Here is a 57,671-nt window from a genome sequence, read left to right as displayed (position 1 = left end):
GGCGTGCCGCCCATGTCCGAAGTCGCCACCGAAGCTGCGCGCCGCCGCACCTTCGCCATCATTTCCCACCCCGACGCCGGCAAGACCACGCTGACCGAAAAGCTGCTGCTGTTCGGCGGGGCGATCCAGATGGCCGGCTCGGTGAAGGGCCGCAAGGCCGCGCGCCACGCCACCTCGGACTGGATGGCGCTGGAAAAGGAGCGCGGCATCTCGGTGACCTCGTCGGTGATGCAGTTCCCGTACGAAGGCAAGATCATCAACCTGCTCGACACCCCCGGCCACGCCGACTTCGGCGAGGACACCTACCGTGTGCTCACCGCGGTGGACTCGGCGCTGATGGTGATCGACGTGGCCAAGGGCGTGGAAGAGCGCACCATCAAGCTGATGGAGGTGTGCCGGCTGCGCGACACGCCGATCATGACCTTCATCAACAAGCTCGACCGCGAGGGCAAGGATCCGATCGACCTGCTCGACGAGGTGGAGACGGTGCTGGGCATCGAGTGCGCGCCGGTGACCTGGCCGATCGGCATGGGCCAGCGCCTGAAGGGCGTGGTGCACCTGGTGACCGGCGAAGTGCACCTGTACGAGCCCGGCCGCAACTTCACCCGCCAGGACTCGACCATCTTCCCGTCGCTGGACGCGCCCGGCCTGGCCGAGAAGATCGGCGAACAGATGCTGGCCGAACTGCGCGAGGAACTGGAACTGGTGCAGGGCGCCAGCCACGCCTTCGACCTGGACGCCTACCGCGCCGGCAAGCAGACCCCGGTGTTCTTCGGCTCCGGCGTCAACAACTTCGGCGTGCAGCCGCTGCTGGACTTCTTCGCCGAGCACGCGCCGCCGCCGCAGCCGCGCGCCACCACCGGCCGCCAGGTGCAGGCCGGCGAGGACAAGCTCACCGGCTTCGTGTTCAAGATCCAGGCCAACATGGATCCGCAGCACCGCGACCGCGTCGCCTTCATGCGCATCTGCTCCGGCCGCTTCGCCGCCGGCATGAAGACCCTGCACGTGCGCACCGGCAAGGAGGTCAAGCTGGCCAACGCGCTGACCTTCATGGCCAGCGATCGCGAGATCGCCGCCGAGGCCTACCCAGGCGACGTCATCGGCATCCACAACCACGGCACCATCTCCATCGGCGACACCTTCACCGAGGGCGAATCGCTGTCGTTCACCGGCATCCCCAACTTCGCCCCGGAACTGTTCCGCCGCGCGCGCCTGCGCGACCCGCTCAAGCTCAAGCAGTTGCAGAAGGGCCTGGCGCAGCTGTCCGAGGAAGGCGCCACCCAGTTCTTCCGCCCGCTGATGAGCAACGACCTGATCCTGGGCGCGGTCGGCACGCTGCAGTTCGACGTGGTCGCCTACCGGCTGAAGGACGAGTACGGGGTGGACGCCAGCTTCGAACCGGTGGGCGTGGTCACCGCGCGCTGGGTGCATTGCGACAACCCCAAGAAGCTGGAAGAGTTCCGCGAGAAGAACGCGATGAACCTGGGCATCGACGCCGCCGGCGAACTGGTCTACCTGGCGCCGACCCGGGTCAACCTGCAACTGGCGCAGGAACGCGCGCCGGACGTGCGCTTCGCCGCCACCCGCGAACACGCCCACAGCGTGGCGGTGGAATGACCGTCATGTGACCGCGGGCGTGCGCCGGCTGAGCGCACGCCCAACCGGCGTCGCAATGCTGCGCCGCAGCGGATGCGAACCGCTCGCAATTGCGCTACCGTGCGGACCCATGGATGCAGACCGGTCGCCCGCCTACTCGAACGCCGACGCGCCGCCTTCCACGGACTGGCGCGACGAACTGGCCAGCGCCCTGACCCACGGCCTCGGCGCCATCGCCGCGCTGGCCGGCGGTTCGGTGCTGATCACCCTCGCCGCGATCTACGGCGACGGCTGGCAGCTCGCCACCGCGATCGTGTTCAGCGTCACCTTGCTGCTGCTCTACGTGGCCTCGACGCTGTACCACGCCATCCCGCATCCCGGCGCCAAGGCGCGCCTGCAGATCTTCGACCACTGCGCGATCTACCTGCTGATCGCCGGCACCTACACCCCGTTCACCCTGATCGGCCTGCGCGGCCCGTGGGGCTGGGGCCTGTTCGCGGCGATCTGGACCATCGCCGTGGCCGGAGTGATCTTCAAGCTGTTCTTCACCGGCCGCTTCCGCCTGTTGTCGACCATCCTGTACATCGCCATGGGCTGGCTGATCGTGGTGGCGATCGAACCGCTGCTGCGCTCCATCGACGCCTGGACCCTGGGCTGGCTGCTGGCCGGCGGCCTGTTCTACACCCTGGGCACGTATTTCTACCAGCGCGACACCGTGCGCTACTTCCACGCCATCTGGCATCTGTTCGTCCTCGCCGGCAGTGTCTGCCACTTCGTGGCGGTGACCGGCCAGGTGCTGTAGGCGGACCATCGGCCGTTCGCCGGCGTCCCGAACACCCGCCCTCCCCGGGCGGCATGGCGGACCGCTCTGCGATCGCAACGCCTATTCATGCACTCGCTTGGAATGTCGAGCGCATGGCGTTCGCTCTGCAGCAACGCCGATCAGCTCTTGCGCTTCTGACACGCTCCAGCAGAGACGACCATGTGCGATGGATGCTGGTTGACATAGCGCTGCTTCGTCGCGAACGCCCCATCCTGTTCGGTTTCTAGGTTGTCGGAGACATAGATCGTGAAGGTTCCAATCTCCGAGAATGCGGCGACCACGTGCTCCTTGCCTTCCGAATCCCAGTACATCCCGGCCGCTGCGGCTGGCGTGACAACCACGCGCCCACCGGTTGCCGAAACGCCCTGGCACTGGGTCTCGCTGTTCATCAGAACAAGGAATCTTCCGCTCGGAGCCAGAATGCCAACTTCAATCCGATCGACGTTCCTGACGTCGATGCGCACAACCTGCGCCGGATCCACATCCCCTTGAAACGCACTACTCACCGACGACACGAGACAAAATGCAGCGACGGCGGGTGCAAACCTGCCGAAGCGCTTGGCCGACTCTCTCACACGCACCCCACTGTCAAATACACCGACGAACGCTGATTGACCGGGACCAAGGGTGATGCACTGCGATGCTGTAGGCGGCCAGAAAGCCACCTTCACCATCGAGCACCTTGGAATCGCCGTCAGCGATCGCCGGCTCTTCCCGTAAGCGGCAGGGTCTGATCCCGCAGGCAGCCCACAGGCATCATGCATCCCCGCTGTGGACGCGGACAACGCCCATCGGGCCCGCCATCCCTCCCGCTTTCGCACCCCGTGCACAGCAGCCGCCTAGGATGGCCGCATGGCTCGCGACCCCGTTTCCGCATCCGGCGCACGCCGCCGCTCCTGGCCCTGGCGGCGCAACGACGGCCGCCTGCGGCGTTGGCCGTTCGTGCTCGGCGCGCTGGTGCTGCTCCTGCTCGTCATCATCCTGATCTTCGACTGGAACTGGTTCAAGGCGCCGGTGGAACGCGCGGTGCAGGCACGCACCGGGCGCGCCTTCCATATCGACGGCAATCTCGACGTGGGCCTGGGCCGCATCATCACCGTGCGCGGCGATCGCCTGCGCTTCGCCAACGCCGACTGGTCGAAGCAGCCGCAGATGGCAAGCGCCGACCGCGCCGAACTGGATATCGCGCTGTGGCCGCTGCTGCGCGGCCGCGTGCGCATCCCCGAGATCCGCCTGACCAAGCCCGACCTGCTGCTGGAGACCGGCCCGGCCGGGCAACCCGGCAACTGGGCGTTCGGCCAGTCCGACGACGGCGGCAAGCCGGTGGTCCTGGGCGCCTTGCTGGTGCAGCAAGGACACCTGCGTTTCCAGGATCCGGTCGGGCGCACCGAGATCGACATCGCCGTCGACAGCCAGGTCGGGCAACGTCGCCACGGCGATGCCGCACCGCCGATCGCGGTCAGCGGCGATGGCCGCTGGCGCGGCAATCCCTTCACCCTCAAGGGCAATACCGCCTCGCCGCTGGAACTGAGCGAGAGCGACCACCCCTTCCGCGTCGACCTGCGCGGTAGCGCCGGCAGCACCCGCGCGCACATGCGCGGCACCTTGACCAACCCGTTCCAGTTACGTGTGTTCGACCTGCAACTGCAACTGGCCGGCACCGACATGGCGCACCTGTATCCGCTGCTGGGCATCGCCATTCCCTCCACCCCGCCCTACCAACTGGATGGGCGCCTGCAGCGCGACGGCGATCGCTGGCGCTACCAGGACTTCCGCGGCCGTGCCGGCGACAGCGACCTGGCCGGCACCGTGCAGATCGATACCGCCGGACAACGCCCGTTCCTGCGCGCCGACCTGCGTTCGCAGCGGCTGGATTTCGACGACCTGGCCGGCTTCGTCGGCGCGCCGCCGCGCACCGGCGCCGGCGAGACCGCCAACGCCGAGCAGAAGGCGCAGGCGGCCAAGCTGGCCGCCACCGACAAAGTGCTGCCGTCCACGCCCTACGACCTCGGCAAGCTGCGCGCGATGGATGCCGACGTGCGCTGGAAAGCGCAACGCATCAATGCGCCGTCGCTGCCGCTGGACGACATGGATGCGCACCTGAAGCTCAATGACGGCGTGCTGCTCCTGCAACCACTGAACTTCGGCGTGGCCGGTGGCGACCTGCGCTCGGACATCCGCATGGACGCGCGCAAGCCCACGCTGTTCACCCGCGCGCAGGTGTCGATCCGCGGTGTGCAGCTGGGCAAGCTGTTCCCCGACGGCAAACTGGCCAAGGAAGCGGCGGGCGCGATCGGCGGCGAGATCGCGCTGGCCGGCAGCGGCAACTCGATCGCGCAGATGCTCGGCAGCGCCGACGGCAGCGTCGCCGTCGGCATGGGCAAGGGCCGCATCAGCAACCTGGTGATGGAACTGGCCGGGCTGGATATCGCCGAATCGCTGAAGTACCTGGTGACCAAGGATCGCGAGATCCCGGTGCGCTGCGCGTTCGGCGATTTCGGCGTGCAGCACGGGGTGATGACCTCGCGCGGCCTGGCCTTCGACAGCACCGACACCCTGCTGGTCGGCAGCGGCACCATCGACCTGAGCCAGGAACGCCTGGACCTGCTGCTGAAGGCGCAACCCAAGGACCACAGCATCCTCGCCCTGCGCTCGCCGCTGCGCGTCGGCGGCACCTTCAAGGACCCCAGCTTCCGCCCCGACCTCAAAGCCCTGGGCCTGCGCGGCGCCATCGCCGTCGCCCTGGGCAGCATCGCCCCGCCGGCCGCCCTGCTGGCGACCATCGAGACCGGGCCGGGCAAGGATATTCAGTGCGGCCGTTGAAGCCGGGAGTGGGGAATCGGGACTCGGGAATCGTCAGATCAAGAGCGCATTGCGTGGTCTGACGTCGCCAAGCGAATCACGCCCGCACGCGTAACGCGGGATCCGCGCCCTTGCCTTTCCCATTCCCCATTCTCTTTTCCCGACTCCCAGCCCCTCAACTCCTGATGTACTCCTGCAACTGATCCAGCTCCTCGCGCTGTTCCTCGATCACCGCCTTGACCAGGTCGCCGATCGAGATCACGCCGATCACGCGGCCGGCGTCCACCACCGGCAGGTGGCGGATGCGTTGCCCGGTCATCAGTTCCATGCACTGCTGCACGCTCTGCGCCGGGTCCACGGTGTGCACCTTGCTGCTCATGATGTCGCGCACCGGCGTGGTCGCCGAGGAGCGGTCCTGCAGGACCACCTTGCGTGCGTAGTCGCGCTCGGACAGGATCCCGGACAGCTATCCGTCCTGCATCACCAGCACCGCGCCGATACCCTTTGCGGCCATCAGCCGCAGCGCCTCGATCACCGCCGTGTCCGGCGCGACCGCGTGGATCTCATTGCCCTTTTCGCTCAAGACCTGCCGTACCGTGCGCATCGCTGCCTCCCGGTTCGCTGGATCGCACGGCCGAGCATACTCCTTCGCCCGGTGCGCGCCAGGTCTCCACCAGGTACAGCGGTCGCTGTTTGGATTCCTCGTACAGCCGGCCCAGGTATTCGCCGATCAGGCCCAGCGCGATCAGTTGCACGCCGCCCAGGAACAGGATGACCGCCATCATCGTCGGCCAGCCCGCCACCGGGTCGCCCCACAGCGCCGCCTTGACCACCACCCAGATCGCGAACAGGAAGGCGCCGACCGCGGTCGCCAGTCCGAGATAAGTGGCCACCCGCAACGGCGCGGTGGAGAAGCCGGTGATCCCATCCAGGGCGAAGTTCCACAGCCGCCACAGGCTGAACTTGCTGCGCCCGGCCAGCCGCGGCGCACGTTTGTAGGGCACCGCCAGGCGCCGGAAACCGATCCAGCCGAACAATCCCTTCATGAAGCGGTGGCGTTCGCGCAATTGCCGCAGCGCGGCCAGCGCGCGCGGCGACAGCAGGCGGAAATCGCCGGTGTCGGCCGGGATCGGCGTCTTCGACAGGCGCCCGATCACCCGGTAGAACAGCGCCGCGGTGCCGCGCTTGAGCCAGCCCTCGCCTTCGCGCACCAGGCGCGTGCCGTAGATGTCGTCGTAGCCGGCGCGCCAGTGCGCGACGAACTGCCCGATCAGTTCCGGCGGATCCTGTCCATCGGCGTCCAGCAGCATCGCCGCGCCGCGATCGACGCAGTCCAGGCCCGCGGTCAGCGCCAGTTCCTTGCCGAAATTGCGCGACAGGCGCAGCGCACCAACCCGCGGATCGGACGCGGCCAGCGCCTGGATCGTTTCCCAGGTGGCATCGCGGCTGCCGTCGTCCACGTACAGCACCCGCCCCTCCAGCCCAGGCACGGCGCCGAGCGCGGCGAGGATGCGCGGGTGCAGCAGCGGCAGGGTCTGCGCCTCGTTGAACGCAGTGACGACGACGGTGAGGCGTTCGGATTCCATCGGCGGATGGTACGGAGCGGCCTGCACGTTCACCAGCGGCGCGCGCGTCGCCTGGCAAAAGCGGGAGCTCCTCCCTTCTCCCACTGGGAGAAGGTGCCCCATAGGGGCGGATGAGGGTACGTCTGCCGCCGAACCCCACCACGCTCACGTGCCGGCCGTACCCTCACCCCAACCCCTCTCCCGGCGGGAGAGGGGCTTTGAGTTCCTTCTCCCACTGGGAGAAGGTGCCCCGAAGGAGCGGATGAGGGTGCGCCTGCCGCCGAACCCCAATGGGCACGTGCGGCCCTACCCTCACCCCAACCCCTCTCCCGGGGGGAGAGGGGCTCAAGCTACGGCGCTTGCAGGTAGGCCGGGCCGCCCAGTTGCCGGGTCTGGCGCTGGATCCAGTTGGCGCGGCCCTGCACGTAAGGACCGGGACGCGTGGCGTTGTAGCGCTGCGGCGCCGGCAGCACCGCCGCCAGCAGCGCGCTCTGCGCCGGCGTCAGCTGCGCCGCGTCCTTGTTCCAGAAACTGCGCGCGGCCGCCTGGGCGCCGTACACGCCGTCGCCGAACTCGGCGACGTTGGCGTACACCTCGAGAATGCGCTGCTTCGACCACAGCGCCTCGATCAACACCGTGTACCAGGCCTCCAGTCCCTTGCGCAGCCAGCTGCGGCCTTGCCACAGGAACAGATTCTTGGCGACCTGCTGGCTGATCGTGCTGGCGCCGCGCAGGCGCCCGCCGCGGGCGTTGTGGTCGCGCGCCTTCTCGATCGCATCCAGGTCGAAGCCATGATGGCTGGGAAAGCGCTGGTCCTCCGCAGCGACCAGCGAGATCGGCAGGCTCGGCGCGATCTGCGCGGCATCGCGCCAGTCGTAGGCGATGCGGTAGGACCAGTCGCCGCCGGCCCAGGCGCCGAGCTGGCGCTCCAGCATCATCGCCGAGAACGGCGGATCGACGAAGCGCAGCAGCAGCACCTGCGACACGCTCGCCAGCACGAACAGCAACGGCGCCAGCAGCAGCCAGCGGCGCCAGCGCCTGGTCCGTGGACGCGGCGATGCGGCGCCACTTGCATCGCGGCGCCCCGCCCCCATTCCTATGCTTTCTTCGATCTGGTCCACCATGACGATCCACGTTCGTGCGGTCGCCATCTTCCCATGCGCAGCGAGGCCGCAATGCATTCTTCCGACGATCGTCTGACCCGCTTCCTGCTTCCCGGCGCCGGCGTGCGCGGCGTGCACGTGCGCCTGCACGACACCTGGCGCGAGATCCTCGCGCCGGCCAGCTACCCCGCCGCGGCCACCGAACTGCTGGGCGAGGCCTGCGTCGCCGCGGCCCTGTTCACCGGCCACACCAAGGTCGACGGGCGCCTGTCGGTGCAGTTGCGCAGCCAGGGCGCGCTGCGCACCCTGTTCGCCGAATGCACCGCCGCCGGCACGCTGCGCGGCATCGTCCAGTTGGGCGAGGGCCAGGACGCGCCGCGCGACCTGCGCGCGCTCGGCGACGACGCCCTGCTGGCGATCACCATCGAGAACCCCGGCCTGGATCCGCGCGAACCGCAGCGCTACCAGAGCCTGGTGGCGATGTCCTCGGCCGAACTGGACGAGGCCTTCGAGGACTACTTCCGCCAGTCCGAGCAGTTGCCGACGCGGCTGATCCTGGCCGCCGACGGCAGCCACGCCGCCGGCCTGCTGCTGCAGAAGCTGCCCGGCGACGCCGGCGACGAGGATGGCTGGAATCGCGCCGGAGCGCTGTTCGAGACCGTCAGCGAGGCCGAACTGCTGGCCACGCCGGCCGAAACCCTGCTGCACCGGCTGTTCCACGAGGAGACCCCGGAGCTGCTCGGCGACCGCCCGCTGCGCTTCGGCTGCTCGTGCTCGCGCGAGCGGGTGGCGGCGATGCTGCGCTCGCTCGGCGAGGAGGAAGCGCGGGCCGCTGCCGAGGCTACCGGCCAAGTTGAGATCCGTTGCGAGTTCTGCGGCCGGCACTATGACTTCCCCTTGACGGAATTCGGAGTATTGTTTGCCGTAACGCAGGCTGAACCGGCATCCTCGGAGCGCTTGCACTAGCTGAAATGCGCGTCGCGACCGGGGAGTCCGACTTGTTAAAGAAACATAAACCCACTAGCATCGACCACCCTGCCCGGCGGGAACTTTCGTGCCCGCCCCAAGTCTCAGATTGCTGATGCGACCCTTCCTGCGCCTACCGCTTGCCCTGCTGATCGCCCTTGCGGCGAGCACGGGCGTGCACGCGCAGAGCAAGCCAGCAAGCGGCCAGGACCGCACCGTGCTGCCGGTCTGGAACAAGGGCAGCGGCAAGGTCGAGGCGCTGCTGTACCTGGAGCCCACCGGCGAACAGGCGGTCGGCGCGCGCTGGCATTTCGGCCGCAACTCGCTGGACGCCGCGTTCGGCCTGTCCTCCGGCGATTCGCTGGGCCTGCTGTGCAACAGCGCCAGTGGCAGCAGCATCAGCGGGCTGGCCAGCCACTGCATGCTGGCCAGCCTGGGCGACGACGACGGCACCACCGGCCACCACGTCGCCGCCACCACCACCTTCAACCGCCCCGGCGGGCGCCTGTCGCTGTCGGCCGGCACCGGCCGCGAGAACCTTCCCGCCTGGCTGGCCGGCGCCAACAAGACGCCGTCGATGCGGATGGAGCAGAACGACCTGACCGTCTTCGCGCAGCAGAACATCGGCCGCGAGGGCTTCGTCTCGATCGGCGGCACCTACGCCAAGGCGCGCCTGGTGCCGATCGCCGACGCCACCCCGGCCATGCTCGATCGTTGGGACAGCAAGAGCCTGAGCATCGGCGGCGGCTACGGCTCGTTCAGCGCCAACGTCATCGGCCGCGTAGTCGACGCCCCCGGCCAGCCCGGCAAGTGGACCGGCCTGGGCGTGGGCCTGACCTGGCGCACGCCGTGGAGCGGCCAGCTCACCGTGGGTGCCGAGAACGTCATCACCCGCGGCAAGAACCCGTTCTCGCCGAACAACATCAGCACCGAAGAGGGGACCATCCCCTACGTGCGGTACGAGCAGGATCTCTAGCGACCTGCAGCAACGTGTTGTTCCGCAAAGAAAAAGCCTCCCCGCGGAGGCTTTTTTATTGCCCAGAAGATCGTGATCTACATCACTCAAATTGCAGTGTCATTAACGACTCTTTAATTTCTCTGAAGACAAAGTTAACATCGGCTCACCCCGCGGTTTTTGGCATCGCATTTCGGCGCCTCCGCAGGCGAACTTCAGCTGACATACACCTTTCGGAGAGAGAGCCAATGAATTGCAAGACCCACCGCTTGCGCGATGCGATCGCGTTCGCACTCGCTGCCGGCACCACCGCGCTGCTCAGCACCGGCGCGGCCGCGGCCCAGGACAGCTCCTCCAACGATGCGTCCAAGACCCTGGACACCATCCAGGTCACCGGCTCGCGCGTTGCCCGCGTTGAAACCGAAACCGCCAGCCCGGTGGTCGTGATCGATCGCGCCGCGATCGAGCAGACCGGCAAGCTGACCCTCGGCGACCTGGTGCAGGAACTGCCGGCGATGTCCGGCGCGCCGTCCACCCCGGCCGTCAACAACGGCGGCGGCGACGGCAAGTCCTCGGTCGACCTGCGCGGCCTCGGCGACGAGCGCACCCTGCTGCTGGTCAACGGCCGTCGCGTCGTCAACAACGACGTCAACTCGATCCCCGCCAGCGCCGTGGAGCGCATCGAAGTGCTGACCAGCGGCGCCTCGGCCGTGTACGGCTCCGATGCCGTGGCCGGCGTGGTCAACTTCATCCTGCGCAAGGACTTCGAAGGCCTGGCGGTCAGCGTCGACTATGGTCAGGCGACCCACCTGAGCGACGGCGCGCGCAGCGGCGGCTCGCTGACCTTCGGTCAGGTCGGCGATCGCGGCAACATCATGGTCGGCCTGAACTACAACAAGTTCGACGGCATCTCCTCCGCCGACCGCAAGTACTCCAAGGACGCGACCTACCTGTACAGCGGCGCGGTCACCGTGCTCGGCTCCAGCCGCAACCCGCGCGGCCGCATCACCGTGCCGACCGCGCTGCGTGCGCAGTACGGCGGCTGCTCCACCGTCACCCTGAAGCCCGGCGCGACCGGCGCCTCGCAGGGCGATTACCGCTGCTACTCCGGTGCGACCGACTCGTTCAACTACCAGGCCACCAACCTGATCATGACGCCGCAGGAGCGCACCAATGCGTTCTTCCTGGCCAACTATCAGATCACCGACAGCATCAACGCCTTCGCCCAGGTCTACCACAACAAGACCAGCTCCAACTTCGCGATCGCGCCGCTGCCGTTCGACGCCCGTGGCGACAAGGTGGTGATCTCCGCCAACAACTTCTACAACCCGTTCGGCACCAACTTCGGCGCAGACGAAGCCGGCAACCAGTACAACCAGTTGCTGACCCGCTTCACCTCGCTCGGCCAGCGCCGTTCCTACTACAGCACCGTGACCGACCAGGTCGTGGCGGGCCTGGAAGGCTTCGTCGGCGACAGCACCTGGAAGTGGGACGCGGCCATGAACTACGGCCACTACACCCGCGAGAACACCAGCTACGGCTACGTGTACTACGCCGGCCTGCGCGATGCGCTGGGCCCGTCGTTCCGCGACACCGACGGCGTGGTCAAGTGCGGCAGCGCCGGTGCGGTGATCGCCGGCTGCACCCCGTTGAACATCTTCAACATCAACGACCCGCAGACGATCGCGACCCTCGGCAAGTACGAGGCGCGTCCGACCTACTCCAACACCTACCAGATGCGCAGCTTCGAAGCCAATGCCAACGGCGAGCTGTTCACGCTGCCGGCCGGCGCCTCGCAGCTGGCGGTGGGCGTGTCCTGGCGCGAGGAGTACCAGAAGAACGCGGTCGACTACATCGCCATCGCCAACGCCAACGGCAACTGCTTCATCTCGCAGGAAGCCTGCGGCACCCCGCTGAGCGGCAAGTACAACGTGAAGGAGCTGTACGCCGAACTGTACGTGCCGCTGCTGTCCGAGGTCCCGTTCGCGCACCTGCTGGCGCTGACCCTGGGCTCGCGCTATTCGGACTACAACACCTTCGGCAACACCACCAACAGCAAGGTCCAGCTGGAATGGCGTCCGATCCAGAACCTGCTGCTGCGCGGCACGGTCGCCGAGGTGTTCCGCGCGCCGACGATCGAGAACCTGTACTCGGGCGCCAGCGGCGATGCGCCGAACTTCGCCGATCCCTGCATCGGCTACGGCCGCACCGGCACCGCGCGCAACCATGAAGCGGCGTGCGGCGCAGGCGCGGGCGCGACCGCCATCCCGGGCGCGACCGGCATCACCCCGAGCGGCATGTCGCAGACCACCGGCGTGTGGTCGGGCTCGGTCGCTGCGGGCTTCGACCTGAAGCCGGAACAGGGCAAGTCGTTCGACTGGGGCGTGGTCTATGACCCGGAATGGCTGCCGGGCTTCTCGGCCAGCCTGGACTACTGGCGCCTGTACCTGAACGACACGATCAACCGCGCCGATGCGCAGACCGTGGCCGACATCTGCTACAGCGACAACAACAGCCCGTTCTGCGGCTTCATCAACCGCTATACCGATGGCCAGGTGAACTTCATCCGCGAGCCGATCGTCAACCTGGGCCGCCTGGACACCAAGGGCTGGGATCTGGCGCTGCGCTACCGTCTGCCCGACACCGCCTGGGGTAGCTACACCTTCGGCCTGGACGGCACCTACATCGCGCGCTACGACAACAAGACCAACCCGGACGATCCGGCGGGCGTGGTCACCCACGTGGCTGGCACGTACAACAAGAGCTACGGCCTGTACTCGCGTGTCCGCGGCCGCCTGTTCGTGAACTGGCAGAAGGGCGACCTCGGCGCCAGCTGGCGCATCCGCTACGTTGGTCCGTTCGACGTCGGCAGCGCCGATCCGGCGCAGAACCGCAGCGCCGACGCCGGCTATCCGAACGTGGTGGTCCCCTACGGTTCCTACTTCCTGCACAGCGTCAGCGTGAACTACGCGCTGCCGTGGTTCAATTCGAAGGTGGAAGTGGGCCTGGACAACGTGTTCGACAAGCAGCCGCCCATGCTGTATCAGAACAACGTGCTGAACGCCAACACGGACGTGAACAGCTTCGACACCGTTGGCCGCTACCTGTGGGCTCGCTACAGCATGAGCTTCTGAGTTCGCTCAGTCCGCTCCTGACGTGACGACGAGGGCCGCGCGACGCATTCGCGCGGCCCTCTTTTTTGGCAGACCGGAATGAACGCACCACAGCTGCAACACGCGATCCATCTCATCGAACAAGGCCAAGCCGATGCGGCAGGAGACCTGTGCCGGCAAGCGCTGGCCACAATGCCGCACGACGCCGGCTGGCTCACGCTGCTGGCAATGGCGCTGCAACAGAGCGGCGACGTGGCCGGAGCCGCCACGCACTACGGCACCCTGACCCGTCTACAGCCGCACGAGTCGGCGCACTGGGCCAATCTCGGCATGGCGCTGCGCACCCTGGGTGAGCATGCCGACGCCGACCAGGCCTACCGCCAGGCCCTCGCCCTGGCGCCGCAGACCTATCACTATCTCGTCGACCATGGCCTGCTGTTGCTGGACATGGGCGACATCGCGCGCGCGCGACACCGCCTGCTCGACGCGGTCGACCTGGATCCGGCGCAACCGGAAGCGCGCATCCACGCCGCCATCGCCTGCTTCGAATGCGGCGACGCGCAACGCGCCGCCGCCCTGCTCCCACCACCCGCCGTGTGGCCGCACCTGCCCGACGACCTGCGCGAGGACCTGGCCGGTGCACTGATCCAGGTCGGCAGAACCGACGAAGCCGAGGCGTTGCTGTCGCAGACCCCGCACGGCCAGGCGCCGTCGCTCTCCAACCTGATTCGCCTGGCGCAACTGCACGAACGCACCAATCGCATCCCCGAAGCCGAAACGCTGTGGCAGCAGGCGAGCGCCATCGCCGTGCAGGACGACCGGCAGACCCGCATCGACCTGCTGCAACTGCAGTCGGCGCTGGCGCTGCGCCGCAAGGACTACACCGCTGCACGCGGCGCCAACACCGAACTATTGGCCCTGCGGCCGCAGGTGCAGATCGAGGCCAACGCCTATTTTGCGCTGGCCGGCATCGACGACAAGCAAGGCGAGCCTGCCGCGGCGATGGCCATGCTGGAGAAGGCGCACGCCCTGCAGTTCAAGCTCGCCGCAGAGACCATGCCGGACATCGCCCACTCCGGCGAAGAGCCGCTGCAGATCTCCAGCCTGTGGCTGGAGACCCCGTTCGCGGTGGACCCGCACGCCACGGCGCCGGACAGCGACGCCTCGCCGGTATTCATCGTCGGCTTCCCCCGCTCGGGCACCACCATGCTGGAACAGATGCTCGATGCGCATCCGCGCTACGCGTCGATGGACGAGCGCGCGATCCTGCAGCGCTGCATCGAATGGATGGAAGCGCAGGGCAAGCGCTATCCGTACGACCTGGACGCGCTGGACCACGCCCAGGTCGAGGCGATGCGCCAGGTGTACTGGGCGGAAGCCGCCAAGGTCGTGGCCCTGGCCCCGGGCCAGCAACTGGTCGACAAAAACCCGCTGAACATGCTGCGCCTGCCGGTGATCATGCGCATGTTCCCCGACGCCAAGATCATCCTCGCACTGCGCCATCCCTGCGACGTGCTGTTGAGCTGCTACATGCAGAACTTCCGCTCGCCGGCCTTCATGGTGCTGTGCTCCACGCTCGAGCGCCTGGCCAAGAGCTACGTGAACGCGATGCGCTTCTGGATCCACCATCAGGCGCTGCTGCAACCGCAGTTGCTGATCCTCAAGTACGAGGAAACGGTGGCCGATTTCCCCACGCAAGTGCAACGCATCGGCGACTTCCTGGGCATCGACCAGGCCGGATTCCTGGCTGATTTCGCGCAGCATGCCGCACGCAAGGGTTACATCAGCACCCCCAGCTATGCGCAAGTGGTGGAGCCGGTGAACCAGCGCGCCGTGGGTCGCTGGCATCCCTACGCGCCATGGCTGAGCGACGCCCTGCCGATCCTGCAGCCGGTGGCCGCGCACTGGGGCTACGACCTGGATGCCGCTACCCCATGAAAGCGCTGAGCGACTACATCCGCACCTACGACGACGCCCTGCCCATCGCGTTCTGCCAGCAGTTGATCGAAGGATTCGAAGCATCCCGCGCGCATCACCTGCGCAACGGCAGCACGCTGCACACCGCGCTGAGCGAGAGCAACTGGACCGAACTGGACATCGGCAAACTGGCCGATCCGGCCTTCCTGGGCTTCTTCCTGGACCGGATCGAACACTATCTGGCCCGCTACAACCAGGAGCTGGGCCTGACCCTGCCCATTCCGTACCGACCGACCATCGACCGACTGATCCTGAAGAAATACCAGGTGGGCGGCGTCGATCGCTTCCAGCCGCACTTCGACGCCGTCGACGCGGTCTCGGAACGCTACATGGTGTTCCTGTGGTATCTCAACGACGTCGGTGAAGGCGGCACCACCCGCTTCTGCGATCTCGACGTGGAAACCGCGCCCCGCGCCGGCCGGCTGCTGATGTTCCCGCCCTACTGGATGTACCAGCACGTCGGCGAGCCGCCGGTGTCCAACGACAAGTACATCCTGTCGACCTACCTGATGTTCAAGCGCTGAGCGTCGCCGCGAACTGCAGGGCGCAGGCCGCGGCAGGCGCGGCTCAGACGCCGGCGCGCAGATTGAACGCGCCGATCGTCTCCACCAGCTGCCGCAGCGCCAGCGTCTCGGCCTCGTCCAGATCCGGGTGCCAGGTGTCCAGGATCGTCACCACCCGCACCTGGTCGCTGTGGTTCCAGGCCTGGTGCAGGCAGGTGTCGTTGAACGTCACCAGGCGACCGACCTCCCAGGCATGGGCAATACCGGCGACTTCGAGCGCGCAGTCCGGCGGCACGATCAAGGGCAAGTGAGTCACGACGCGCGCGTTGGTCACGCCATAATGCGGCTTGATCGTGGTGCCGGGCGCCAGGATCGAGAACAACACTTCCGGCGCATGCCCCTCGATCCGGGTCAGCGGCACCTGCGCCAACGCGGCTGCCGTGCGCGGGCAGCGCTGCAGGTTCTCCGGGTAGGCTTGCCCGTGCCGGAAGAAGAAATAGGCATCCCAGGCGCCGTCGCCCCGCTGGCCGACGAGATAGTCCTGCGGCGACGCGCCGTTGCTGAAATCCAGGAACGGTTGCACCGACTGCCGCGACGCCAGGACTTGGTGCGCCTCTTCGACGATTCCGGCGGCGGCGTCCTGCAATTGGTCGTACCAGGGGAACCGCGCGGCGCGCAGATAGGGCGACGGGTCCAGCTCCGGGATGTACAGGAAGGTCGGATGCTGGCCATCGTCCGCCGGCCGTGGCTGCAGCCCGAGATAGATGCGCAGTGCCGCCATCACCCGGCGCAGCGCGGCATCGCCGAAGCGATCGAGCAATGGCTGGATCGCGGCGGCGAACACGGCGTGCCGCCCCTGGTCGATCCGCCGCATCGCAGCGACCACGCGCGCCCGCAATTCGGGCGCGGTCGTGTCCTGATCGAGCCAGCGCCCCTTGGCCTGCGCCGCGCGGACTGCCGCGAAGTACATCGGCAGCGCGTCGTCGTGGCGCCCCAGCGCATCCAGGCTTTCGGCGTACCACAACCGCACCAGGAACGCGTCGGCAGCCAACTGCAGGGCGTGTTCGAACGCAGGCAGCGCCTGCGCATGCTCGCCGAGCCGGGCCAGGCAGATCGCGCTTCGGCTCCATGCCTCCACGCTGGGGTCGGCGGCGGCCACCAGCGCCCAGGCCTGGGCGGCGCGCGCGAACGCGCCGCTGTCCATCAGCAGCATCGCATGCGCGCGGCGCAACGCCAGATCGGCAGGCGCCGCGCCCAGGGCCCGCTCGCACAACGCATCGGCCGCGCGGTAGTCGCCGTCGGCCACGTGCCGCTGCACGGCTTCCAGCGCCTCGGCAGCGGCCGACACCTGCGTCATCAGCCGGGAATCAAGGTCACGATGACGTGCTCGACGTAGGCCTCGAAGTCCTCGCGCGCCTGCTTGGGCTGGTGCAGTTGCAATGACAGCTGCAGGAAGCCGACGTAGGCGGCATAGGCCAGGCGTGCGCGATGCTGGGCGTCGGTGCGGCTGAGCCCGGCCTGGCGGAACGAGGCGATCAGATACTCCATGCGCCGCTGCGAGACCCGGTCGATCACCGGTCGCACCGCGGGATGGTCGAGCGCCTTCAGCAGCTCGCTGTAGATGACGTGCGGCTTGACCTCGTGCGCGACCAGTTGGAACAGCGCGCGCAGCCGCGTGCGCGGATCAGGCACTTCTTCCAGACTGCCGAATACCTGTTGCTGCTCGACCAGTTCCCAGCGCTCCAGCGCGGCCTGCAGCAGCGCATCGCGCGAGGGGAAATGCCAGTAGAAGCTGCCCTTGGTGACGCCCAGGCGCCGCGCCAGCGGCTCCACCGCCACCGCGCTCACGCCCTGTTCGGCGATCAGGTCCAGGGCGGCCTGCGCCCAATCTTCGGCACTGAGCCGGTTGTTGCGGCCACCGCCGGAAGCGGTGCCGTCGTCGGAAGAAGGAGCGGGCGCGGTATTCATCCGTGGATTTAACCATACGGGGACGTCGGTTGCAGTATGTGGCCTTCGCATGGCGGGCGCAAACGCCCGGCAGCATTGGCTTTTCGCGCCCATACTGCATCGTATTGACATGCCGCACAGGGCGACCATACTATCTCGTATGGTTTCTGCTTCCGCCACTGTCGCGCATTCCGTCTCGGCCACCCTCTCGGGCGCCGGCGAGCTGGCGCTGGCTGCGACCGTCACCGGTCCCGGCGAGGCCGGCTCGGTGCTGTTCGCGCATGGCTTCGGCCAGACCCGGCACGCGTGGTCGGCAACCGCCGCGGCGCTGCAGGCGCATGGCTACCGCAGCGTCGCCTACGACGCGCGCGGCCATGGCGACTCCGCACGCAACCCGGCGGACCTGCCCTATCGCGGCGAGCAGTTCACCGACGACCTGATCGTGGTCGCCGGCGAGATGTCGCCACCGCCGGTGCTGGTCGCCGCGTCGATGGGCGGACTGTTCGGGCTGATCGCCGAGTCGCGCTGGCCGGGCCTGTTCCGCGCGATGGTGCTGGTGGATATCACCCCGCGCTGGCAGCCGGCCGGGGTCAAGCGCATCCTCGCCTTCATGACTGCGCACCCACAGGGCTTCGCCAGCCTGGACGACGCCGGCGACGCGATCGCCGCGTATCTGCCGCAGCGCGCGCGCAAGTCGCCCGAGGCGTTGCGCAGCGTCCTGCGCCAGCACGCCGATGGCCGCTGGTACTGGCACTGGGATCCGCGCCTGGTCGAAGAGCTGGCGCGCGACAGCGACCAGCACCAGGGCGCGATCGCGCAGGCCGCCGCGCACGTGCAGTGTCCGCTGCTGCTGATCAGCGGCGGCCGCAGCGACCTGGTCACGCCGCAAACCATCGAAGAATTCCTGTCGCTGGTGCCGCATGCGCAGCATGCGCATCTGCCCGAGGCCACGCATATGCTGGCCGGCGACGACAACGCCGCATTTACCGCCACTGTGTTGCACTACCTGGACGTCCTGCCACCGGCCTGCGCCGGCACATCGTCCGCCGTCACCGAGTACCTCCCCGGAGCACGCCCATGAGCATCATTGCCCCCTTCCTCGTGTTGTTGCTGGCCGGCGCGTTCGCCGCCTATCACCGCATGCGGCTCGCCGTCTGGGCCGCGTTGAGCGCCACGCTGCTGGTCGCGTGCTGGCTGCTCGGCGCCAACCACATCGCCACCATCGTCGCGGCCGTCGCGCTGGCGGTGGTCGCGGTGCCGCTGCTGTTGCCGTTCGTGCGCAAGCCGCTGCTCACCGCGCCGATGCTGAAGGTGTTCCGCAAGGTGCTGCCGCCGCTGTCGCAGACCGAGCGCATCGCCCTGGAAACCGGCTCGGTCGGCTTCGAAGGCGAACTGTTCACCGGCGATCCGGACTGGCAGAAGCTGCTGAACTATCCCAAGCCGCAGCTGACCGTCGAAGAGCAGGCCTTCCTCGATGGCCCGGTCGAAGAACTGTGCCGGATGACCAACGACTGGGACATCACCCACGTCCACGCCGACCTGCCGCCGGAGCTGTGGAGCTTCATCAAGAAGAACAAGTTCTTCGGCATGATCATTCCGAAGGAATACGGCGGCCTCGGCTTCTCCGCGCTGGCCCACCACAAGGTGATCCAGAAGATCGCTTCGGTGTCGAGCGTGGTCAGTTCCACCGTCGGCGTGCCCAACTCGCTGGGCCCGGGCGAACTGCTGCTGCACTACGGCTCCAAGGAGCAGAAGGACTACTACCTGCCGCGCCTGGCGGTGGGCCAGGAAGTGCCCTGCTTCGGCCTGACCGGTCCGTTCGCCGGCTCCGACGCCACCTCGATCCCCGACTACGGCATCGTCTGCAAGGGCGAGTGGAACGGCGCCAACGTGCTCGGCGTCAAGCTGACCTTCGACAAGCGCTACATCACCCTGGCCCCGGTGGCGACCCTGGTCGGCCTGGCGTTCCGCATGTACGACCCGGACGGCCTCATCGGCGATACCAAGGACATCGGCATCACCCTGGCGCTGCTGCCGCGCGAGACCCCCGGGGTCGAGATCGGCCGCCGCCACTTCCCGCTGAACTCGCCGTTCCAGAACGGCCCGATCCATGGCCGCGAGGTGTTCATCCCGCTGAGCCAGCTGATCGGCGGCGTGGAGATGGTCGGCAAGGGCTGGAACATGCTCAACGAGTGCCTGGCCGTGGGCCGCTCGATCACCCTGCCCTCCACCGCCAGCGGCGGCGCCAAGTTCGGCGCGGTCGTCACCGGTGCGTATGCGCGCATCCGCAAGCAGTTCGGCCTGTCGGTCGGCCGCTTCGAAGGCGTGGAAGAGGCGCTGGCGCGCATCGGCGGCAAGGCCTATGCGATCAGCGCGCTGTCGCAGGCCACCGCTGCGGCGGTGGACCGCGGCGACGTGCCGTCGGTGCCGTCGGCGATCGCCAAGTACCACTGCACCACGATGAGCCGCGAGGTCATCAGCGACGTGATGGACGTGGTCGGCGGCAAGGGCATCATCCTCGGCCCGCGCAACTTCGCCGGCCGCAGCTGGCAGGCCGCGCCGATCGCGATCACCGTGGAAGGCGCCAACATCATGACCCGCAGCCTGCTGATCTTCGGCCAGGGCGCGATCCTGTGCCATCCGTGGGTGATGAAGGAGATGAAGGCCGCCGGCAATCCGGACCACAAGGCCGGCGTCGACGAGTTCGACCGCAACCTGTTCGGCCACATCGGCTTCGCCATCTCCAACGCGGTGCGTTCGCTGTGGTTCGGCCTGACTGCCGCACGCATCGGCGCCGCGCCGGGCGATGCCTACACCCGCCGCTACTTCCGCAAGCTGGATCGCTACTCGGCGAACCTGGCGCTGATGGCCGACGTGTCGATGCTGATGCTCGGCGGCAAGCTGAAGTTCAAGGAGTCGCTGTCCGGGCGCCTGGGCGACGTGCTGAGCCACATCTACATGACCAGCGCGATGCTCAAGCGCTACCACGACGACGGCGCGCCGGCCACCGATCAGCCGCTGCTGGCCTGGGCCTTCCACGACAGCGTGCACAAGATCGAGCTGGCGCTGTCGGCGGCGCTGCGCAACTTCCCGATCCGTCCGGTCGGCTGGTTGATGTGGGCACTGATCTTCCCGTGGGGCCGCCGTGCCGAGGCGCCGGGCGACCGCCTGGGCCACCGCGTCGCCGCACTGCTGATGACCCCCAACGAAGCCCGTGATCGCCTGGGCCAGGGCGTGTTCCTGACCCCGTGCGAGAACAACCCCGGCGGCCGCATCGCCAGCTATCTGACCAAGGCGGTGCTGGCCGAGCCGGTGGAGCGCAAGTTCCTGAAGGCGCTCAAGAGCAAGGGCATCGAGGCGCTGGACTTCGCCTCGCAGCTGGACGAGGCGGTGCGCCAAGGCGTGCTGTCGGCCGACGAGCGCCGTCAGCTGGAGGAGTTGCGCGAGATCACCATGGACACGATCAGCGTCGACGACTTCGACACCGACGAACTGCGCTCTGCCAGCTACTACCAGCGCGCAGCGGCCGCGGCCGACGACGGGCATTCGCGCGAAGCGGCCTGATCCTTCTGGTCATGCGACACCCTCGACGGCGGACTTCGGTCCGCCGTCGTGCGTTTGAGGACACAGTCATGAGCCAATTGCTTTCGCTCTATCGCCGCATGCAACGCTGGCCGGCCGGCTCCTGGCTGTTCGCGCGCGCGGTGTGTTTCAAGGCGCCCTACTTCGCCAGCATCGCCCCGCGCATCACCGTCCTGCAGCCGGGCCGCTGCGAAGCGCGCATCGCGCACCGGCGGCGGGTCAACAACCACATCGGCACCGTGCATGTGATCGCCCTGTGCAACCTGGCGGAACTCGCCGGCGGCCTCATGGTCGACGCCAGCCTGCCGCCATCGATGCGCTGGATTCCCAAGGGCATGCAGGTGGACTACCGCAGCAAGGCGGTGGGCCCGATGCATGCGGTAGCCACGCCGGACGTGGCGATCGTCGCCGCCGAGCGCGGCTACGACCTGCCGGTCAGCGTGGAGATCCGCGATACGCGCGGGCAGGTGGTGTGCGTCGCACGCATCGCCATGTGGGTGTCGCCACGCATGCCGAGCACCACCTGATCGCCGCGCTGCGTGTCTGCAGCGCGGGTGCGGTCAGTACGCCAGCAGCACCGCCGCGATCGCCAGCGCCGCCGGCAGCGCCTGCACGAACACGATGCGGCGGCTGACGCTCCAGCCGCCGTACAGGCCGGCCACGACCACGCAGCCGAGGAAGAACAGCATCACGTCGACCCGCTGCGCGACCAGGCCCCAGGCCAGGCCGGCGGCGAGGAAGCCGTTGTAGAGCCCCTGGTTGGCCGCCAGCACGCGCGTGGCCTGCGCCTTCTCCGGGCTGTTGCGGAACACCTTCATGCCCAGCGGACGCGTCCACAGGACCATTTCCAGCACCAGGATGTACAGGTGCAGCAGCGCGACCGCGCCGACCAGGATCGAAGCCAACAGGATCATCGTGCTATCCGGCACAGGAGACAGGGCGCCAGCATAGCCAGCGTCCCGATGGGCGGCCAGTGCTCGGCCGCGCGACGACGGCTCAGCGCGGCGGCGGCGTGCGTTCCGGCGGCAGCTTGGCCGCCTCGCGCAGCAGCCGCCACGCGCCCAGGGTCATGCCGGAGGCGGCCAACAGGCCCGCGACGAACACCACCTGCGAGCCGAACCCCGACAGCAGCTTGTACAGCCAGGCGAAGCTGAGGTCGCTGCCACGGTAGATCACCGTATCGATCGCCGCGCCGGCCTTGTAGCGCCATTCGCGGCCGACCCGGGTGTACAGGGTCTCGCGCGCCGGCTTGGCCAGGGAGAACTCGCCGGCGCGGGTCACCACCTGCACCACTGCCACCAGCATCGGCAACGGCGACACCGCCAGCACCGAATAGCCGAGCAGGATCGCGCAGCCGGGGATCAGCAGCGCCGGTCCGATGCCGAAGCGCGACAGCAGCGCGCGGGTGACCAGCAACTGCATCACCAGGGTCACCGCGTTCACCGCCAGGTCGATGTTGGCGTAGAAGGCGGTACTGGCCGCCGCATCGGTGTACAGGCGGCGCACGATCGCCGCCTGTTCGTTGTACAGCAAGGTGCCCACGCCCACGCCGAACACCGACATCAGCGCCAGCCAGCGCAACAGCGGTTCGCGTGCGATCAGTTTCAGCCCGGCCAGCACGTCGCCACCCATCGGCGCCTCGCCGCCGACCACGCCGCGCTCGCGTTCGCGGGCGACCGCCCACAGTCGCAGGCGCAGCAGGCACACCACGCTGACCACCAGGAAGCCGGCCGACACCAGCATCAGGTTGGCGATGCCGACGCGCTCGACCAGGCTGCTGGCGATCACCGGCCCCAGGAACGCGCCGAGCGTGCCGGCGGCGCCGATGTAGCCGTAGCAGGCGCGCGCTTCGGCATTGCTGAAGACATCGGCCATGAAGCTCCAGAACACCGCCACCGCGAACAGGTTGAACACCGATATCCACAGGAAGAAGGCCATGCCGCGCCCGGGCACGCCGCTGTCGAACAGCACGTAGAACAGCAACAGCGTGGCGATGAAGAAGCCGTACACCACCGGCAGGAACACCCGCCGCGGATAGCGGCTGACCAGCGCGCCGTAGATCGGCTGCAGCAACAGCATGATCAGGAAGGTGCAGGTGAACAGCACCTGCAGCGCGAACTCCTTCAGCGGCATGCCGTGCGCCGCGAAGAACGCGATCATCGCCGGCGGGAACACCGCGGCCACGTCGGCGGAGGCGCCCATCGCCTCGCGCACCGGCCGCAGCACGTAGTAGCCGCTGAGCAGCGAGAAGAAGTACAGGAACGCCCACGCCAGCGGCGGCGAATCGCGCAGGGCGCCGCGCAGCCGCGCCAGCGCGCCGGGGGCATGCGGGGTGGCGCTCACTGGCGGCGGACCCTGGCGCAAAAACGGGACATGGCGATTTTCGGGGGGCGGAAAACGCGCACGGTAGCTGATGCACCGCAACACCGCCAGCGCGTGCGCGATCCGCAGCCCGCGCCGTACGCGTAGCGCGCCCGGCGGCGGCCGCGCCGAGCATATGCTCTATCCTCGGCGACTAGCGTCGGCGCCAGGAACTCAGGGGACACCGCGGGTGTACGACTACATCATCATCGGCGCAGGCTCGGCCGGCTGCGTGCTCGCCAACCGCCTGAGCGAGGACCGCGACTGCAAGGTGCTGCTGATCGAGGCCGGGCCGCGCGACCGCAATCCCTTCATCCACATGCCCGCTGGCCTGGCGCGCCTGGCCAGCAACCGCCGCATCAACTGGAACTACCTGACCGAGGCCGAGCCGGCCTTGAACGACCGCCGCCTGTGGTGGCCGCGCGGCAAGGTGCTGGGCGGCTCCAGCTCGATCAACGCGATGTGCTACGTGCGCGGCGTGCCCGCCGACTACGACGACTGGTCGGCCGATGGCGCCGACGGCTGGGACTGGCGCGGCGTGCTGCCCTACTTCCGCCGCAGCGAATGCAACAGCCGCGGCGGCGATGCGCTGCATGGCGGCGACGGCCCGCTGCACGTCTCCGACCTGCGCTACCACAACCCGCTCTCGGACGTGTTCATCGCGGCCGCGCAGGAAGCGGGTTTCCCGCACAACCCCGATTTCAACGGCCCGCAGCAACAGGGCGTGGGCCTGTACCAGGTCACCCAGAAGGACGGCGCACGCTGCTCGGCGGCGGTGGCCTACCTGGCGCCGGCGCGCGCGCGGGACAACCTGCAGATCGTCACCGACGCGCTGGTGCTGCGCCTGCTGATCGAGGGCGGCCGCGTGGTCGGTGTCGCCTATGCGCAGGACGGCCGCGAGGTGCAGGCGCGCGCCGCGCGCGAGGTGCTGCTCAGCGCCGGCGCGGTGAACTCGCCGCAGCTGCTGATGCTCTCGGGCATCGGCCCGGCCGATGCGCTGCGCCGCCACGGCATCGCGGTGCAGCTGGACCAGCCGCAGGTCGGCGCCAACCTGCAGGACCACCTGGACGTGTGCACGCTGTACCGCACCCGCCCGGGCATCAGCTACGACCGCCGCAACCAGGCCAAGATCGCCTTCGATTATTTCCTGCGCGGGCACCGCGGCGCCGGCAGCAGCAACATCGCCGAGGCCGGCGGCTTCATCCGCTCGCCGCTGGCACCGGACGCGCGCGCCGACATCCAGTTGCACTTCGTGCCGGCCATGCTCGACGACCACGGCCGCAATCGCCTGCCCGGCGACGGTTTCACCCTGCATGCCTGCCACCTGCAGCCGCGCAGCCGCGGCCGCATCGCGCTCAACGACGCCGACCCGCGCACGCCGGCGCGGATCCAGGCCAACTACCTCAGCGATCCCGACGGCTTCGACCTGCGCATGCTGGTGGAATGCGCGCGGCTGGCGCGGCACATCCTGCGGCAACCGGCGTTCGATGCATTTCGCGGCGCGCCGCTGCTGCCGGCACGCGAGGACCTGGACGAGGCCGGGCTGGTCGCCTTCATCCGCGCCAAGGCCGAAACCATCTATCACCCGATCGGCACCTGCCGGATGGGCAGCGACGCGCAGGCGGTGGTCGACCCGCAACTGCGCCTGCGCGGCCTCGATGGCCTGCGCGTGGTCGACGCCTCGGTGATGCCGCGCCTGGTCAGCGGCAACACCAACGGGCCGACGATGATGATCGCCGAGCGTGCTGCGGATCTGATCCGTGGGCGGGCTGTGCTGCGGGAGGGGTGAGGCGGGGGCTGTGGGGGATGCGCGCGCGTCTCGGCGGCGACGAGCGCGCGACTATCGCGATCGGCGTCCGCTGCTGGGCGACCTACCCTCACCCCAACCCCTCTCCCGGGGGGAGAGGGGCTAGGCAAAGCCGTGCGCGGCACGGCGATTGCATGTGCGTGGGCATCCGCCGCAGTCCCCGCCACCGCTCCGCCGGCAGGCCTGCACGCCCCCGCTCGACCCGGGAAATCCCCAGCAGGATCAAGGCGATGCCTATTCATCTTCTCCCAGTTTGTGCATTCGAGAAATCCGGCGCTAGAATCGTTGCCGGCAGCACCTCACAGGCCTCAGGCGCAATGACACAGAACAGCAGGCACCGGCTCCTTCGACCGGTGGCAACCGGGTTGCTCGGGGCATTGCTGCCCTTTGCGATGTCCTCCACCGCACAGACGCCGGCGCCTGCACAACCGCTGCCGCCGCCGCTGCACACCGAAGCCACGCGCTATACCTCGCCGACCCAGCCACTGCCCTACCGCGCCTCGCTGACCCAGAGCCAGGTGCTGCCGCTGGCCCGGGACTTCGACGTGGCCGCGCTGGAGTCGGCCGCCGAACAACTGACCTATGGCGAGCGCGTGCCCGGCCTGGCGATGGCCATCGTGCACAACGGCCAGGTGCTCAGCGCGCGCGGCTACGGCGTCACCGACGTCAACCGTCCCGAGCCGGTCGATGCGCATACCGTGTTCCGCCTGGCCTCGCTGTCCAAGGCGTTCGCCGGCACCATGGCCGGCCTGCTGGTCACCGACGGCACCCTGCGCTGGGACAGCAAGGTTGTCGACTACGTGCCGGGCTTCCAGCTCAGCGATCCGGTGGCCACGCGCCAGTTGAATGTCGCCGACCTGCTGAGCCACCGCGTCGGCCTGACCTACAACGCCTACGACCGCGACGTCGAATCCAACCTCGACTACTACACGCTCAGCCACAAGCTGGCCTATGCGCCGCTGAAGTGCGCGCCGGGCGAGTGCTATGCCTACCAGAACGTCGCCTTCAGCCTGATCGGCGACGTGGTGTTCGCCGCGTCCGGCAGCTTCTATGAGCAGTCGGTGGAACGGCGCATCTTCAAGCCGCTGGGCATGAACGACGCCAGCATGGGCCTGGCCGGCATCCAGGCCAGCCCGCGCTGGGCGCGCCCGCACGTGCGCAGCCGCAACGGCTGGGTCTCGCTGACGCCCAAGCCGACCTACTACCGCCTGGCGCCCGCCGCCGGCGTCAACGCCAGCATCAGCGACATGGCGCAGTGGCTGATTGCGCAGACCGGGCATCGCCCGGACGTGCTGCCGGAGCCGTTGCTGGCGACCCTGCACGCGCCGCTGATCCTCACCCCGGGTGAGATGCGCTCGGGCTGGCGCCGCGCCCGCGTCAACTCGGCCAGCTACGCGCTGGGCTGGCGCGTGTTCGACTACTCCGGCCACCAGGTGATCTTCCATGCCGGCGCGGTGCAGGGCTACCGCGGCCTGATCGCGCTGGTGCCGGAACGCGACTTCGCCGTGGCGATCCTGTGGAACGGCGAAAGCGGCCTGCCCTCGGGCCTGCTGCCGACCGTGCTCGACCGCGCCATCGGCCTGCCGGCGCAGCGCTGGCTGGACGTGGACACCGACTTCGGCAGCGACAACCTGATGGCCGAACGTCCGGACCCGAAGGACAAGAAGGGCGCGTCCTCGTCCAAGTCGGTGGCCTCGCCGCGCTGAACGCGGTCTCCGAGCAGCACCCTCGCAGAAGGCGGCGCAAGCCGCCTTTCTGCTGTCTGCGGCGCCGGCCTGCGCTGCGTAGTAGCAGTCCGCCCTTGCCGCGTCGCCGGGACGCACCCCCTGCCCCAGTTGCGAAGCCGTGGCGATGCGGCGGCATGGGTGCGGCGCGAAGGCGCGGACGCACCGGTCGACGCCATTCCACGACGAAGGATCAGCAACTGCGTCGCCCGACGGCGGCAGGCGGAGCGTCCGCGTAGGTCGCGGCGATGGCGCCTCGTCACTTCCACGATCGCGCACAGGGTGCGCACCACGCCCTCGCGGCATCGCCTACGATCCTCGATCCCGCGCTGGGTGGACACGGCGCTCCGCACCGACGCAAGCCGCTGCCGGCGGGCTGTCAGCTCGGTAGTGCACCGTCGCGCGTAGTGCTGGGCAACGCGCGCACGCAGATCGCGCCTGCAGGGCTCTCATGACGACGAAAAATAGTCTGTAGGAGCGGCTTCAGCCGCGATGGGCGGTCCCGGTAACGCCCCTCGCGGCTGAAGCCGCTCCTACGAGGCAAGCTGTAGCCGGCTCGAGTGTGGCGAAAGCAGGTGCTCAGAGATCCACTGCAGTCCACCACCCAAGGCGCGAAAACAGCGATGCGGTGTCGACCGTCGGGCGAGGCCACGCTGACGCGCTGCGCGCTTGGCGCACGACGGCTGGGCTGGTCCGCGGATGCCAGAAGCGTCTCGATAACTGCAGCGGGGCCGATTGCGGCGACCGGTCGATCCACATTCGGTCGGTGCATTCAATCCGATACCCCGCTGCACTGCAGGCCGCCGCCGTGCGGTGGCTGGCCTATCGCGTTCGCGCAGATCCCTCGCCGAACCCGCTTGCTCACGCGTGTTGCGCGCGTGATCGGCAGGGCGACAAGCGCCGTCGGGGAGACCGGATGGATGCGCAGCCATCGCCGCAGGTACCCGATCGCGGAGCAGTGGTCCCGACATGCAGGCTTGCTCCAATGCGGGACACACAGGCAGCTCACTGGGTGCCGACCTGGCGGTCGGGGCAACGAGGACAGTCGACGTGGGTTGGAAACGGGCGGCGTGGCGGGCGGCCGCTGGTCAGTGGGGCGAGACGCACCGGCACGATGTGCACGTCGCGACCTGGCACGCTGGACGCAGCGAGCAGTCTTCGAGGATGGAGACGACGAACGCCACCGGCATCGTCAGGCAGAGAGGCGCGCTGCGATCGCGCGCGGCAGGATGCCGCACATAAAAAACTCCCTCCCCGCTGGGCACCGGGGAGAGAGTCTAGGAACAGCGATCGGGATGGATCAGATCAGCGGCGCGGGCGTGGCCGGCAGCGCGACCGGAGCGGCCTTCTTCTTGCGAGCGGCCGGCTTCTTCTTCGCCACGGTCTTCTTGGCGGTGGCCTTCTTCGCAGTTGCCTTCTTCGCGGCCGGCTTCTTGGCAGCCGACTTCTTCACCGTCTTCTTGGCAGCGGTCTTCTTGGTCGCAGCCTTCTTCGCGGTCTTCTTTACGGCCTTCTTGGCGACGGCCTTCTTCGCGGTCTTCTTGGTGGCGGCCTTCTTCGCCGTCTTCTTTACGGCCTTCTTGGCAACGGCCTTCTTGACCGCCTTCTTCACCTTGGCGACCTTCTTGGCCACCTTCTTGGCGACCTTCTTGACCGCCTTCTTTACCGAAACCTTCTTCGCTGCCGGCTTCTTGGCGGCAGTCTTCTTGACCGCCTTCTTAGCGGCCGGCTTTTTCGCAGCTTTTTTCGTGGCCATGGGATGGCTCCTCGTCAGTGAACTATGGATTGAAAATGCCCAGTTAAAGCAACCTCGCGGCGATGCTCCGCCTGCGGGAACCGCCGGCGCGCGCTGCGGGCCGGATCGGATACAGAAACACCCGTACCGGATAGCGATACGGGTGCGATGCCAGGGGAGACGTTGCGTTTCTCGGAGGGAAGCGACTCCAACTCCACCATCTTCGGGTTCCTGGCGGATGTCCAAGTTGTGCTTCGCGTTTTGATGTCGATCCGATTCACTCGCTTGCGCAGCAACGTCTGCTGGGCGAAACCTAATCACGGTTTTTTTTACTGTCAACACTTCCGCGCAATTTTTTTTTCGCTGGCGCGCGCGCCACGACCGCCGCATGCCGCGCCAGCCGCCTTGCCGACGCCACCGATCGCCGATGCCGGCACCACAGGGAAAACGGCGCGCGCAAAAAAAGCAGGGAAATTTCCGTGTTTTCTGTAACGACACGACGCCGCCATCGCATTGCGGACGGGCAGCGACGACGTGTCGGCAGCAATCGCGGGAGCACACGCCAGGCTGTCCGCTAGCTGAAAAAAAATTTCGCGACCGCGTGCGGTTCCGGCATCGCACAAGTGCAAATGCGCAAAAGTGCGCAAACTTTTTTGCGTCGTGCGCCGGTCGCGACGCACGCGATGCGTCGTGCTGGGCGTCGCCGAGACGAGGCGCATCGCGCCACTGCGACGCGACCTGCACTCACGTCGTCGCCACGCCACAACACAGGCGACCACCATCGCCCACCTCCACGCCATGCCGCCACCGACACCTTCGCGCGGGTGCGTCGACCGACACGGATCGCACAGGTCGCCGACTGGCGCCGGCGCGCAGCGACGACGTGCGCGACGCACGCCGAGTCGACGCTGCCTGTTCCTCGCGCCCTACACCGCGCCTCATGCCGCACCGAACCTGCACGCGTCGGAAAACCGGCGCCGCCCGGCGTGCGGGTCGCATGCATCGGATGGCGCCACGCGCGGCACCACGCTGCGCTCGCGGTGCAGCCGCGGCGACAACCTCACGCCGTCTTCGCATCGACGCACGCCGCGACGCCAGCGACACGGGCTGCCGCAACGGCCATGCCGAGGAGGGCGACGCCGATGCGGAACGACGTGGTCGCTGCGCGCTGCCCAAAAAGAAACCGGCCGCACTGGGCGGCCGGTTCGGGTGTCGCGACGGGGCGGTCGGCTCAGTGGCCGTCTTCCTCAAGCAGTTCGGCGTACTCGTCCGGCGACAGAAGTTCGTTCAACTGCTCGGCGTCGTCCGCTTCCAGCACCAGGATCCAGCCTTCGCCATAGGCGTCTTCGTTGATCGTTTCCGGCTTGTCGCTCAGCGCGGTGTTGACCTCGACCACCTTGCCGCTGAGCGGGCTATACACGTCGGAGGCGGCCTTGACCGACTCGACCACGGCCACGCCGTTGCCGGCTTCGACGTGATCGCCGACGTTCGGCAGTTCGACGTAGACCAGGTCGCCGAGCAGGCCCTGGGCGTGGTCGGAGATGCCGATGGTCACGCGACCGTTGCCCTCGACGCGGGCCCACTCGTGGGACTTGAGGAATTTGAGGTCGCCAGGGATCTCGCTCATGGGGCTGCTCCGGAAGAAGACGGTATCGAGGATGGGAGGCTAGTGTAGCGAACCGCGCGCGTGGGGAAGAAGTCGCGCGCGCGGCGGATGGGACTCAGCCGAGCACGCCGGGCTGGACCTGGCCTTCGCGCACGAACGGGAACTTGACCACGCGCACCGGCACTTCCTTGCCGCGGATGTCCACGCGCACCGCGCCCGGCTCGCCGGCCGGCACCCGCGCGAAGGCGATCGCCTTGCCCAGCGTCGGCGAGAAGGTACCGGACAGGATCTCGCCGTCGCCGTTGGCGGTCAGCACCTTCTGCCCGTGGCGCAGCACGCCCTTCTCGTCCATGACCAGGCCGATCATCTGCCGCGGCGCGCCGCCGGCCTTCTGCGCTTCCAGCACGGCGCGGCCGATGAAGTCGCGGCCCTCGTCGAGGGTGACGGTCCAGGCCAGCGCGGCCTCGTAGGGCGAGACGGTGTCGTCCATGTCCTGGCCATACAGGTTCATGCCCGCCTCCAGGCGCAGCGTGTCGCGCGCGCCCAGGCCGGCCGGCTTGACCCCGGCGCCGATCAACGCCTCCCAGAACGCCGGCGCCTGCTGCTGCGGCAACACGATCTCGAAGCCGTCCTCGCCGGTGTAGCCGGTGCGCGCGACGAACAGCGGCACGCCGTCGATCGAGGTCGCCTCGATCGCGGCGAAGCGGCCGAGCTTCTGGGCGGCGGCGCGGTCTTCCTCGCGCAGCAGGCCGATCGCCTTAGCGCGCGCGTTCGGCCCCTGCACCGCGATCATCGCGAAGTCGTCGCGCTCGCGCACCTGCACGCCGAAGGCCTGCGCCTGCTCGCCGATCCAGGCCAGGTCCTTGGCGCGGGTGGCGGCGTTGACCACCAGGCGGAAGAAGGTCTCGGACATGTAATAGACGATGAGATCGTCGATCACCCCGCCCTGCGGGTTGAGCATGCAGGTATACAGCGCCTTGCCCGGCGCCTTCAGCTTGTCCACCGAATTGGCCAGCAGGTGGCGCAGGAACGCGCGGACCTGCTCGCCGTGCAGATCGACCACGGTCATGTGGCTGACGTCGAACATGCCGGCGTCGCGACGCACCTGGTGGTGCTCGTCGATCTGCGAGCCGTAGTGGATCGGCATGTCCCAGCCGCCGAAGTCGACCATCTTGGCGCCGAGGGCGCGGTGGCTGTCGTTGAGGATGGTCTTCTGGGTCATGGCGCGGGTCCGTGAGAAAAGTCCCCCATTATCGCTGGCTGGGGGCCGGGATTGGGGAGTCGTAGGAGCGGCTTTCCTGGATCCGAAGGACTGGCGCTCGATCGCGCAGTGCCGTAGGAGCGGCTTCAGCCGCGACCCGTCATCGGTCCCAGGTCGCGGCTGAAGCCGCTCCTACGAATCCCCAATCCCGAATCCCCCAATCCCGGCTCTTTCAAGCTGCCTGGACGAGCAGCGTCATCCCATCCACGCCGACGATGCGCACCGTACTGCCGACCGGCAGGTCGGGGCCGCCGACCACCCAGAAGGCGTCGTCGACCTTGGCGCGGCCGCGGCCGCCGTGGATCGGCTGGTCGAGCGTCACCACGCGGCCGATCAGTTGCTCGGCGCGACGGTTCAGCAGCGGCTGGTCGCTGGCGCGGCCGCGGTTGCGGAACCAGGTGCGGTACACCTGGATCGAGACGAAGCTCAACACCACGAACGCGCCGACCTGCAACAGCAATGGCATGCCCGGAACCACCAGCACGGCCAGGAAGACCGCCGCGGCGGCGAAGCCCATCCACAGCATGAAGGCGCCTGGCGCCAGCGCTTCGGCCGCGAACAGCAACAAGGTCAGGGCACCCCAGGCCATCACCTCGATGCGCATGGCTCAGACTCCGCTGCGCGGCGGGACGCGCGGCACTGCCGGCGGCGTGCCCTGCTTGTTCAGCGCCTCGCGCGCCAGTTCGGCGATGCCGGCGATCGAGCCGATGATGCCGCTGGACTCCATCGGCATCAGCACGAACTTCTGGTTCGGCGCCGTGGCCAGTTCCTTGAACGCCTCCACGTACTTCTGCGCAATGAAGTAGTTGATCGCCTGCACGTCGCCTTCGGCGATGGCCTTGGACACCATCGCCGTCGCCCGCGCTTCGGCCTCGGCCAGGCGCTCGCGCGCCTCGGCGTCGCGGAACGCGGCCTCCTTGCGGCCTTCGGCTTCCAGCACCGCCGCCTGCTTCTCGCCGTCGGCGCGCAGGATCTCCGACTGCCGCGAGCCCTCCGCCTCGAGGATCTGCGCGCGCTTCTCGCGCTCGGCCTTCATCTGCCGGGCCATCGAGTCGATCAGGTCGCGCGGCGGCTGGATGTCGCGGATCTCGATGCGGGTGACCTTGATGCCCCACGGATTGGTGGCATGGTCCACCACGTTCAATAGCTGCGCGTTGATGGTCTCGCGCTGGCTCAGCGATTCGTCCAGGTCCATCGAGCCGATCACGGTGCGGATGTTGGTCTGCACCAGGGCGATGGTGGCGATCTCCAGATTCGACACCTCGTACGCGGCCTTGGCCGCATCCAGCACCTGGAAGAACACGACACCGTCCACGCGCACCACCGCGTTGTCCTTGGTGATGACGTCCTGGCTGGGCACGTCCAGCACCTGCTCCATCATGTTGACCTTGCGGCCAACCCCGTACACCACCGGAATCAGGAAATGCAGGCCGGGCGACAGGGTGTGGGTGTAGCGGCCGAAGCGCTCCACCGTCCACTGGAATCCCTGCGGCACCATGCGCACAGTCTTGAACAGAATGATCACGCCAGCGGCCAGCAGCACCACGGCGAAGAAGAACGTGGACGGCATCAGGTTGCTCCATTAACCAGAAAGAAATCGAATCCGCAGTATAGCGAGCGCCGGCGCGGGCGCCGGTTACCAGCGGATGCGGCCCAGCAGCATGTCCTTGAACATCACCCAGTCGCCGGCCAGCGAGTACAGCGGGTGTTTGAACGTGGCCGGACGGTTCTTCTCGAATACGAAATGGCCGATCCAGGCGCAGCCGTAGCCGCAGACCGGCGCGGCCCACAGCCAACGCGGCTGGCCGGTACACAGCGCCAGCAGCAGGCTCGCCAGCACGCCGAGGCTGCCGACGAAATGCAGCCGCCGCGACAGCGGATGGCGGTGCTCGCTCAGATAGAACGGATAGAACTCGCGGAAACTGGCGAAGCGGCGCATGCGATGGCCCTCCCGAGGCGACGCAGGCGTCCAGCATACGCCGCCAGCGCGGGCGTGGCGCGCTGCGCACGGACGCGACGCGCAGGTGTCATGCGGCCACGCCGCGTAACGTGGCGCGGCTCTGATGATGCAATGCGTCGGGACTGAAGTCCCTCCCACAGTGCACCTGCCGAATTCGCCGCAAGCGCCCATGGGAACGGCCTCCGTCGTGCCGCGGTGCGACGATGGTGTATCGCCACCGCAAGGCGCCGCCCATCACGCCGTGACGTGTGCCGCGGGATTCAACTGTCATGCGGCCACGGCGCGCAACGTGGCGTGCTTTCCGATGACGCAATGCGTCGGGACTGAATTTCCTCCCACGGTGCACCTGCCGAGTTCGCCGCAAGACCCTCTGGGAGCGGCCTCAGCCCTGTCGCGGTGCGAACATGATCACCGCCATGCCGGCCAGGCACAGGCCGGCGCCGAGCAGGTCCCAGCGCGTGGGACGCATGCCCTGCACCGTCCACAGCCACAGCAAGGCGACCGCGACATAGACGCCGCCGTAGGCGGCATAGACGCGGCCGCTGGCGGCGGGATGCAGGGTCAGCAGCCAGACGAAGGCCGCCAGGCTGCCCGCGGCAGGCAGCAGCAGCCAGGCGCTGCGCTGTTCGCGCAGCCAGAGATAAGGCAGGTAGCAGCCGACGATTTCCGCGACGGCGGTCAGCACGAACAGCAGCAGGGTCTTCATCCGGCTGCGGCGCGCTCTTCGTCCTTGGCGCGCTGCCAGTACGCCTCCTGCTGCACCAGCGACAGGCCGTCGAGCGCGCCGCCGTCCTGCTGCGCCAGCCGTTCCATCGCGCGGAAGCGACGCTCGAACTTGAGGTTGGCATGGCGCAGCGCCGCACCGACATCGACCTTGGCATGCCGCGCCAGGTTGGCGCAGACGAACAGCAGGTCGCCGATCTCGTCCTGCAGCCGTGCCGGATCGACTGCGGCGCCATGCGCCAGTTCCGCGCGCACTTCCTCCAGCTCTTCCTGCACCTTGTCCAGCACCGGCGCGGGGCCGGGCCAGTCGAAGCCGACCCGTGCCGCGCGCGACTGCAGCTTCAGCGCGCGCTGCCATTCCGGAAGGCCGCGCGCGATGCCGGCCAGCGCCGAGGCATCGCGCTCGCCGGCGGCGGCACGCTCGGCGCGCTTGATCTCTTCCCACTTCAGCGTCTGCTGCTCGGCATCGGCGACCTGGCTGTCGCCGAACACGTGCGGATGGCGGCGCACCATCTTGTCGCAGATCGCCGCGACCACGTCGTCGAAGCCGAACGCGCCCTGCTCGCGCGCCATCTGCGCATGGAACACCACCTGCAGCAGCAGATCGCCGAGTTCGTCCTTCAGCCCGGCCAGGTCCTGGCGGTCGATCGCGTCGGCCACTTCGTAGGCCTCTTCGATCGTGTACGCGGCGATGCTGGCGAAATCCTGCTCCAGGTCCCAGGGACACCCCTGCGCGGGATCGCGCAGGCGCGCCATGATGTCGAGCAGGGCGGGAAGATCGTAGCGAGTGGGGGTCACGGGCGGGTTCCGGTGCGACGGCACCGCTGCCGCCACCGCCTAGTGTGGCAGAGCGCGCGCCGTGCGGCGCGCGCGCGCGGCGCGGCTCAGCCCAGCCAGTCGCGCCAGGGCAGCGCCGGATCGCCCAGCGCCACGAAATCGCCGTTGAGCAGCGATTCGCGGCGGTTGTAGCGGAACGGCTTGCCGGTCGCAGCGGCCAGCAGCGCGCCACCGGCGGCCTGCAGCACGCACTGCCCGGCGGCGGTGTCCCACTCGGAGGTGGGCCCGAAGCGCGGGTAGACGTCCAGGTCGCCGTCGGCGATGCGGCAGAACTTCAGCGAGGAGCCCTGCGCGATGAGTTCGATCTCGCCCATGCGTTGCAGCAGCGCGTCGGTGCGCGCATCGCGGTGCGAGCGGCTCGCCGCCACCCGCAACGGCGCGGTGGCCGGCCGCCGGGTGTTCAACGCGGTATCGCGAAAGCCTTCGCGGCGGTACGCCTGCTCGCCACGCACCGCGTGCCAGACGCGGCCGTCCACCGGCGCCTGGACCACGCCGAACACCGGCGCGCCCTGGTGGATCAGCGCGATGTTGACGCTGAATTCGCCGTTGCGCTTGACGAACTCGCGGGTGCCGTCGAGCGGGTCGACCAGCCAATAGGTGGTCCAGTGCTCGCGCACCTCCCACGGAATCTGCGCCGATTCCTCGGACAGCACCGGCAGGTCCGGGGTCAGCCGTTCCAGGCCTTCGACGATGATCTGGTGCGCCGCCAGGTCGGCCTGGGTCAACGGGCTGGTATCGGCCTTGTGCTCCACCTCGAAGCCGGTGGCGTAGACGGACATGATCGCCGCGGCGGCATCGATGGCGATGGCGATCACGGTTTCGCGCAAATCACTGGTGAGACGGATCATTCGGCGCGACCCAGCCACTCGCGGGCAATGAACAGCGCCGCCAGCGAACGCCCCTCGGAAAAATCTTCACGCAACATCAGTTGATCCAGTTCAGCCAGTTTCCAGGGCACCACTTCCAATTCCTCCGGCTCGTCGCCGGCTAGTCGTTCGGGATAGAGATCTTGCGCCAGCACCAGCCACGACTGGTGGCTCATGTAGGTCGGCGCCAGGGTCATCGCGCGCAGCACGCGCAATTGCCGCGCACCGTAGCCGGCCTCTTCCTTGAGTTCGCGGTCGGCCGCCTGCAGCGGGGTCTCGCCGGCGTCGATGCGGCCCTTGACCAGGCCCAGCTCGTAGCGGTGCACGCCGGCGGCGTATTCGCGCACCAGCAGCACGGTCTGCGCATTCAGCATCGGCACCACCACCACTGCGCCGTGGCCGGGCGCCTTGAGCCGGTGGAACACGCGGCGTTCGCCGTTGCTGAACTCCAGGTCCAGCTCCTCGACCCGGCGCTCGGCGGCCGATTCGCTGCGCTCGCGCACCGCGTGGATGACCGGCAACGGACGGGTCACGCCGGCACCCTGCGGCGCCGGGCGGCGTCGGTCGATAGAATGCGCGGAGCGAAGAACCTGTTCATGAGCGCGAAATGCTATCAGACCTGACCGCAGCACAGATGGCCGACGCGTGGCGCCAGCGCGACCTCGCCGTGCTCTGGCACCCGTGCACGCAGATGCGCGAGCACCCCGACACCCTGCCCCTGGTCCCGATCGCACGCGGCGAAGGCGCCTGGCTGATCGACCACGGCGGCCGCCGCTACCTGGATGCGGTGAGCAGTTGGTGGACCAACCTGTTCGGCCACGGCGAGCCGCGCATCGCCGCGGCCATCGCCGCCCAGGCCACGCAACTGGAGCAGGTGATGCTGGCCGGCTTCAGCCACGAACCGGCGGTGCTGCTGGCCGAGCAGTTGCTGGCGCTGGCGCCGCGCCAGTACGGCCGCGCGCCGCTGGCCAAGGTGTTCTATGCCGACAACGGCTCGGCCGGCGTGGAAGTGGCGCTGAAGATGGCCTTCCATTATTTCCAGAACCGCGGCGAACCCGGGCGCACCCGTTTCGTCGCGCTGGAGAACGGCTACCACGGCGAGACCATCGGGGCGTTGGCGGTCGGCGACATTCCGCTGTATCGACGGGTGTACGCGCCGCTGCTGGCCGAGGCGCTGTTCGCGCCCTCGCCTGACGCCTACCAGGCCGCGCCGGGACAGAGCGCGCGCGAACGCGCCGATGCCGCCGCCGATGCGCTGGCCGACCTGTTCGACCGTCATCCCGGCGAGATCTGCGCGGTGATCCTGGAGCCGCGCCTGCAATGCGCCGGCGGCATGCGCATGCACGACCCGGCCTATCTGCGCCGGGCGCGCGAACTGTGCGACGCCAACGGCGCGTTCCTGATCGCCGACGAGATCGCCACCGGCTTCGGCCGCACCGGTACCCTGTTCGCCTGCGAACAGGCCGGGGTGATGCCGGACCTGCTGTGCCTGTCCAAGGGCCTGACCGGCGGCTTCCTGCCGCTGTCGGCGGTGCTGGCCACCCAGCATCTGTACGACGCCTTCCTCGACGACAGCCGCGAGCGCGCCTTCCTGCATTCGCACAGCTACACCGGCAACCCGCTGGCCTGCGCGGCGGCACTGGCGTCGCTGCGGATCCTGCAGGAGGACGACGTGATCGCGCGCAACCGCAGCACCGCCGAAACCATGCGCGCGCTGTCGGCGCCGTTCGCCGAGCATGCGCACGTGGCCGACGTGCGCCAGGCCGGCATGGTGGTCGCGTTCGAACTCACCCGCAACGGCGACAAGCGCACGCCCTTCCCTGCGTCCGCACGCGTCGGCCTGCATGCCTATCGTGCCGCGTTGCAACGCGGGGTGGTGCTGCGTCCGTTGGGCGACGTGCTGTACTGGATGCCGCCGTACTGCGTGGACGCCGCGCAGTTGGCGCTACTGGCCGAGACCACGCTGGCGGCGATCGACGAGGCCGTGGCATGCGCCTGACCCGCTGCCACGTGGAGCTGCCGCTGCATGCCGGTGCCGAAGTGGCGCTACCGGACGATGTCGCCAACCATCTGCTGCGCGTGCTGCGGCTGCGCGAAGGCGACCCCTGCGTGCTGTTCAACGGCGACGGCTGCGATTACGACGCCGAACTGCTGCAGGCCGGCAAGCGCAACGCCAGCGTGCGTATCGGTGCGGCGCGGCCGGCCGACAACGAATCGCCGCTGGCGATCACCCTGCTGCAGGGCGTGGCGCGCGGCGAGAAGATGGACCTGATCCTGCAGAAGGCCACCGAACTCGGCGTCGCCGCGATCGTGCCGGTGTGGGCCGAGCGCACCGAAGTGAAGCTGGATGCGGCGCGGGTGGACAAACGCGTGGCGCATTGGCGCAGCGTGGTGATCGCGGCCTGCGAACAGTCCGGTCGCGCGCGCGTGCCGCAACTGAGCGCGCCGCTGGCGCTGGCCGATGCGGCACGCACCGCGGCGGACAGCCCCTGCCGACTGATCCTCGACCCGCAGGGCGAACAGCGCCTGCGTTCGCTGGCCATCGGCGGCGATGCGGCGACGATCGCGATCGGCCCGGAAGGCGGCTGGTCGCCGCGCGACCGCGCCACGCTGGAGGCGGCCGGCTTCGTCGGCCTGCGCCTGGGGCCACGCATCCTGCGCACCGAAACCGCCGGCCTGGCCGCGATCGCGGCGCTGCAGGCGCATCACGGCGACCTGTGAGTTCGCGCACGCGATGACGCTGCAGACAGCGGCGCCACCACGCAGGCGCCGCTGACCACGCAGGCGCCGCTGGCATAAGACATATATATGTGTCGCCGCGCTCGGCACGCCAGGCGCGCGGCGTCCGCGTCGCAGGACGCCGCCCGTCGGCGCGGCCACCGCCGCGCCGGACCGCTCAGTGGCGCTGCTGCAGGAACCAGTTCGCCGCGCCGATCACCCCGAGCTGGCCGTGCTCGACCAGCTTCACCGGAATCTGTTCCAGCGCCGGACGCATCGCGCCCTTGTTCAAGTAGCGCTCGACGAAACTGCTGGCGGACAGGAACGCGCCGATCTGCGGCAGGAAGCCGCCGGCCAGATAGACGCCGCCCTGCACGCCGTACAGCAGCGCCATGTCGCCAATCACGCTGCCGAGCAGGCCGCAGAAGGCGGACAGCGCCTCGTGCGCCAGCGGGTCGCCGCCGGCCAGCGCGGCCGCGGTGATGTCGCTCGGTGCGGCGAGCACGGGCGTGGCGCCGCGCAGGTCGCACAACGCGCGATAGAGATTGAGCAGCCCCGGGCCGGACAGGAAATGTTCCATCGGCACATACGGACGGTTGCGCAACAGGCGCTGCGCCAGCGCCAGTTCCAGATCGTTGCCGACCGGCAACGCGGCATGGCCGGCCTCGGTCGCCAGCACCACCGCGCCGCCATGGGTCGGAATCCACACCGCCGCACCCAGGCCGGTGCCGGGACCGATCACCAGTGCCGGCCCGCGCTGCGCCTTGCGCGGCCCGGTCAGATGCAGCACTTCGCTGGCGTCCATCGACGCGGCGGCATACGCCACCGCTTCGAAATCGTTGACCAGATGCAGCGCCTTCAGGCCCAGGCGCTCGCGAATCTCCGGCGGCGACAGCGTCCACGGCAGATTGGTGGTGATGACGCGGCCATCCTCGAGCGCGTAACCGGCGCTGGCGATCACCCCGCGGGTCGGCTTCGGCCCCTGCACCTGCTCCAGGAATTCGCCAATGATCTCGGCCAGGCCGGGATAGTCGGCGCAGCGATACTTGCGATAGTCCAGCACGTCGACCGACGGCGCCGGGCCGACATCGGCAGCGCGCGCGACCAGGCCGATCCGGACATGGGTTCCGCCGACATCGGCAGCAATGAAGGGCTCGGCGCGCGGCACGGCCGCTGCCACTGATGAACTGCTTGCGGACACATCTTCTCCCGTTGCGCCAGAGGAGGCGCACGCCGATTCGGCAGATTGATCGATCGAGTGTCGGACCACCTTGACAACGTTGTCAAGATGAATTTCATCCGTTTGTCGTTTTGCCTTCACCACCCCGACGTCATCGGCGCGTCGCCTGTCGGCGCGAAGCGTCGATCGCGAAGACGCGTTGCATTGGTGAACACCCGTCGCAAAATTTCGCCGCATCGCACAATTTTTTGCCGCACGCCTGTCACGCCGGCAGCGCCTGCCGCACCGGGGCCTCCCGGCCTCTACGCCGACACTGCCACCCTCTTCCATCATGTTTTCTTTTGTAGACAAGCACCTAGCGCAGGCCAGCGGCGGGCCGGGAAAGACTCCGGAAAGATGCCCAGGCAAGGCTTGACGGCAATCGTCAAAAGTGTGTGAAACGGGTGTTGACAACGCTGTCAGCGCTACGACAGACTCGGCTCACACAAGTTTTACAACTTCAAGACATGCCACGTTCAGGGGATTCAGAAACAGCGACGCATTGCCGCTCCTCCCGCGCCAAGTGGCAGGACGCGCGCTGACGCTGCGACCGGCATCCCCGAACCGACGAGATCACGCCCCAAGCCGGGCCCGAACGCAGCTGCGTGCGGATCAGGCCACAAGGTGCACTGCTGTATTGCTGGACTTGGTTGTTACCTGCAGGAACACAGGAAGGACCGGCGCCCTCGATGCCGCCGGTTGGCTAACTTCCGCGTCAGCGACCGGACGACGCGCATCGAGATGCGATCCGCGCAGCGCCACCAGGCGCGGCGCCATCCACAAGGCCGGGCAGCGGCCAGCACACCGGAACATCGGTTGGCACCTCATGCCCAAGTACTCACCCAGAGGTTTAGCCAATGAATAGCCGCACCACTACCCTAGCCATCAGCATCATGGCCGCGCTGTACCTGTCCGGTAACGCCGCCGCGCAGGAAGCGCCCGCTTCCGCCAGCGCGGATTCCAAGAACGTCCAGCAGTTGGATGCCATCACCGTCACCGGCTACCGCGCCTCGCTGGAGAAGAGCCAGTCGGTGAAGCGCTCGGCCAACTCCATCGTCGATGCGATCAGCGCCGAGGACATCGGCAAGTTCCCGGACACCAACGCCGCCGAGTCGCTGGCGCACCTGCCGGGCATCAGCGTGGACCGCCAGTTCGGCGAGGGCGAGAAGGTCAGCATCAACGGCACCGACCCGGCGCTGAACCGCGTGCTGCTCAATGGCCAGACCATCGCTTCGGGCGACTGGGGCGGCAACCCGACCGACACCAGCGGCCGCACCTTCAACTACACCCTGCTGTCGCCGGAAATCATCGGCCTGATGGAGGTCTACAAGACCCCGGAAGCGCGCATCGACGAAGGCTCGATCGGCGGCACCGTGATCGTGCACACCCGCAAGCCGCTGGACCTGCCGAAGAACACCATCCGCGGCTCGATCGGCTACAACTACAACGACCGTTCGGAAGAAGGCAATCCGCGCGGCTCGGCGCTGTGGAGCTGGAAGAACGACGACGAGACCTTCGGTGCGTTGATCTCCGCCACCCACGACAAGCAGGACCTGTCGCGCGCCGGCATCGAGTTCTTCGGCTACAACACCGGCTCGGGCATCTCGCCGACCGCCAACATCTCCGGCGACGGTGGTAACGTCGCGACCGCCAAGATCCCGGTGGGCATCAACAGCGCTTTCTTCCAGCAGACCCGCGAGCGCAACGGCCTGCAGGGCGCGCTGCAGTGGAAGCCGAACGATCAGAACGAGTTCAACCTGACCGGCATCTACATCAAGGGCAAGTACAACAACTTCAGCGAATCGCGCTACGTCTGCCCGGGCTGCGGCGACCAGGACAAGATCACCAGCGCCACGGTGCAGAACGGCTACATCACCCAGGCCACGGTCACCGACGGCGCCGGCAACGGCAAGCAGCCGTATGCGCAGCTGGACACCAACTACCGCGAAAGCACCGTCACCACCAAGAGCCTGAACCTGCGCCACGACTTCTATGGCGACAAGTGGGTGTTCACCACCCAGGCCGGCACCACCGAGGCCACCGGCGGCAAGAACCCCGAGTACCTGATGAAGTTCCTGCTGAAGGACGGCGGCTACAACTTCGGTTACGACGGCAGCCACACCGACGTCAACTACGACAACGGCAGCGCCGCCAACTGGGGCCTGGTCGGTTCGCCGGCCGGCCTGGCCGCCGGCTCCACCGATGCGTCGGCGATGCAGGCCGGTGGCATCTATTACGCCAAGAGCACGGACAAGGAGAAGTACTTCCAGTTCGATGCCGCGCGCGATCTGGACTGGGGTCCGCTGAACAAGCTGCAGGTCGGCTACAAGTACATCAACCACGACAACGGCGTCGACGCCCGCGGCAACCGCATCAACACCACCAACGCGATCTCGCTGACCGACTTCAGCCCCGGCACCACGCCGAGCGGCCTGTACGACGGCCTGGGCGCCAGCGGCGACCTGACCAATTGGTCGACCGCCAACCTCAACTCGGTGATCAGCTACCTGCGCGGCCAGCCGCAGGGTCCGTACAAGATCGACTACGGCTCCTCGTTCGACGTCAAGGAAATCACCAGCGACCTGTACGCGCAGTTGAACTTCGAGTCGGGCGCGTGGCGCGGCAACCTGGGTGTGCGCTATGTGGACACCAAGGACAAGTCGCTGTACTGGCAGAGCAATGACGGCGGCGCCACCTACAATCAGACGCAGGTGAGCAAGCAGTACTACAAGCCGCTGCCGAGCTTCAACCTGGCCTACGATCTGGACACCGACAAGGTGCTGCGCTTCTCCGTGGCCAAGGTGATGGCACGTCCGCGCTACGGCGACCTGGCCGGTTCGTTCACCATCAACAGCAGCAACGGCAACCTGACCGCCAGCGGCGGCAACCCGGACCTGAAGCCCTACGAGTCGACCAACTACGATCTGGCCGCCGAGTGGTACTTCGCCCCGTCCAGCATGCTGTCGGCGGAACTGTTCTACCGCGACATCAGCTCGTACATCGTCACCACCACCACGCAGCAGCAGCTGACCGACGCGGTGTCCGGGGTGAGCGGCCTGTACTCGGTGAGCTCGCCGATCAACGCGTCCGACGCCAAGGTCAAGGGCGCCTCGCTGAACTACCAGCAGGCCTTCGGCTACGGCTTCGGTCTGCAGGCGAACTACACCTACGCCACCGCCGACGCCAGCACCGGCCTGAACCTGCCGTACCTGTCGAAGAACACCTACAACGTGATCCCCTACTGGGAAAACGGTCCGTGGATGGTGCGCCTGAACTACAGCTACCGTTCCAAGTACTTCACCCAGGTCGGCCGCCTGAACTCGCAGGTGTTCACCGACGAGTACAAGCAGCTCGACCTGACCGCCTCGTACGAGGTCAACGACTGGATGAGCGTGAGCTTCAGCGCGACCAACCTGCTCGACTCGACCTACTACTGGTACAACGAAGTCAAGTACGCGCCGATCGGCATGTACAAGAACGGCCGCGGCTACCAGGCGCAGCTGAACTTCAAGTTCTGATGTAGCACCGGCGCGCCACCGTCCCTCCACGGTGGCGCGCTTTTTCGTGCCCGGCGCGGCGGCGCCGGCATCGTCTTCCGCAACAAGGAGTGCCGTTCCATGACGTTCGAGACCCGCCCCCGTGCGGACCGATCCCGCCACGCCGGAGCCGCACGCCAGACCCTGGCCAGCGCGCTGGCCCTCATGCTCGCGCTGACGGCCCTGCCGGCCGGCGCCGCGGATGCGCCGTCGCCGACCGCGCCCACCGCCACCACCCTCAGTCCGGAACAGATCGACCAGCAGTGGCTGCAGGCCACCGCCAAGTACGCGCCCGAACGCGCGCGGCTGGTGCGCGAAGCCAACGATGGCGCGCGCGGCGGTCCGTTCCGACCCGACTGGACCTCGCTCAAGCAGTACCGCTCGCCTTCCTGGTACGACAATGCCAAGTTCGGCATCTTCATCCACTGGGGCGTGTTCTCGGTGCCGGCCTTCGGCAACGAGTGGTACTCGCGCAACATGTACCAGCAGGGCAGCAAGGATTACCTGCACCATCGGGAAACCTACGGCCCGCAGTCGCGCTTCGGCTACAAGGACCTGATCCCGCTGTTCACCGCGCCCAAGTTCGATCCGCAGGCCTGGGCCGCGCTGTTCCGCGACGCCGGCGCCCGCTACGTGGTGCCGGTGGCCGAGCACCACGACGGCTTCGCGATGTACGACTCGCAACTGTCGGACTGGACCGCGGTGAAGATGGGTCCCAAGCGCGACGTGATCGGCGAGCTGTCCAAGGCGATCCGCGCGCAGGGCCTGCATTTCGGCCTGTCCTCGCACCGCGCCGAGCACGACTGGTTCTTCGACGGCGGCCGCCAGTTCGACTCGGACGTCAACGACCCGCGCTACGCCGGCCTGTACGGCCCGGCGCAGGTGCGCCTGCCGGGCAAGGACGATGCCGACGTCACCAACGACTGGACCCCGGTGTCGCAGGCCTGGCTGGACGACTGGCTGGCGCGCACCACCGAACTGATCGACCGCTACGACCCGGACCTGATCTATTTCGACTGGTGGATCGCGCACCCGACCTTCCGCGGCACGCTGCCGACGATGCTCTCGTACTACTACAACCACGGCGCGGCCAAGGGCGGCGTGGTGGTGAACTACAAGCTCGGCGCCTTCCCCGAGGGCGCCGGCACCCTGGACATCGAGCGCGGCCAGCTCACCGGCATCCATCCCACGCACTGGCAGACCGACACCTCGGTCAGCAACGCCTCGTGGGGCTATGTCGAGAACGACACCTACAAGACGCCGACCTTCATCATCCACATGCTGGTGGACGTGGTCAGCAAGAACGGCAACCTGATGCTCAACATCGGTCCGCGCGCCGACGGTTCGATCCCGGACACCGAACGCACGATCCTGCTGTCGATCGGCAAGTGGCTCAAGACCAACGGCGAGGCGATCTACGACAGCACGCCGTGGCGCACCTACGGCGAAGGCCCAACCGAAGTGGTCGGCGGCACCTTCCAGGACACCAAGACCAAGCCCTACACGCCCGAGGATTTCCGCTTCACCACCGGCCACGGCGCGCTGTACGCGATCGAACTGGGCTGGCCGGCCGATGGCCAGGCGCTGATCCGCTCGCTGAAACCGGCCGATGGCGTGCGCGGCGTCACCCTGCTCGCCAGCGGCAAGCCGGTGCCGTTCGAGCAACGTGCCGACGGCTTGCACCTGCGCCTGCCGGCCAAGCCGGCAGGCGAACACGCCTATGTGTTCCGCATCGACCTGACCTCCCCCACTCCGCCAACGGATCCCTCCCGATGATGAAGCGTTTCGCAGGGCTGCTGTTCGCCCTCGCCCTGGCCTGCGGGCCGGCCATGGCCAAGAACCCGACCGCGCTGTTCTATCTGATGAACACGCAGAAATCGACCAATTCGTTCCTGGCGCACGTCGACAAGATCGACGTGGTGGTGCCGACCTGGTACGGCGTGGACCAGAGCGGCCTGGTCAACGGCACCCCGAACATGTACCTGTACGAGATCGCCAAGCAGCACAAGCTGCGGGTGATGCCGATCCTGTCGATGACCGCCGGCCGCGAGGGCTTCCACAAGCTGCTGCACGACGAGGACGCCAAGCAACGCATGATCCAGGCGCTGCTGATCCACGGCCGCAAGCACGGCTACTACGGCTTCCAGTTCGATTTCGAGAGCATCGCCTGGACCGACCGCGACGCCTACTCGCTGATGGTCAAGCAGACCGCCGAGGCGCTGCACAAGGCCGGCTTCAAGCTGTCGGTGGCGGTGGTGCCGAACGCGCCCGGCTATGCCGAGGGCGGCGCCTTCGCCAAGTGGATGTGGGAGTACTGGCGCGGCGCCTACGACCTCAAGGCGCTGAGCGCCTCGGCCGACCTGATCAGCCTGATGACCTACGACCAGCACACCCGCTGGACCACGCCCGGCCCAGTGGACGGCATGGTGTGGATGAAGAAGCACCTGGACTACGCGCTGACCCAGGTGCCGAAGGACAAGCTGTCGCTGGGCATCGCCACCTACGGCTACCGCTGGTACACCGGCAATCCGGTCAAGCCCGACGGCACCGAGGCCTCCAACATCACCGCCGACTACATCGACGCCGACGAGTCGTTCCCGCTGGCGCTGGAACAGAACGCCACCGTGCAATGGGACCCGGTGGAGCAGGAATCGTGGTTCTATTTCTACCGCGACGACATGCGCGAATGGGTGTTCCGCCCGGACGCGCGCAGCTTCCGCGCCCGCTACGAGCTGACCAAGCAGTACGGCCTGGAAGGCTTCAGCTGCTGGGTGCTGGGCGCCGAAGATCCCAAGGTCTGGGACGAACTGCCGACCGCGGCGCGCTGAGCGGCCGCACGATCGCGATGCGACACAGGAGGCATGCGGCGCGCGGCGAACGCGCCGCGCTCACCTCAGGCGACCCGTCAGCCTCTACGATATGCATCTCGATCGCTTGAGGTAGACCGATGACTGCAGTGGGTGCACACCCCCGATTGCCGTACCGCCCGATGCCCGCCGCCGCGCGCATCGCGGCGGCCTCCCGCAACGCCTGGCTGGGGTTGTCCCTGCTCGCCTGTGGCAGCCTGCTCGGCGGCTGCGACCGCAATCCGCCGCCAGCGCCAGCGCCGACGCCCGCGGCCAAGCCTGCCGCGGCGCCGCCGCCGGCCCCGAAACACGATGACGACGACGACAAGACGCCGCTGCCGCTGATCCCGGCGCCGGCGAAGGCCGAGCGCGACGGCGGCACCCTGACCATCGGCACCGGCGCCGTGCTGTCGGTGCCTCTCGACGACGCCGGCGCGCAGCGCGTGGCCCAGCAACTGTCGCAATTGCTGAGCAAGACCCGCGGCCTGTCGCTGGAGGTGCGTGCGGAAACCATCCCCGCCGACGGCAGCATCCGCCTGCAGCTCAACCCCAATACCGAGGTCGCGCAGGCCGAGGGCTACACGCTGGACGTGGACCCGCGCACCATGCTGATCCAGGCGCGCGAGGAGCGCGGCCTGTTCTACGGCGCGATCAGCGCCTGGCAGTTGATGACCCCCGACGCCGGCAAGGGCGAGGTGGACGTGCCGCAGGTGCACATCCGCGACTGGCCGCGCTTCGGCTGGCGCGGCGTGCTGCTCGACGTGGCGCGGCACTTCCAGGGCCCGGACACGGTCAAGCGCCTGCTCGACGCGATGGCCCAGCACAAGCTCAACGTGCTGCACCTGCACCTGACCGACGACCAGGGCTGGCGCATCGAGATCAAGCGCTATCCCAAGCTCACCGAGATCGGCGCCTGGCGCACCCCGCCCGGCGCGGGCACCCACGGCCTGCCCGATCGCTACGGCGGCTTCTACACCCAGGACCAGATCCGCGACCTGGTGGCGTACGCTGCCGAACGCCACATCACCATCGTGCCGGAACTGGACATGCCCGGGCACGCGCAGGCGGCGGTGGCGGCCTATCCGGAACTGGTCGGGGTGACCCGGCAGCGGCCCAAGGTGTCGGTGGACTGGGGCGTCAATCCGTATCTGTTCAACACCAACGACAAGAGCATGACCTTCATCCGCGGCGTGCTGGATGAAGTGCTGCAGCTGTTCCCCTCGCCGTACATCCACATCGGCGGCGACGAAGCGGTCAAGGACCAGTGGGAACGTTCGCCGGCGGTGCGCGCGCAGATGCGCAAGCTCGGCATCAAGGACGCGCACGCGCTGCAGGGCTGGTTCAACCAGCAGTTGGCCGACTACCTCACCCAGCACCAGCGGCGCCTGATCGGCTGGGACGAGATCCTGGAAGGCGGGTTGCCCGCGAGTGCCTCGGTGATGTCCTGGCGTGGCGTGGACGGCGCCGTTGCCGCCGCCAAGCAAGGCCACGACGTGGTGCTGGCGCCGGCCGGCTGGATGTACCTGGACAACCTGCAGAGCGCGCGCAACGACGAGCCCAACGGCCGCCTGGCGACGCTGCCGCTGCAGAAAGTCTACGGCTTCGACCCGGTGCCGGCGGCGCTCAGCGCCGAGGAGAGCAAGCATGTGCTCGGCGTGCAGGCGGCACTGTGGAGCGAGTACATCCCTTCCGCCTGGCATATCGACCATGCGCTGTTCCCGCGACTGAGCGCGGTGGCCGAGGCCGGCTGGTCGCCGATGGCCGCGCGCGACTGGAACGGCTTCCTGCAGCGCATGCCGGCGCAGCTGGACCGCTACCGCCTGCAGGGCATCGCCTACGGCGACGGCGCCTTCGCCCCGGACATCGCCGTGCAGGGCGGCGACAACGCCGCGCTGGACAGCGGCCAGGCCACCGTGGTGCTGGGCAACCAGGCCAAGTTCGGCAGCTTCCGCTACACCACCGACGGCAGCGAGCCCAAGGCCGACTCGCCGCGCTACACCGCGCCGTTCGCGGTGACCCTGCCGGTGACGGTGCGCGCGGCCACCTACGCCGACGACGGCCGCCTGCTGGCCGCGCCGCGCAGCCGCATCCTCGACCGCGCCAACCTGCTCAGCCGCGACACCCAGGGCCTGGCCTCGTGCGAAGGCGGCGAGCTGGGCCTGCGCGTGCCGCTGCTGCCGGACCTGGCCGACCAGGACACGCCGGTGTTCAACATCGACCTGTTCACCAGTTGCTGGCGCTACGCCGATGCGCGCCTGGACGGCATCGACCGCATCCGCATCGACGCCGCGCGCCTGGCGCGCAACTACGGACTGGCGCACGACCAGGCCAAGGTCAAGCGCTACCCGGCGCACAGCGCGCGCGGCGAGTTCGAAGTGCGGCTGGGCGACTGCAAGGGCAAGCTGCTGGCGCGGCTGCCGCTGCCGGCCGGCAAGACCCTGGGCGACCAGTTCGCGCTGGAAGCGCGGCTGCCCAGGCAGCGCGGCGTGCACGACCTGTGCCTGCGCTCCACCGCGCCCATCGCCGGGCCGTACTACGCCATCGGCGCCGTCCATCTGATCGACACCGCAGCGCAGGCGCCCCCCGCCGCCGCGCACTGACCACGGAGACCCTCGCATGACCCAGCCGCCCCGCCGCCCCCGTTCCGCGTCGCGCACGCGCCTTCCTGCCCGCCTCGGGCTGCTGCTGGCGCTGGCCTTGCCGGCGCTGGGCCAGGCGGCGGCGCCGACGACGCTGTCGCTGCAACAGGGCTGGCAGGTGCGGCTGGCGCCGGGCGATGCCAACGCCAAGGCGCACCCGAAGGCCGCGCAATGGCTGCCGGCGCAGGTGCCGGGCACGGTGCAGACCGACCTGATCGCCGCCGGAGTGGTGCCGGATCCGTTCTATCGCGACAACGAAGCGCAGATCCAGTGGGCGGGCCTGAGCGACTGGCAGTACCAGACCCGGTTCCAGGTCGACGCGGCCCTGCTGGCGCGCCCGCACCTGGAACTGGTGTTCGACGGGCTGGACACCTTCGCCGAGGTCTACCTCAACGGCAAGAAACTGCTCGCCGCCGACAACATGTTCCGGCAGTGGCGGGTCGACGCCAAACCGTTGTTCAAGCGCGGCGACAACGTGCTGGAAGTGCGCATCGCTTCGCCGATCAAGAAGATCCAGCCGTGGCTGGCCAAGCAGCCGTACGCGCTGCCCGGCGCCTACGATTCGGCGTTCGGCGACGAACCGGTGGCGCGGCACAGTTCCACCTACGTGCGCAAGGCGCCTTACAACTTCGGCTGGGACTGGGGCCCGCGCATCGTCACCGCCGGCATCTGGCAGGGCGTGCGCCTGGAAGCCTGGGACGACCTGCGCGTGGACGGCCTGCGCATCGCCCAGCAGCGCGTCGACGCCGACGCGGCGCAGCTGCTGGCACAGCTGCAGGTGCAGGCCGGCCGCAGCGGCGAAGTGCAACTGGACCTGGACGTGCTCGGCCCCGACGGCCAGCGCGTCGGCCAGTTCAGCCAGCGCGCGGTCGTCGACCCGGGCGCCAACACCCTGACCGTGCCGGTGCGCATCGCCAAGCCGCAGCGCTGGTTCCCGGCCGGCTATGGCCGCCAGGACCTATACACGTTCAAGGCGCAGCTGCGCGATGCCGCGGGCGAGCGCTTCGAGGCGCAGCGCGTCACCGGCCTGCGCAGCGTCGAACTGCGCCGCGAGAAGGACCAGTGGGGCAAGAGCTTCACCCTGGTGGTCAACGGCATCCCGGTGTTCGCCAAGGGCGCCAACCTGATTCCGTTCGACAGCTTCCCCACCCGCGTCGACGCCGCGCGCATGCGCGGCTTCCTGCAGTCCGCGCGCGACGCCAACATGAACATGTTGCGCATGTGGGGCGGCGGCCACTACCAGCCGGACAGCTTCTACGAGGACGCCGACCGCCTGGGCATCATGATCTGGCAGGACTTCATGTTCGGCGGCGCGATCCCGCCCTACGACGTCGCCTTCCGCGAGAACACCCGCGCCGAGGCCGAAGAGCAGGTGCGGCGCCTGGGCGATCACCCCAGCATCGTTATCTGGTGCGGCAACAACGAAGTGCAGACCGGCTGGGAGAACTGGGGTGACCGGGTCAAGTTCAAGCAGTCGATCGACCCGGAAGAGCGCGAGCGCATCGTCCGCGGCATGACCACGCTGTTCGGCACGGTGCTGCGCGAGGCGGTGCAGAAGTACGACAGCGACACCCCGTACTGGGCGACCTCGCCGGGCACCGATTTCGACGGCGCCGCCGACCAGCCCGACGACGGCGACATGCACTACTGGAAGGTCTGGGGCGGCCCGGCGCTGCCGGTCACCGAATACCTCAACGTGACCCCGCGCTTCATGTCCGAATACGGCCTGCAGTCGTTCCCCGAGATGCGCACCATCCGCGCCTTCGCCGAACCCGGCGACCTGAAGCCGGAATCGCCGGTGATGCGCGCGCACCAGAAGTTCGACAAGGGCAACGGCAACCAGCGCCTGCTGCTGTACATCCGCCGTGCGTTCGGCGAGCCCAAGGACTTCGCCAGCTTCGTCTACCTGAGCCAGATCATGCAGGCCGAAGGCATCACCCTGGCCGCCGAGCACCTGCGCGCGTCGCGGCCGCAGGCGATGGGCTCGCTGTACTGGCAGCTCAACGACGTGTGGCCCGGTGCGTCGTGGTCGAGCGTGGACTACTTCGGCCGCTGGAAGGCGCTGCAGTACCACGCGCGCCGCTTCTATGCGCCGGAACTGATCGCCGCACTGCGCGACGACAAGGGCCAGACCACCGTGTCGCTGGTCTCCGACCGCACCACGCCGCTGGCCGCGCGCTGGCGCATGCGGGTGATGGACCTGTCCGGCAAGGTGCTGAGCAAGACCGAGAAGCCGGTGACCCTGGCGCCGCTGTCCAGCGTGCGCGTGGGCAGCTTCAGCGATGCGCAGTTGCTGCGCCGCGCCGATCCGCGCCGCAGCGTGGCGGTGTTCGAGCTGCTCGACGGCGAGCGCGTGCTGTCGCGCACCCTGGTGTACTTCGACGCGGCCAAGCGCCTGCAGTGGCCGCAGGCCGACATCCGCAGCGACCTGCGCGCCGACGGCGACGGCTACGCGCTGACCCTGAGCAGCGCCACCCTCGCCGCGCAGGTGTGGCTGAGCTTCGGCGACCTCGACGTGACCCTGTCCGACAACGCCTTCGACCTGCTGCCGGGCGAGCCGCTGACCGTGCGCGTGCACAGCAGCGCGACGCTGGAGCAGCTGCGCGCGGCGCTGCAGGTGCGCGACCTGGGTGGGACCCTGGCCGGTGCGCCGGCCGAGCCGGCGGAGGCGAAGTGATGGGCATGCCGATGTCGCGGGCGGGCGTCACCTTGTGGGAGGGACTTCAGTCCCGACGGGGCGTTACCGGTAAAGCGTCGGGACTAAAGTCCCTCCCACAAAGGCGCATCTACCTGGCGCTATGCGCGATCGGCCTGCTCGCCGCCCCGCTCGCCCATGCCGACGACGCGGAAGACCGCGCCGCCGCGCTGGTGGCGAAGATGACCCGCGCCGAGAAGATCGCGCAGGCGATGAACGCTGCGCCGGCGATCCCGCGGCTGGGCGTGCCGGCCTACGAGTGGTGGAGCGAGGGCCTGCACGGCATCGCCCGCAACGGCGAGGCCACGGTGTTCCCGCAGGCGATCGGCCTGGCCGCGACCTGGAACCCGGAGCTGCTGCACGACGTCGGCACCGTCACCTCCACCGAGGCGCGGGCCAAGTTCAACCTCGCCGGCGGCCCCGGCAAGGACCATCCGCGCTACGCCGGGCTGACCATCTGGTCGCCCAACATCAACATCTTCCGCGACCCGCGCTGGGGCCGCGGCATGGAGACCTACGGCGAGGATCCCTACCTCACCGGACGGCTGGCGGTCGGCTTCATCCACGGCCTGCAGGGCGACGATCCGGCGCACCCGCGCACCATCGCCACGCCCAAGCACCTGGCCGTGCACAGCGGGCCGGAACCGGGCCGCCACGGTTTCGACGTGGACGTGTCGCCGCACGATTTCGAGGCCACCTACTCGCCGGCGTTCCGTGCCGCCATCGTCGACGGCCAGGCCGGCTCGGTGATGTGCGCGTATAACTCGCTGCACGGCACGCCGGCCTGCGCCGCCGACTGGCTGATCGACGGCCGCGTGCGCGGCGACTGGGGCTTCAAGGGCTTCGTCGTGTCCGATTGCGATGCGATCGACGACATGACCCAGTTCCACTACTACCGCCCCGACAACGCCGGCTCGTCCGCGGCCGCACTCAAGGCCGGGCACGATCTGAACTGCGGCTACGCCTACCGCGACCTCGGCATCGCCTTCGATCGCGGCGAAGCCGACGAAGCCCTGCTCGACCGCTCGCTGGTGCGCCTGTTCGCCGCGCGCTACCGGCTCGGCGAACTGCAGCCGCCGCGCAACGATCCGTATGCGCGGCTGGGCGCCAGGGACATCGACAGCGCCGCGCACCGCGCGCTGGCGCTGCAGGCGGCGCAGCAATCGCTGGTGCTGCTGAAGAACGCCAACGCCACCCTGCCGCTGCGCCCGGGCCTGCGCCTGGCCGTGCTCGGCCCCAACGCCGATGCGCTGGCCGCGCTGGAAGCCAACTACCAGGGCACCTCGGTGCAACCGGTGACGCCGCTGCAGGGCCTGCGCACGCGCTTCGGCGCCGCCCAGGTCGCGTATGCGCAGGGCGCGCCGCTGGCCGCCGGCGTGCCCGGCATGATCCCCGAGACCGCGTTGCGCAGCGACGGCAAGCCCGGGCTGCGCGGCGAGTACTTCGACAACCTGGACCTGGCCGGCACGCCGCGCGTGCAACGCCAGGACCGCGTGGTCGGCTTCAACTGGGACCACGTGGCCCCGGCCAAGGGCGTGGACAAGGATCGCTACTCGGTACGCTGGAGCGGCGAACTGCTGCCGCCCGGCCCCGGCGACTACACCCTGGCGGTGCGGGTGGCGCGCTGCTTCGACTGCACCGGCCACGACCCGGTGCGCCTGTACGTCGACGACCAGTTGGTGATCGCCGGCAACGCCGAGGACAAGCACCTGCCGGCCGGCATGCACAACGCCGACGGCCGCAACGTCGAGGCGGTGCTGCATTTCGATGACGCGCGGCCGCGCCGCATCCGCCTGGAGCTGGAGCACCGCGGCCAGGACCAGGGCCTGCGCCTGGAGTGGCTGGCGCCGCCGGCGCTGCAGCTGGCCGAGGCCGAACGTGCCGTGGCGCAGGCCGACGCGGTGGTGGCCTTCGTCGGCCTGTCGCCGGACGTGGAAGGCGAGGAACTGCGCATCGACGTGCCCGGCTTCGACGGCGGCGACCGCAACGACCTGGCCCTGCTGGCGGCGCAGCAGGCGCTGCTGGAACGGGCCAAGGCCAGCGGCAAGCCGCTGGTCGTGGTGCTGATGAGCGGCAGCGCGGTGGCGTTGAACTGGGCCAAGCAGCATGCCGACGCGATCATCGCCGCGTGGTATCCGGGCCAGTCCGGCGGTACCGCCATCGCCCAGGCGCTGGCCGGCGACATCAACCCCGGCGGCCGCCTGCCGGTGACCTTCTACCGCTCCACCAAGGACCTGCCGCCCTACGTCAGCTACGACATGAAGGGCCGCACCTACCGCTACTTCAAGGGCGAGCCGCTGTTCCCGTTCGGCTACGGGCTGAGCTACACCCAGTTCGCCTACGACGCGCCGCAGCTGTCGGCCGCGACGCTGCAGGCCGGCCAGCCGCTGCAGGTGAGCACCACCGTGCGCAACACCGGCGCACGCGCCGGCGACGAGGTGGTGCAGGTCTACCTGCAGTACCCGCAGCGCGCGCAGTCGCCGCTGCGCAGCCTGGTCGGCTTCCAGCGCGTGCACCTGCAACCGGGCGAGGCGCGCACGCTGAGCTTCGCACTGGATGCGCGCCAACTCAGCGACGTCGACCGCAGCGGCCAGCGCGCGGTCGAGGCCGGCGACTACCGCCTGTTCGTCGGCGGCGGCCAGCCCGGTACCGGTGCGCCCGGCGAGGACGTCGCGTTCTCGATCAGCGGACGCATGGCCCTGCCGAAGTGAGCGACGGGGCCGCCGCCCGTGGCCCCTGTCTACGAAATGCGCCAGCGCATGCGGCGGTGCAGCGTAACGGCCCGGCGCGCTCCCACCGCCGGGCTCCAACTCCCTGCGTTTCAGCGCCCTGCTAATTTATTTTTCACGACCTATTGACAGTCTTCCGGGACAGAGGTATCGATAACACGTCGGTGCCACGCGCCGACGATGCCAGACGCGCCGAACGCCGCAGCACTTGCGGCGTTTTCCAGGGCAGTTCCAGGGGTGATGTGCCATGTCATGCAGTCGTCGCAGCCAGGATCGATGCCTCGCCGGAGTTCCGGCGCCCTGCCTGTGGTCCGCGTTCCGCGCGGGCACGCACGGGGGCCGCTGCGCATGACCCGTCGCTACAAGCTGAGCGCGCTGCGTTCGCGCTCCAAGTGCATCGCCGGCTACTCGCCGCCACGCCACTGATCGCCATCTAACGGTCCGCCCAGCCGGCAGACGCCTCGCGTCGGTCGCCGTTCGCTCTGTCCTGTTCGCACGCCGTCCGGCGTGCGGTTAGAGCGCGCGCGCCTTCCGTCCACCGTGTCTGCCATCCAGGAACGCAGCGGCGCGTCGCCTTCGGCGCGTGCCCGCACCGATCACGATCAGCGAGGTGTCACGTGGCAACCCATCCCCATTGCAAGCGCAAGGCGCTGTGCGCCGCCATTCTGGCCATCACCGGCCTCGCCGCCACCGCACCTGCGCTGGCCGGCACCGTGCAGGGCGAACTCAAGGAGCGCAGCAGCGGCAAGCCCGCCGCGCACGCCAAGGTCGCCATCGCCGGCACCGCACTGAGCGCCGTCACCGACGCGCAGGGCCGCTTCGTCATCGCCGACGTGCCGGCCGGGCAGTACGCGCTGCAACTGGACTACCCCGGCTTCAGCGCCCCGGAAACCACCGTGCAGGTCGCCGACAGCGGCGCCGCCACGGTGTCGATCGCGCTGGACGAGGCCAAGCAGTTGCAGACCATCAGCGTGGCGGCCAACCGCTACGACGCCAGCACGCTGAAGATGAATTCCTCGAACACGGTGGACGTGCTGTCGGCCAACGACCTCGAACACACCGCCGTGCACAACGTCGCCGAGGCGCTGGGCCTGATCGCCGGCATCAACATCACCTACAGCGGCTCGGGCTACTTCGGCGGCGTCGACGGCGCCGCCCGCGGCGAAGGCATGTTCGCCTCGGTGCGCGGCCTGCCCTCCGAGTACAACGTCAACCTGATCGACGGCGTCACCGTCGCCCAGGGCATGCCATACAGCCGCAGCGTGCAGTTGAGCCTGCTGCCGCCCTCGGGCCTGCAGACCATCGTCGCCAACAAGACCTCCACCGCCGACATGGACGGCGATGCGATCGGCGGCACCCTGGATTTCCGCACGCCCACCGCCTACGACTACAAGGAGGCCACCAGCGGCAGCGTCACCGTCAGCGGCCGCGTCGAGAGCCGCGCCCGCGACTACGGCGGCGACGGCCTCGGCGGCGGCCTGGCCGGCGAGTTCCAGCACAAGTTCGGCGACGAGCAGCAGTTCGGTTTCTACGCCAGCGCCTACTACGACTACCGCACCTCGACCAACAGCGAGGTGGCCGCGGCCACCAGCGCGCTCAACGACGGCTCCTGGAAATTCCTGCACGCCAACGCCGACGGCAGCAACGCCGCCGGTTACGCGCCGCAGGACAACCTGACCAGCACCGGCATGAACGTCGGCGTGGTCGCCGGCTGGGAGCGCCGCTACGGCGGCAATGCCGCCTTCGACTGGAACGTGGACGAGACCCTGTCGCTGTACGCGCGCGCCACCTACGCCTACGCCAAGACCGACCAGGGCACCACCTTCGTGCAGTTGCTGCCGCAGGACGTCAGCTTCGTGCCGACCGCCACGCCCGGCGTGTATTCGCCCAACATCAACCGCATCGCCGCGCGCTTCTGGTACGAGACCAACCCGGAAATCGCCGACCTGGCCACCTTCCAGGTGGGCGCGCGCAAGACCGTCGGCAACTGGACGCTGTCGCCGAACCTGTTCTACAGCTTCGGCGACAACGACCGCCCCGACCACATCGAGATCGACGGGCGCGAGGACAAGTTCAGCCAGACCAACTTCGCCTACTCCGGCAGCAGCCTGATGCAATACGGCAGCGGCGCCTTCCCCTATCCGCAGCTGACCCCGGCGCTGCTGGCGCAGGTCAACAACATCCCCTCGCTGTACGCCAGCAGCTACGGCGAATCGACCAAGATCTACTCCGGGCAGAAGAAGGGCGGCGCCAAGTTCGACGCACGCTACGACTTCGCCGACGGCGCACTCACGGCGCTGCAGTTCGGCGTGAAGTACAGCAAGAGCAGCCGCCACTACAGCAACCGCGACTGGTGGACCGGCCCGGTGCCCGACACCAGCACGCTCGGCGACCTGGGCATCTTCAACGGCGGCTACGCGGCGATCTTCCCCGGCAAGTATCACTGGGCCACGCCGCGCGTCAGCGAAGGCGCGGTGGCGCAGGTCATCGCCAACCACCTCACCGACGACGACCTGGACACCTGCGGCAGCGCGTTCTACGTCAACAACTACAACTGCAACACGATGCGCGGCACCGAAGCGGTCAGCGCCGCCTACGCGATGGCGACCTTCTCCTTCGGCAGCCTGGAAGTGGTACCGGGCGTGCGCTTCGAGCACACCAGCATCCACAACACCTTCTGGACCACGCCCACCGACAGCGACGGCAACCAGCAGGTGGGCTACTTCGCCGCCAACAGCACGCACTACGACCAGCCGCTGCCGAGCGTGTTCCTGACCTGGCGCCCGGACAGCGCCACCACCTACCGCGCCGCGCTGTGGACCAGCTATACGCGGCCGGCGTTCGTGCAGTTGGGCGGCGGCACCCAGATCAACATCTCCAACGGCATCACCACCATCACCCAGGGCAACCCGGACCTGAAGGCGATCACCTCGACCAACCTGGATCTGTCCGGCGAGTGGGCGACCGATCATGGCGGGTTCTTCTCGGTGGCCGGTTTCTACAAGCGCCTGCACCACTACATCTACGACGCCGGTTCCGGCCAGGCCAATTCGGGCACCAGCGGCAGCGGCACGGTGTTCTACCAGATGCCGACCAACGGCGGCGACGGCCGCGTCTACGGTGTGGAAGTCAGTGCGCGGCAGCGCTTCCAGGATCTGCCGGCGCCGTTCGATGGGCTGGGCGTGAGCGCCAATGCCACGCGCCAGCATGCGCACGCCGATCTGGGCATGGTCGGCTTCGAGGACGAGCAGATGCAGTCGGCGCCGAATGCGATGGCCAATCTGGAATTGTTCTACGAGCGCTCGAAGTTCTCGGTGAACCTGAGCTATCACTTCAGCAGTTCGTATCTGCTGAACTACGATTTCCTGCACCAGAACGCGCCGTGGGACGACCTGTGGGCGCGGCCGACGCGGCGGGTGGACCTGCATGCGGGCTATCGGTTCGACAACGGGGTGAATGTGGATCTGTCGATCTCCA

The 57,671-nt window shown here is 68.5% G+C and carries 41 protein-coding genes and 1 pseudogene (1 of these 42 running past the window's edge); 22 read left to right on the top strand and 20 right to left on the bottom strand.

Going from position 1 to position 57,671, the window contains the following annotated elements; all coding sequences use genetic code 11:
* Positions 1–12 precede the first annotated feature (12 nt).
* Positions 13–1,617, top strand: a complete 1,605-nt coding sequence (locus J7357_RS00545) for a peptide chain release factor 3 (protein ID WP_017910485.1) — start codon at positions 13–15, stop codon at positions 1,615–1,617.
* Between the two features lie 109 nt (positions 1,618–1,726).
* The gene (locus tag J7357_RS00540; RefSeq protein WP_160959903.1) at positions 1,727–2,398 is read left to right on the top strand and encodes a hemolysin III family protein; all 672 of its coding nucleotides are present in this window, start codon (positions 1,727–1,729) and stop codon (positions 2,396–2,398) included.
* A 140-nt stretch (positions 2,399–2,538) separates the two neighbouring features.
* On the opposite strand, the gene J7357_RS00535 is transcribed toward J7357_RS00540, so the two are convergent.
* Positions 2,539–3,090: a hypothetical protein gene (locus J7357_RS00535; RefSeq protein ID WP_209244191.1), complete on the bottom strand. Its 552-nt coding sequence runs from the start codon at positions 3,088–3,090 to the stop codon at positions 2,539–2,541.
* Positions 3,091–3,271: 181 nt separating this feature from the next.
* On the opposite strand from J7357_RS00535, the gene J7357_RS00530 reads away from it, so the two are divergent.
* Complete coding sequence (locus tag J7357_RS00530; RefSeq protein WP_209244190.1) at positions 3,272–5,242, top strand: AsmA family protein; 1,971 nt, start codon at positions 3,272–3,274, stop codon at positions 5,240–5,242.
* A 154-nt stretch (positions 5,243–5,396) separates the two neighbouring features.
* On the opposite strand, the pseudogene J7357_RS00525 reads toward J7357_RS00530, so the two are convergent.
* The 3 genes and pseudogenes from J7357_RS00525 to mtgA all read right to left on the bottom strand — a co-directional run bounded on the left by J7357_RS00525 (position 5,397) and on the right by mtgA (position 7,880).
* Positions 5,397–5,825: pseudogene (locus J7357_RS00525) on the bottom strand (CBS domain-containing protein).
* A complete protein-coding gene (locus tag J7357_RS00520) occupies positions 5,785–6,807 on the bottom strand; it encodes a glycosyltransferase family 2 protein (protein ID WP_209244189.1) in 1,023 nt (340 codons plus the stop codon). The pseudogene J7357_RS00525 and the gene J7357_RS00520 overlap by 41 nt, the downstream one beginning before the upstream one ends.
* Before the next feature lie 329 nt (positions 6,808–7,136).
* On the bottom strand, positions 7,137–7,880 hold the full coding sequence (gene mtgA / locus J7357_RS00515) for a monofunctional biosynthetic peptidoglycan transglycosylase (protein WP_209244858.1): 744 nt from the start codon (positions 7,878–7,880) through the stop codon (positions 7,137–7,139).
* A gap of 81 nt (positions 7,881–7,961) precedes the next feature.
* Between mtgA and J7357_RS00510 the strand changes: the two genes are divergently transcribed.
* The 5 genes from J7357_RS00510 to J7357_RS00490 all read left to right on the top strand — a co-directional run bounded on the left by J7357_RS00510 (position 7,962) and on the right by J7357_RS00490 (position 15,424).
* Positions 7,962–8,855 (top strand): Hsp33 family molecular chaperone HslO, encoded by an 894-nt coding sequence (locus tag J7357_RS00510; RefSeq protein ID WP_209244188.1) that lies wholly within the window; start codon positions 7,962–7,964, stop codon positions 8,853–8,855.
* 115 nt (positions 8,856–8,970) lie between these two features.
* Positions 8,971–9,831 (top strand): hypothetical protein, encoded by an 861-nt coding sequence (locus J7357_RS00505; protein ID WP_209244187.1) that lies wholly within the window; start codon positions 8,971–8,973, stop codon positions 9,829–9,831.
* A 227-nt stretch (positions 9,832–10,058) separates the two neighbouring features.
* Complete coding sequence (locus J7357_RS00500) at positions 10,059–12,944, top strand: TonB-dependent receptor (protein WP_209244186.1); 2,886 nt, start codon at positions 10,059–10,061, stop codon at positions 12,942–12,944.
* Between the two features lie 78 nt (positions 12,945–13,022).
* On the top strand, positions 13,023–14,861 hold the full coding sequence (locus J7357_RS00495) for a tetratricopeptide repeat-containing sulfotransferase family protein (RefSeq protein WP_209244185.1): 1,839 nt from the start codon (positions 13,023–13,025) through the stop codon (positions 14,859–14,861).
* Positions 14,858–15,424: a 2OG-Fe(II) oxygenase gene (locus tag J7357_RS00490; RefSeq protein WP_209244184.1), complete on the top strand. Its 567-nt coding sequence runs from the start codon at positions 14,858–14,860 to the stop codon at positions 15,422–15,424. The genes J7357_RS00495 and J7357_RS00490 overlap by 4 nt, the downstream gene beginning before the upstream one ends.
* A gap of 43 nt (positions 15,425–15,467) precedes the next feature.
* Here the strand turns inward: J7357_RS00490 and J7357_RS00485 are convergent, their stop codons facing one another.
* Together J7357_RS00485 and J7357_RS00480 are read right to left on the bottom strand one after the other, a co-directional pair.
* Positions 15,468–16,760 carry an aspartyl/asparaginyl beta-hydroxylase domain-containing protein gene (locus J7357_RS00485; protein WP_209244183.1) on the bottom strand — a complete coding sequence of 431 codons (1,293 nt, stop codon included), beginning with the start codon at positions 16,758–16,760 and terminating at the stop codon, positions 15,468–15,470.
* A complete protein-coding gene (locus J7357_RS00480) occupies positions 16,760–17,371 on the bottom strand; it encodes a TetR/AcrR family transcriptional regulator (RefSeq protein WP_160946443.1) in 612 nt (203 codons plus the stop codon). The genes J7357_RS00485 and J7357_RS00480 overlap by 1 nt, the downstream gene beginning before the upstream one ends.
* A 139-nt stretch (positions 17,372–17,510) precedes the next feature.
* Between J7357_RS00480 and J7357_RS00475 the strand changes: the two genes are divergently transcribed.
* From J7357_RS00475 to J7357_RS00465, 3 genes are all read left to right on the top strand, one after another.
* Entirely contained in the window at positions 17,511–18,431 is a 921-nt protein-coding gene (locus tag J7357_RS00475; RefSeq protein ID WP_209244182.1) for an alpha/beta fold hydrolase, read from the top strand.
* On the top strand, positions 18,428–20,914 hold the full coding sequence (locus J7357_RS00470) for an acyl-CoA dehydrogenase (RefSeq protein ID WP_209244181.1): 2,487 nt from the start codon (positions 18,428–18,430) through the stop codon (positions 20,912–20,914). The genes J7357_RS00475 and J7357_RS00470 overlap by 4 nt, the downstream gene beginning before the upstream one ends.
* A 68-nt stretch (positions 20,915–20,982) precedes the next feature.
* A complete protein-coding gene (locus J7357_RS00465; protein WP_209244180.1) occupies positions 20,983–21,459 on the top strand; it encodes a hotdog fold domain-containing protein in 477 nt (158 codons plus the stop codon).
* Between the two features lie 33 nt (positions 21,460–21,492).
* Here the strand turns inward: J7357_RS00465 and J7357_RS00460 are convergent, their stop codons facing one another.
* Positions 21,493–21,846: a DUF1304 domain-containing protein gene (locus J7357_RS00460; RefSeq protein WP_010344196.1), complete on the bottom strand. Its 354-nt coding sequence runs from the start codon at positions 21,844–21,846 to the stop codon at positions 21,493–21,495.
* An 82-nt stretch (positions 21,847–21,928) separates the two neighbouring features.
* Complete coding sequence (locus tag J7357_RS00455; protein WP_209244179.1) at positions 21,929–23,275, bottom strand: MFS transporter; 1,347 nt, start codon at positions 23,273–23,275, stop codon at positions 21,929–21,931.
* 208 nt (positions 23,276–23,483) lie between these two features.
* On the opposite strand from J7357_RS00455, the gene J7357_RS00450 reads away from it, so the two are divergent.
* Both J7357_RS00450 and J7357_RS00445 read left to right on the top strand, forming a co-directional pair.
* Entirely contained in the window at positions 23,484–25,082 is a 1,599-nt protein-coding gene (locus J7357_RS00450) for a choline dehydrogenase (RefSeq protein WP_209244178.1), read from the top strand.
* A gap of 371 nt (positions 25,083–25,453) precedes the next feature.
* Positions 25,454–26,806, top strand: a complete 1,353-nt coding sequence (locus J7357_RS00445; RefSeq protein WP_209244177.1) for a serine hydrolase domain-containing protein — start codon at positions 25,454–25,456, stop codon at positions 26,804–26,806.
* A 1,318-nt stretch (positions 26,807–28,124) separates the two neighbouring features.
* Here J7357_RS00445 and J7357_RS00440 read toward each other — a convergent pair.
* The 11 genes from J7357_RS00440 to nudE all read right to left on the bottom strand — a co-directional run bounded on the left by J7357_RS00440 (position 28,125) and on the right by nudE (position 36,333).
* Positions 28,125–28,580, bottom strand: coding sequence for a hypothetical protein (locus J7357_RS00440; RefSeq protein WP_010344200.1), 456 nt, complete (start codon positions 28,578–28,580; stop codon positions 28,125–28,127).
* Positions 28,581–28,894: 314 nt separating this feature from the next.
* Complete coding sequence (locus J7357_RS00435) at positions 28,895–29,278, bottom strand: hypothetical protein (protein WP_209244176.1); 384 nt, start codon at positions 29,276–29,278, stop codon at positions 28,895–28,897.
* A gap of 512 nt (positions 29,279–29,790) precedes the next feature.
* Positions 29,791–30,186, bottom strand: a complete 396-nt coding sequence (gene gcvH, locus J7357_RS00430; RefSeq protein WP_010344201.1) for a glycine cleavage system protein GcvH — start codon at positions 30,184–30,186, stop codon at positions 29,791–29,793.
* Positions 30,187–30,280: 94 nt separating this feature from the next.
* The gene (gene gcvT / locus J7357_RS00425) at positions 30,281–31,387 is read right to left on the bottom strand and encodes a glycine cleavage system aminomethyltransferase GcvT (RefSeq protein ID WP_209244175.1); all 1,107 of its coding nucleotides are present in this window, start codon (positions 31,385–31,387) and stop codon (positions 30,281–30,283) included.
* Positions 31,388–31,598: 211 nt separating this feature from the next.
* The gene (locus J7357_RS00420; protein ID WP_209244174.1) at positions 31,599–32,030 is read right to left on the bottom strand and encodes an NfeD family protein; all 432 of its coding nucleotides are present in this window, start codon (positions 32,028–32,030) and stop codon (positions 31,599–31,601) included.
* Positions 32,031–32,033: 3 nt separating this feature from the next.
* On the bottom strand, positions 32,034–32,996 hold the full coding sequence (locus tag J7357_RS00415; protein ID WP_209244173.1) for an SPFH domain-containing protein: 963 nt from the start codon (positions 32,994–32,996) through the stop codon (positions 32,034–32,036).
* Between the two features lie 66 nt (positions 32,997–33,062).
* Positions 33,063–33,365 carry a DUF962 domain-containing protein gene (locus J7357_RS00410; RefSeq protein WP_209244172.1) on the bottom strand — a complete coding sequence of 101 codons (303 nt, stop codon included), beginning with the start codon at positions 33,363–33,365 and terminating at the stop codon, positions 33,063–33,065.
* A 403-nt stretch (positions 33,366–33,768) separates the two neighbouring features.
* Positions 33,769–34,092 carry a YnfA family protein gene (locus J7357_RS00405; RefSeq protein WP_017916569.1) on the bottom strand — a complete coding sequence of 108 codons (324 nt, stop codon included), beginning with the start codon at positions 34,090–34,092 and terminating at the stop codon, positions 33,769–33,771.
* The gene (mazG, locus tag J7357_RS00400) at positions 34,089–34,865 is read right to left on the bottom strand and encodes a nucleoside triphosphate pyrophosphohydrolase (protein WP_209244857.1); all 777 of its coding nucleotides are present in this window, start codon (positions 34,863–34,865) and stop codon (positions 34,089–34,091) included. The genes J7357_RS00405 and mazG overlap by 4 nt, the downstream gene beginning before the upstream one ends.
* Positions 34,866–34,993: 128 nt before the next feature.
* The gene (gene cysQ, locus J7357_RS00395; protein WP_209244171.1) at positions 34,994–35,794 is read right to left on the bottom strand and encodes a 3'(2'),5'-bisphosphate nucleotidase CysQ; all 801 of its coding nucleotides are present in this window, start codon (positions 35,792–35,794) and stop codon (positions 34,994–34,996) included.
* Positions 35,791–36,333, bottom strand: a complete 543-nt coding sequence (nudE, locus tag J7357_RS00390; RefSeq protein ID WP_244667203.1) for an ADP compounds hydrolase NudE — start codon at positions 36,331–36,333, stop codon at positions 35,791–35,793. The genes cysQ and nudE overlap by 4 nt, the downstream gene beginning before the upstream one ends.
* 86 nt (positions 36,334–36,419) lie before the next feature.
* Between nudE and bioA the strand changes: the two genes are divergently transcribed.
* Entirely contained in the window at positions 36,420–37,811 is a 1,392-nt protein-coding gene (gene bioA, locus J7357_RS00385) for an adenosylmethionine--8-amino-7-oxononanoate transaminase (protein WP_209244169.1), read from the top strand.
* Positions 37,802–38,533 carry a 16S rRNA (uracil(1498)-N(3))-methyltransferase gene (locus tag J7357_RS00380; protein WP_209244168.1) on the top strand — a complete coding sequence of 244 codons (732 nt, stop codon included), beginning with the start codon at positions 37,802–37,804 and terminating at the stop codon, positions 38,531–38,533. The genes bioA and J7357_RS00380 overlap by 10 nt, the downstream gene beginning before the upstream one ends.
* 175 nt (positions 38,534–38,708) lie before the next feature.
* Here J7357_RS00380 and J7357_RS00375 read toward each other — a convergent pair whose 3' ends face one another.
* Positions 38,709–39,731 carry a glucokinase family protein gene (locus tag J7357_RS00375; protein ID WP_209244167.1) on the bottom strand — a complete coding sequence of 341 codons (1,023 nt, stop codon included), beginning with the start codon at positions 39,729–39,731 and terminating at the stop codon, positions 38,709–38,711.
* Between the two features lie 875 nt (positions 39,732–40,606).
* Here J7357_RS00375 and J7357_RS00370 point away from each other — a divergent pair.
* The 7 genes from J7357_RS00370 to J7357_RS00340 all read left to right on the top strand — a co-directional run.
* The gene (locus J7357_RS00370; protein ID WP_209244166.1) at positions 40,607–43,267 is read left to right on the top strand and encodes a TonB-dependent receptor; all 2,661 of its coding nucleotides are present in this window, start codon (positions 40,607–40,609) and stop codon (positions 43,265–43,267) included.
* Positions 43,268–43,366: 99 nt separating this feature from the next.
* Positions 43,367–45,061, top strand: a complete 1,695-nt coding sequence (locus J7357_RS00365; protein WP_209244165.1) for an alpha-L-fucosidase — start codon at positions 43,367–43,369, stop codon at positions 45,059–45,061.
* Positions 45,061–46,113 carry a glycosyl hydrolase family 18 protein gene (locus J7357_RS00360; RefSeq protein WP_209244856.1) on the top strand — a complete coding sequence of 351 codons (1,053 nt, stop codon included), beginning with the start codon at positions 45,061–45,063 and terminating at the stop codon, positions 46,111–46,113. The genes J7357_RS00365 and J7357_RS00360 overlap by 1 nt, the downstream gene beginning before the upstream one ends.
* Before the next feature lie 119 nt (positions 46,114–46,232).
* Positions 46,233–48,731: a family 20 glycosylhydrolase gene (locus tag J7357_RS00355; protein ID WP_209244164.1), complete on the top strand. Its 2,499-nt coding sequence runs from the start codon at positions 46,233–46,235 to the stop codon at positions 48,729–48,731.
* A gap of 16 nt (positions 48,732–48,747) precedes the next feature.
* Positions 48,748–51,447 (top strand): glycoside hydrolase family 2 protein, encoded by a 2,700-nt coding sequence (locus tag J7357_RS00350; protein WP_209244163.1) that lies wholly within the window; start codon positions 48,748–48,750, stop codon positions 51,445–51,447.
* A gap of 200 nt (positions 51,448–51,647) precedes the next feature.
* Positions 51,648–54,176, top strand: coding sequence for a glycoside hydrolase family 3 C-terminal domain-containing protein (locus tag J7357_RS00345; protein WP_244667162.1), 2,529 nt, complete (start codon positions 51,648–51,650; stop codon positions 54,174–54,176).
* Between the two features lie 635 nt (positions 54,177–54,811).
* A protein-coding gene (locus J7357_RS00340; protein WP_209244161.1) for a TonB-dependent receptor crosses the window boundary here: on the top strand, positions 54,812–57,671 show its 5' portion. Its footprint extends 113 nt past the window's final position; the window shows 2,860 of its 2,973 coding nt (coding positions 1–2,860); it begins with the start codon at positions 54,812–54,814; its stop codon lies beyond the right edge, outside the window.

This window comes from Xanthomonas sp. D-109 (genome assembly GCF_017746095.1).
Classification (GTDB): domain Bacteria; phylum Pseudomonadota; class Gammaproteobacteria; order Xanthomonadales; family Xanthomonadaceae; genus Xanthomonas_A; species Xanthomonas_A sacchari.
The sequence above is the reverse complement of the archived record's forward strand: the minus strand, read 5'-3'. Positions and strand labels throughout refer to the sequence as shown.

Coding starts and splice junctions, on each gene's coding strand:
- J7357_RS00415 (WP_209244173.1), bottom strand. CDS start 32,996: ATGCCGTCCACGTTCTTCTTCGCCGTGGTGCTGCTGGCCGCTGGCGTG.
- J7357_RS00370 (WP_209244166.1), top strand. CDS start 40,607: ATGAATAGCCGCACCACTACCCTAGCCATCAGCATCATGGCCGCGCTG.
- J7357_RS00505 (WP_209244187.1), top strand. CDS start 8,971: ATGCGACCCTTCCTGCGCCTACCGCTTGCCCTGCTGATCGCCCTTGCG.
- mtgA (WP_209244858.1), bottom strand. CDS start 7,880: ATGGGGGCGGGGCGCCGCGATGCAAGTGGCGCCGCATCGCCGCGTCCA.
- gcvH (WP_010344201.1), bottom strand. CDS start 30,186: ATGAGCGAGATCCCTGGCGACCTCAAATTCCTCAAGTCCCACGAGTGG.
- J7357_RS00355 (WP_209244164.1), top strand. CDS start 46,233: ATGACTGCAGTGGGTGCACACCCCCGATTGCCGTACCGCCCGATGCCC.
- J7357_RS00545 (WP_017910485.1), top strand. CDS start 13: ATGTCCGAAGTCGCCACCGAAGCTGCGCGCCGCCGCACCTTCGCCATC.
- J7357_RS00490 (WP_209244184.1), top strand. CDS start 14,858: ATGAAAGCGCTGAGCGACTACATCCGCACCTACGACGACGCCCTGCCC.
- J7357_RS00405 (WP_017916569.1), bottom strand. CDS start 34,092: ATGAAGACCCTGCTGCTGTTCGTGCTGACCGCCGTCGCGGAAATCGTC.
- mazG (WP_209244857.1), bottom strand. CDS start 34,865: ATGGCGCGCCTGCGCGATCCCGCGCAGGGGTGTCCCTGGGACCTGGAG.
- J7357_RS00465 (WP_209244180.1), top strand. CDS start 20,983: ATGAGCCAATTGCTTTCGCTCTATCGCCGCATGCAACGCTGGCCGGCC.
- J7357_RS00460 (WP_010344196.1), bottom strand. CDS start 21,846: ATGATCCTGTTGGCTTCGATCCTGGTCGGCGCGGTCGCGCTGCTGCAC.
- J7357_RS00365 (WP_209244165.1), top strand. CDS start 43,367: ATGACGTTCGAGACCCGCCCCCGTGCGGACCGATCCCGCCACGCCGGA.
- J7357_RS00495 (WP_209244185.1), top strand. CDS start 13,023: ATGAACGCACCACAGCTGCAACACGCGATCCATCTCATCGAACAAGGC.
- J7357_RS00485 (WP_209244183.1), bottom strand. CDS start 16,760: ATGACGCAGGTGTCGGCCGCTGCCGAGGCGCTGGAAGCCGTGCAGCGG.
- J7357_RS00530 (WP_209244190.1), top strand. CDS start 3,272: ATGGCTCGCGACCCCGTTTCCGCATCCGGCGCACGCCGCCGCTCCTGG.
- J7357_RS00475 (WP_209244182.1), top strand. CDS start 17,511: ATGGTTTCTGCTTCCGCCACTGTCGCGCATTCCGTCTCGGCCACCCTC.
- J7357_RS00350 (WP_209244163.1), top strand. CDS start 48,748: ATGACCCAGCCGCCCCGCCGCCCCCGTTCCGCGTCGCGCACGCGCCTT.
- J7357_RS00420 (WP_209244174.1), bottom strand. CDS start 32,030: ATGCGCATCGAGGTGATGGCCTGGGGTGCCCTGACCTTGTTGCTGTTC.
- J7357_RS00380 (WP_209244168.1), top strand. CDS start 37,802: ATGCGCCTGACCCGCTGCCACGTGGAGCTGCCGCTGCATGCCGGTGCC.
- J7357_RS00410 (WP_209244172.1), bottom strand. CDS start 33,365: ATGCGCCGCTTCGCCAGTTTCCGCGAGTTCTATCCGTTCTATCTGAGC.
- gcvT (WP_209244175.1), bottom strand. CDS start 31,387: ATGACCCAGAAGACCATCCTCAACGACAGCCACCGCGCCCTCGGCGCC.
- bioA (WP_209244169.1), top strand. CDS start 36,420: ATGCTATCAGACCTGACCGCAGCACAGATGGCCGACGCGTGGCGCCAG.
- J7357_RS00345 (WP_244667162.1), top strand. CDS start 51,648: ATGACCCGCGCCGAGAAGATCGCGCAGGCGATGAACGCTGCGCCGGCG.
- J7357_RS00540 (WP_160959903.1), top strand. CDS start 1,727: ATGGATGCAGACCGGTCGCCCGCCTACTCGAACGCCGACGCGCCGCCT.
- J7357_RS00360 (WP_209244856.1), top strand. CDS start 45,061: ATGAAGCGTTTCGCAGGGCTGCTGTTCGCCCTCGCCCTGGCCTGCGGG.
- J7357_RS00480 (WP_160946443.1), bottom strand. CDS start 17,371: ATGAATACCGCGCCCGCTCCTTCTTCCGACGACGGCACCGCTTCCGGC.
- J7357_RS00500 (WP_209244186.1), top strand. CDS start 10,059: ATGAATTGCAAGACCCACCGCTTGCGCGATGCGATCGCGTTCGCACTC.
- J7357_RS00470 (WP_209244181.1), top strand. CDS start 18,428: ATGAGCATCATTGCCCCCTTCCTCGTGTTGTTGCTGGCCGGCGCGTTC.
- J7357_RS00520 (WP_209244189.1), bottom strand. CDS start 6,807: ATGGAATCCGAACGCCTCACCGTCGTCGTCACTGCGTTCAACGAGGCG.
- J7357_RS00440 (WP_010344200.1), bottom strand. CDS start 28,580: ATGGCCACGAAAAAAGCTGCGAAAAAGCCGGCCGCTAAGAAGGCGGTC.
- J7357_RS00510 (WP_209244188.1), top strand. CDS start 7,962: ATGCATTCTTCCGACGATCGTCTGACCCGCTTCCTGCTTCCCGGCGCC.
- J7357_RS00435 (WP_209244176.1), bottom strand. CDS start 29,278: ATGCGCCTCGTCTCGGCGACGCCCAGCACGACGCATCGCGTGCGTCGC.
- cysQ (WP_209244171.1), bottom strand. CDS start 35,794: ATGATCCGTCTCACCAGTGATTTGCGCGAAACCGTGATCGCCATCGCC.